The sequence below is a fragment of the Klebsiella sp. 141161 genome (genome assembly GCF_050600815.1).
In the GTDB taxonomy this organism is placed as follows: Bacteria; Pseudomonadota; Gammaproteobacteria; order Enterobacterales; family Enterobacteriaceae; genus Klebsiella; species Klebsiella aerogenes.
On sequence record NZ_JAQIRN010000004.1, the window covers coordinates 284,623 to 342,293 of the forward strand.

General features: G+C 57.1%; 49 protein-coding genes, 1 pseudogene and 1 riboswitch (2 of these 51 only partly in view). Of the genes and pseudogenes, 25 read left to right on the forward strand and 25 right to left on the reverse strand.

Annotated features, from left to right (window positions below; genetic code table 11):
• The 4 genes from bcsC to PGR79_RS13215 all read left to right on the forward strand — a co-directional run.
• Window positions 1–2,711 carry the 3' portion of a cellulose synthase complex outer membrane protein BcsC gene (bcsC, locus tag PGR79_RS13200; RefSeq protein WP_430921817.1) on the forward strand. 775 nt of this gene lie to the left of the window's left edge, so 2,711 of the gene's 3,486 nt are visible here — the last part of the coding sequence; the start codon falls outside the window, past its left edge; the stop codon is at window positions 2,709–2,711.
• Between the two features lie 196 nt (window positions 2,712–2,907).
• Window positions 2,908–4,914 carry a biofilm formation regulator HmsP gene (gene hmsP / locus PGR79_RS13205; RefSeq protein ID WP_047047804.1) on the forward strand — a complete coding sequence of 669 codons (2,007 nt, stop codon included), beginning with the start codon at window positions 2,908–2,910 and terminating at the stop codon, window positions 4,912–4,914.
• Window positions 4,915–5,069: 155 nt separating this feature from the next.
• A complete protein-coding gene (locus PGR79_RS13210) occupies window positions 5,070–6,356 on the forward strand; it encodes a dicarboxylate/amino acid:cation symporter (RefSeq protein ID WP_015369244.1) in 1,287 nt (428 codons plus the stop codon).
• A 209-nt stretch (window positions 6,357–6,565) separates the two neighbouring features.
• Window positions 6,566–8,065 (forward strand): M16 family metallopeptidase, encoded by a 1,500-nt coding sequence (locus tag PGR79_RS13215; protein ID WP_430921819.1) that lies wholly within the window; start codon window positions 6,566–6,568, stop codon window positions 8,063–8,065.
• Window positions 8,066–8,279: 214 nt separating this feature from the next.
• On the opposite strand, the gene PGR79_RS13220 is transcribed toward PGR79_RS13215, so the two are convergent.
• Complete coding sequence (locus PGR79_RS13220) at window positions 8,280–9,209, reverse strand: sugar kinase (protein ID WP_045397203.1); 930 nt, start codon at window positions 9,207–9,209, stop codon at window positions 8,280–8,282.
• Window positions 9,210–9,403: 194 nt separating this feature from the next.
• On the opposite strand from PGR79_RS13220, the gene PGR79_RS13225 reads away from it, so the two are divergent.
• Entirely contained in the window at window positions 9,404–11,455 is a 2,052-nt protein-coding gene (locus PGR79_RS13225; RefSeq protein ID WP_430921821.1) for an AsmA family protein, read from the forward strand.
• A 49-nt stretch (window positions 11,456–11,504) separates the two neighbouring features.
• Here the strand turns inward: PGR79_RS13225 and PGR79_RS13230 are convergent, their stop codons facing one another.
• From PGR79_RS13230 to PGR79_RS13240, 3 genes are all read right to left on the reverse strand, one after another.
• Window positions 11,505–12,827, reverse strand: a complete 1,323-nt coding sequence (locus PGR79_RS13230) for an MFS transporter (RefSeq protein ID WP_015703754.1) — start codon at window positions 12,825–12,827, stop codon at window positions 11,505–11,507.
• A 271-nt stretch (window positions 12,828–13,098) separates the two neighbouring features.
• Entirely contained in the window at window positions 13,099–14,130 is a 1,032-nt protein-coding gene (gene yhjD / locus PGR79_RS13235) for an inner membrane protein YhjD (protein ID WP_087858997.1), read from the reverse strand.
• A gap of 107 nt (window positions 14,131–14,237) precedes the next feature.
• Window positions 14,238–15,137, reverse strand: coding sequence for a LysR family transcriptional regulator (locus tag PGR79_RS13240; RefSeq protein ID WP_087858998.1), 900 nt, complete (start codon window positions 15,135–15,137; stop codon window positions 14,238–14,240).
• A gap of 118 nt (window positions 15,138–15,255) precedes the next feature.
• Between PGR79_RS13240 and PGR79_RS13245 the strand changes: the two genes are divergently transcribed.
• Together PGR79_RS13245 and PGR79_RS13250 are read left to right on the forward strand one after the other, a co-directional pair.
• A complete protein-coding gene (locus PGR79_RS13245) occupies window positions 15,256–16,014 on the forward strand; it encodes an SDR family NAD(P)-dependent oxidoreductase (protein ID WP_113373999.1) in 759 nt (252 codons plus the stop codon).
• A 360-nt stretch (window positions 16,015–16,374) separates the two neighbouring features.
• Window positions 16,375–16,983 (forward strand): response regulator transcription factor, encoded by a 609-nt coding sequence (locus tag PGR79_RS13250; protein ID WP_113373998.1) that lies wholly within the window; start codon window positions 16,375–16,377, stop codon window positions 16,981–16,983.
• Here PGR79_RS13250 and PGR79_RS13255 read toward each other — a convergent pair.
• From PGR79_RS13255 to PGR79_RS13270, 4 genes are all read right to left on the reverse strand, one after another.
• Window positions 16,980–17,402 (reverse strand): glycoside hydrolase family protein, encoded by a 423-nt coding sequence (locus tag PGR79_RS13255; protein ID WP_113373997.1) that lies wholly within the window; start codon window positions 17,400–17,402, stop codon window positions 16,980–16,982. The genes PGR79_RS13250 and PGR79_RS13255 overlap by 4 nt on opposite strands.
• A 75-nt stretch (window positions 17,403–17,477) precedes the next feature.
• The gene (locus PGR79_RS13260) at window positions 17,478–18,005 is read right to left on the reverse strand and encodes a GNAT family N-acetyltransferase (protein WP_087859001.1); all 528 of its coding nucleotides are present in this window, start codon (window positions 18,003–18,005) and stop codon (window positions 17,478–17,480) included.
• A gap of 63 nt (window positions 18,006–18,068) precedes the next feature.
• On the reverse strand, window positions 18,069–19,727 hold the full coding sequence (locus PGR79_RS13265; protein WP_015369256.1) for an alpha,alpha-trehalase: 1,659 nt from the start codon (window positions 19,725–19,727) through the stop codon (window positions 18,069–18,071).
• A 269-nt stretch (window positions 19,728–19,996) separates the two neighbouring features.
• Window positions 19,997–21,145 (reverse strand): iron-containing alcohol dehydrogenase, encoded by a 1,149-nt coding sequence (locus tag PGR79_RS13270; RefSeq protein WP_113373996.1) that lies wholly within the window; start codon window positions 21,143–21,145, stop codon window positions 19,997–19,999.
• Between the two features lie 99 nt (window positions 21,146–21,244).
• On the opposite strand from PGR79_RS13270, the gene PGR79_RS13275 reads away from it, so the two are divergent.
• Window positions 21,245–21,868 (forward strand): glutathione S-transferase family protein, encoded by a 624-nt coding sequence (locus PGR79_RS13275; protein ID WP_113373995.1) that lies wholly within the window; start codon window positions 21,245–21,247, stop codon window positions 21,866–21,868.
• Window positions 21,869–21,876: 8 nt separating this feature from the next.
• Here PGR79_RS13275 and PGR79_RS13280 read toward each other — a convergent pair whose 3' ends face one another.
• Window positions 21,877–22,893 (reverse strand): LacI family DNA-binding transcriptional regulator, encoded by a 1,017-nt coding sequence (locus PGR79_RS13280; RefSeq protein ID WP_113373994.1) that lies wholly within the window; start codon window positions 22,891–22,893, stop codon window positions 21,877–21,879.
• Between the two features lie 179 nt (window positions 22,894–23,072).
• Between PGR79_RS13280 and hisD the strand changes: the two genes are divergently transcribed.
• The 3 genes and pseudogenes from hisD to PGR79_RS13295 all read left to right on the forward strand — a co-directional run bounded on the left by hisD (window position 23,073) and on the right by PGR79_RS13295 (window position 27,180).
• Window positions 23,073–24,380 (forward strand): histidinol dehydrogenase, encoded by a 1,308-nt coding sequence (hisD, locus tag PGR79_RS13285; RefSeq protein ID WP_113373993.1) that lies wholly within the window; start codon window positions 23,073–23,075, stop codon window positions 24,378–24,380.
• Between the two features lie 100 nt (window positions 24,381–24,480).
• Window positions 24,481–24,846: pseudogene (locus tag PGR79_RS13290) on the forward strand (GntP family permease); the annotation flags it as partial.
• A gap of 1,236 nt (window positions 24,847–26,082) precedes the next feature.
• Entirely contained in the window at window positions 26,083–27,180 is a 1,098-nt protein-coding gene (locus PGR79_RS13295) for a serine hydrolase domain-containing protein (RefSeq protein WP_430921911.1), read from the forward strand.
• A 29-nt stretch (window positions 27,181–27,209) separates the two neighbouring features.
• Here the strand turns inward: PGR79_RS13295 and gorA are convergent, their stop codons facing one another.
• Window positions 27,210–28,562 (reverse strand): glutathione-disulfide reductase, encoded by a 1,353-nt coding sequence (gene gorA / locus PGR79_RS13300; protein ID WP_045359206.1) that lies wholly within the window; start codon window positions 28,560–28,562, stop codon window positions 27,210–27,212.
• Between the two features lie 72 nt (window positions 28,563–28,634).
• Window positions 28,635–29,477, reverse strand: coding sequence for a 23S rRNA (adenine(2030)-N(6))-methyltransferase RlmJ (locus PGR79_RS13305; protein WP_015703746.1), 843 nt, complete (start codon window positions 29,475–29,477; stop codon window positions 28,635–28,637).
• Between the two features lie 175 nt (window positions 29,478–29,652).
• Between PGR79_RS13305 and prlC the strand changes: the two genes are divergently transcribed.
• Window positions 29,653–31,695: an oligopeptidase A gene (gene prlC, locus PGR79_RS13310; protein WP_087859008.1), complete on the forward strand. Its 2,043-nt coding sequence runs from the start codon at window positions 29,653–29,655 to the stop codon at window positions 31,693–31,695.
• Window positions 31,696–31,702: 7 nt separating this feature from the next.
• The gene (rsmJ, locus tag PGR79_RS13315; protein WP_049052009.1) at window positions 31,703–32,455 is read left to right on the forward strand and encodes a 16S rRNA (guanine(1516)-N(2))-methyltransferase RsmJ; all 753 of its coding nucleotides are present in this window, start codon (window positions 31,703–31,705) and stop codon (window positions 32,453–32,455) included.
• Between the two features lie 57 nt (window positions 32,456–32,512).
• On the opposite strand, the gene PGR79_RS13320 is transcribed toward rsmJ, so the two are convergent.
• Complete coding sequence (locus PGR79_RS13320) at window positions 32,513–33,715, reverse strand: NAD(P)/FAD-dependent oxidoreductase (protein WP_087859009.1); 1,203 nt, start codon at window positions 33,713–33,715, stop codon at window positions 32,513–32,515.
• A gap of 232 nt (window positions 33,716–33,947) precedes the next feature.
• Between PGR79_RS13320 and PGR79_RS13325 the strand changes: the two genes are divergently transcribed.
• A complete protein-coding gene (locus tag PGR79_RS13325; protein ID WP_015369269.1) occupies window positions 33,948–34,451 on the forward strand; it encodes an RrF2 family transcriptional regulator in 504 nt (167 codons plus the stop codon).
• Between the two features lie 40 nt (window positions 34,452–34,491).
• On the opposite strand, the gene dtpB is transcribed toward PGR79_RS13325, so the two are convergent.
• Entirely contained in the window at window positions 34,492–35,964 is a 1,473-nt protein-coding gene (dtpB, locus tag PGR79_RS13330) for a dipeptide/tripeptide permease DtpB (RefSeq protein WP_047076082.1), read from the reverse strand.
• 266 nt (window positions 35,965–36,230) lie between these two features.
• The gene (gene uspA, locus PGR79_RS13335) at window positions 36,231–36,668 is read right to left on the reverse strand and encodes a universal stress protein UspA (protein ID WP_004145166.1); all 438 of its coding nucleotides are present in this window, start codon (window positions 36,666–36,668) and stop codon (window positions 36,231–36,233) included.
• A 383-nt stretch (window positions 36,669–37,051) separates the two neighbouring features.
• On the opposite strand from uspA, the gene uspB reads away from it, so the two are divergent.
• Window positions 37,052–37,387 carry a universal stress protein UspB gene (gene uspB / locus PGR79_RS13340; protein ID WP_015703743.1) on the forward strand — a complete coding sequence of 112 codons (336 nt, stop codon included), beginning with the start codon at window positions 37,052–37,054 and terminating at the stop codon, window positions 37,385–37,387.
• Window positions 37,388–37,453: 66 nt separating this feature from the next.
• Here uspB and pitA read toward each other — a convergent pair whose 3' ends face one another.
• A complete protein-coding gene (pitA, locus tag PGR79_RS13345) occupies window positions 37,454–38,950 on the reverse strand; it encodes an inorganic phosphate transporter PitA (protein WP_045397146.1) in 1,497 nt (498 codons plus the stop codon).
• Window positions 38,951–39,180: 230 nt separating this feature from the next.
• Here pitA and PGR79_RS13350 point away from each other — a divergent pair, with 230 nt between their 5' ends.
• The gene (locus PGR79_RS13350; RefSeq protein WP_430921826.1) at window positions 39,181–40,374 is read left to right on the forward strand and encodes an NAD(P)/FAD-dependent oxidoreductase; all 1,194 of its coding nucleotides are present in this window, start codon (window positions 39,181–39,183) and stop codon (window positions 40,372–40,374) included.
• A gap of 39 nt (window positions 40,375–40,413) precedes the next feature.
• Here PGR79_RS13350 and PGR79_RS13355 read toward each other — a convergent pair whose 3' ends face one another.
• Window positions 40,414–41,427 (reverse strand): magnesium transporter, encoded by a 1,014-nt coding sequence (locus tag PGR79_RS13355; protein WP_015369274.1) that lies wholly within the window; start codon window positions 41,425–41,427, stop codon window positions 40,414–40,416.
• Window positions 41,428–41,483: 56 nt separating this feature from the next.
• Window positions 41,484–41,665: riboswitch (M-box (ykoK) riboswitch) on the reverse strand.
• A gap of 168 nt (window positions 41,666–41,833) precedes the next feature.
• Here PGR79_RS13355 and PGR79_RS13360 point away from each other — a divergent pair.
• Window positions 41,834–42,193 (forward strand): type II toxin-antitoxin system HicB family antitoxin, encoded by a 360-nt coding sequence (locus PGR79_RS13360; RefSeq protein WP_015703740.1) that lies wholly within the window; start codon window positions 41,834–41,836, stop codon window positions 42,191–42,193.
• Window positions 42,194–42,220: 27 nt separating this feature from the next.
• Here the strand turns inward: PGR79_RS13360 and nikR are convergent, their stop codons facing one another.
• From nikR to PGR79_RS13395, 7 genes are all read right to left on the reverse strand, one after another.
• Window positions 42,221–42,622 (reverse strand): nickel-responsive transcriptional regulator NikR, encoded by a 402-nt coding sequence (nikR, locus tag PGR79_RS13365; protein ID WP_087859011.1) that lies wholly within the window; start codon window positions 42,620–42,622, stop codon window positions 42,221–42,223.
• Window positions 42,610–43,401 (reverse strand): nickel import ATP-binding protein NikE, encoded by a 792-nt coding sequence (gene nikE, locus PGR79_RS13370; protein ID WP_430921828.1) that lies wholly within the window; start codon window positions 43,399–43,401, stop codon window positions 42,610–42,612. The genes nikR and nikE overlap by 13 nt, the downstream gene beginning before the upstream one ends.
• The gene (locus PGR79_RS13375; protein WP_430921830.1) at window positions 43,398–44,162 is read right to left on the reverse strand and encodes a nickel import ATP-binding protein NikD; all 765 of its coding nucleotides are present in this window, start codon (window positions 44,160–44,162) and stop codon (window positions 43,398–43,400) included. Before PGR79_RS13375 ends, nikE begins: the two co-directional genes overlap by 4 nt.
• Complete coding sequence (gene nikC / locus PGR79_RS13380; protein ID WP_430921832.1) at window positions 44,162–44,995, reverse strand: nickel ABC transporter permease subunit NikC; 834 nt, start codon at window positions 44,993–44,995, stop codon at window positions 44,162–44,164. The genes PGR79_RS13375 and nikC overlap by 1 nt, the downstream gene beginning before the upstream one ends.
• Window positions 44,992–45,936 (reverse strand): nickel ABC transporter permease subunit NikB, encoded by a 945-nt coding sequence (nikB, locus tag PGR79_RS13385; protein WP_087859095.1) that lies wholly within the window; start codon window positions 45,934–45,936, stop codon window positions 44,992–44,994. Before nikB ends, nikC begins: the two co-directional genes overlap by 4 nt.
• Window positions 45,936–47,504, reverse strand: coding sequence for a nickel ABC transporter substrate-binding protein (nikA, locus tag PGR79_RS13390; RefSeq protein WP_430921834.1), 1,569 nt, complete (start codon window positions 47,502–47,504; stop codon window positions 45,936–45,938). Before nikA ends, nikB begins: the two co-directional genes overlap by 1 nt.
• Window positions 47,505–47,621: 117 nt before the next feature.
• Window positions 47,622–48,482 (reverse strand): LysR family transcriptional regulator, encoded by an 861-nt coding sequence (locus PGR79_RS13395; protein WP_047047856.1) that lies wholly within the window; start codon window positions 48,480–48,482, stop codon window positions 47,622–47,624.
• Window positions 48,483–48,579: 97 nt separating this feature from the next.
• On the opposite strand from PGR79_RS13395, the gene PGR79_RS13400 reads away from it, so the two are divergent.
• From PGR79_RS13400 to arnF, 8 genes are all read left to right on the forward strand, one after another.
• The gene (locus PGR79_RS13400) at window positions 48,580–49,086 is read left to right on the forward strand and encodes a phenolic acid decarboxylase (protein ID WP_162750190.1); all 507 of its coding nucleotides are present in this window, start codon (window positions 48,580–48,582) and stop codon (window positions 49,084–49,086) included.
• 393 nt (window positions 49,087–49,479) lie between these two features.
• On the forward strand, window positions 49,480–50,619 hold the full coding sequence (gene arnB / locus PGR79_RS13405; protein WP_045397116.1) for a UDP-4-amino-4-deoxy-L-arabinose aminotransferase: 1,140 nt from the start codon (window positions 49,480–49,482) through the stop codon (window positions 50,617–50,619).
• Between the two features lies 1 nt (window position 50,620).
• Window positions 50,621–51,604 carry an undecaprenyl-phosphate 4-deoxy-4-formamido-L-arabinose transferase gene (gene arnC, locus PGR79_RS13410; RefSeq protein ID WP_113373983.1) on the forward strand — a complete coding sequence of 328 codons (984 nt, stop codon included), beginning with the start codon at window positions 50,621–50,623 and terminating at the stop codon, window positions 51,602–51,604.
• Complete coding sequence (arnA, locus tag PGR79_RS13415) at window positions 51,601–53,586, forward strand: bifunctional UDP-4-amino-4-deoxy-L-arabinose formyltransferase/UDP-glucuronic acid oxidase ArnA (RefSeq protein ID WP_063447380.1); 1,986 nt, start codon at window positions 51,601–51,603, stop codon at window positions 53,584–53,586. The genes arnC and arnA overlap by 4 nt, the downstream gene beginning before the upstream one ends.
• Entirely contained in the window at window positions 53,583–54,485 is a 903-nt protein-coding gene (gene arnD, locus PGR79_RS13420) for a 4-deoxy-4-formamido-L-arabinose-phosphoundecaprenol deformylase (RefSeq protein WP_087859018.1), read from the forward strand. Before arnA ends, arnD begins: the two co-directional genes overlap by 4 nt.
• Window positions 54,482–56,137 carry a lipid IV(A) 4-amino-4-deoxy-L-arabinosyltransferase gene (gene arnT / locus PGR79_RS13425; protein WP_430921836.1) on the forward strand — a complete coding sequence of 552 codons (1,656 nt, stop codon included), beginning with the start codon at window positions 54,482–54,484 and terminating at the stop codon, window positions 56,135–56,137. Before arnD ends, arnT begins: the two co-directional genes overlap by 4 nt.
• Window positions 56,134–56,472, forward strand: coding sequence for a 4-amino-4-deoxy-L-arabinose-phosphoundecaprenol flippase subunit ArnE (gene arnE / locus PGR79_RS13430; protein ID WP_045397101.1), 339 nt, complete (start codon window positions 56,134–56,136; stop codon window positions 56,470–56,472). The genes arnT and arnE overlap by 4 nt, the downstream gene beginning before the upstream one ends.
• Window positions 56,472–56,855 carry a 4-amino-4-deoxy-L-arabinose-phosphoundecaprenol flippase subunit ArnF gene (gene arnF / locus PGR79_RS13435; protein ID WP_045397099.1) on the forward strand — a complete coding sequence of 128 codons (384 nt, stop codon included), beginning with the start codon at window positions 56,472–56,474 and terminating at the stop codon, window positions 56,853–56,855. The genes arnE and arnF overlap by 1 nt, the downstream gene beginning before the upstream one ends.
• Here arnF and acpT read toward each other — a convergent pair.
• Both acpT and PGR79_RS13445 read right to left on the reverse strand, forming a co-directional pair.
• Window positions 56,839–57,426, reverse strand: coding sequence for a 4'-phosphopantetheinyl transferase AcpT (gene acpT / locus PGR79_RS13440; protein ID WP_113373981.1), 588 nt, complete (start codon window positions 57,424–57,426; stop codon window positions 56,839–56,841). The two genes, arnF and acpT, sit on opposite strands and share 17 nt — an antisense overlap.
• Window position 57,427: 1 nt before the next feature.
• Window positions 57,428–57,671 carry the 3' end of a beta-ketoacyl-ACP synthase gene (locus tag PGR79_RS13445; RefSeq protein WP_113373980.1) on the reverse strand. 986 nt of this gene lie beyond the right edge of the window, so the window shows 244 of its 1,230 coding nt (coding positions 987–1,230); its start codon lies beyond the right edge, outside the window — the gene reads right to left on this strand; it ends in the stop codon at window positions 57,428–57,430.

Below are 57,671 nucleotides of genomic sequence, written 5' to 3' on the forward strand. Positions count from 1 at the left end.
TCGATAAGCAACAAACTCAACTGAAAGATCCGACTTTCCGCGCTAAAAGCGAAGGACTGGCGGCAGTGAAATCCGGTAATGCGGCGCAGGCGGTGGCCGATCTGCAGCAGGCGGTGCGCGCCGATGCCCGCGATAGCGATGCCGTCGGCGCGCTGGGCGCTGCCTACTCACAGCGCGGCGACCGGGCGCGGGCGGTGGCGCAGCTCAATAAAGCGATCGCGATGGATCCGAAAAGCCCGAATCGCGATAAGTGGGACAGTCTGCTGAAGACCAACCGCTATTGGCTGTTGATTAAACAGGGCGATAACGCGTTGAAAGCAGGCCAACTGGCGCAGGCGCAAAACGCTTATGCCCAGGCGCAGCGGGTGGATAACACCGACAGCTACGCGGTGCTGGGGTTAGGCGATGTCGCCGCGGCGCGCAAAGATGACTCCGCCGCCGAACGCTACTATCGCCAGGCGTTACGCATGGATCGCGACAATAATCTCGCCGTACGCGGTCTGGCGAATGTTTATCGTCGTGAATCCCCGGAAAAAGCCAGCGCCTATATTGCCAGTCTCCCCGCTAGCCAGCGGCGTAGTATTGATGATATTGAACGCAGCCTCACTAACGACCGACTGGAAAAACAGGCCGAAGCGCTGGAAAACCGGGGCAACTGGGCGCAGGCCGCGGAGGTGCAGCGGCGGCGTCTGGCGTTGGATCCCGAAAGCGTGTGGATAACCTATCGGTTGGCGAAAGATCTGGTCAGCGCCGGCCAGCGGCCGGAAGCGGACGCGCTGATGCGTAACATGGCCAACCGCAAGCCGGGCGATGCCGAACGGGTTTACGCCTACGGCCTCTATCTGTCCGGTAATAATCAGGATGATGCCGCGCTGGCGCAAATTAACGCGCTGCCGCGCGGACAGTGGACCGACAATATTCGTGAACTGGAAGGGCGTCTGCAAAGCGACAAAGTGATGCGCGAGGCCAACCAACTTCGCGATAGTGGACAGGAAAGTCAGGCTATCGCCTTGATTAAACAGCAGTCGGAATCGGTACGCTACGATCTGACGTTGGCGGATTGGGCGCAGCAGCGCGGCGATAGCGAGGCGGCGATAGCCCAGTACCATCGGGTGCTGAGCCAGCAGGCTGATAATGGCGATGCGCGCCTGGGACTGGCGGAAGTCTATCTTGCTGAGGGCGATAAAAATGCCGCCCGCGCGCAGGTCGCGCAGTTGAAGGATGCGGATACGGAATCGATCAACATGCAGCGCCGGGTAGCGCTGGCCCGCGCCGGATTTGACGATACCGCGGGCGCGCAACAAATATTCGACCGCATCGTGCCGCAGGCGAAAAGCCAGCCGCCATCGATGGAAAGCGCGCTGGTGCTGCGTGATGCCGCGCGCTTCCAGACGCAAACCGATCAACCACAGCAGGCCCTGGAAAGCTATAAAGACGCGATGGTGGCCTCGGGCGTGACCCGCGTTCGCCCGCAGGATAATGAGGCCTTTACCCGCCTGACCCGCAACGATAGCCAGGATGACTGGCTGAAGCGCGGGATCCGCAGCGACGCCGCCGATCTCTATCGCCAGCAGGATCTTAACGTTACCCTTGAGCACGACTATTGGGGATCGAGCGGCACCGGCGGTTATTCAGACCTCAAAGCGCACACCACCATGCTGCAGGTGGACGCGCCGCTGTATGACGGACGGATGTTCTTCCGTACCGATGTGGTGAATATGAACGCCGGGACGTTTTCCACCAATAGCGACGGCGGCTACTCGCCGAGTTGGGGGACCTGCGGCGAAATTAGCTGCTATGGCGGTAGCAAAAACCAGAGCGACGGCGGCGCCAGCGTGGCGGTCGGCTGGAAGAACGACACCTGGAGCGGTGATATCGGCACCACGCCGATGGGCTTTAACGTGGTCGATGTCGTGGGGGGGCTGAGTTACAGCGGCGATGCCGGCCCGGTCGGCTATACCGTCAACGTCCACCGGCGGCCCATTTCCAGCTCGCTGCTCTCCTTCGGCGGGCAAAAAGATAACCCTAACGACGGCCACACCGGTACCACCTGGGGCGGGGTACGCGCCGCCGGCGGCGGTATCAGCCTGAGCTACGATAAAGGCGAGGCTAACGGCATCTGGTCATCGCTGGGTGCTGACCAACTCACCGGCAAAAACGTCGAGGACAACTGGCGCGTGCGCTGGATGACCGGTTACTACTATAAAGCGATCAATGAAAATAATCGCCGGGTGACCGTCGGCCTGACCAATATGATCTGGCACTACGACAAAGATCTCAGCGGCTACACCCTGGGTCAGGGCGGTTACTACAGCCCGCAGGAGTATCTCTCTTTCTCGGTGCCGGTCATCTGGCGTCAGCGTACCGAAAACTGGTCATGGGAACTCGGCGGGTCGGTGTCGTGGTCCCATTCGCGCACGCAAACTCAGGCGCGCTATCCGTTGCTGAATTTGATTCCGTCGCAGTATCGCTACGAGGCCAGCCAGCTAAAAGAACAGGGCAGCAGCAGCCAGGGCTTCGGTTATACCGCACGGGCGCTGGTGGAACGGCGGGTTACCGGCAACTGGTTTGTCGGCGCGGCGGTGGATATTCAGCAGGCCAAAGATTACACGCCGAGCCACGCGCTGCTGTACGTGCGCTATTCCGCTTCCGGTTGGCAGGGCGACATGGATATGCCGCCGCAGCCGTTGGTGCCTTATGCGGATTGGTAGCAGATTAGCCTGATTTCTACGGCTAATCGCCAATCCACCGCGCTGTTCGCGTATACTCGCCGTACCTCGCCCGCCGCTTTCGGGAAGAACCCGCCTTGCGGGCGAGAGCGAACCATTTGCGTATATAATCAGCCTGAAAACGACCGGTATCGATGGATCTTGCCGGATAGTCGTTCAGTTTCAGTGGAGAACACAGTTGCGCGTCAGCCGCTCACTTACAATTAAACAGATGGCGATGGTCGCGAGCGTGTCCATGGCGTTTGTCCTGGTCTTTTGTTCTATTTTGCTGTTTCACTTTGTGCAACAGAGTCGCTATACCACGGCCACGCAATTAGAAAGTATCGCCCGTTCCGTTCGCGAGCCGCTGTCGGCGGCTATTTTGAAAGCCGACATTCCCGAAGCGGAAGCCATTTTGGGCCGCATTCAGCCTGCTGGCATCGTCAGCCGGGCGGATGTGGTGCTACCGAATCAATTCCAGGCGCTGCGGATGCGCTTTATTCCCGAGCGTCCGGTGCCGGTGATGATCACTCGCTTGTTTGAACTGCCGGTGCAGATATCTCTGCCAATCTACTCGCTGGAACGCCCGGCTAACCCGCAGCCGCTGGCTTATCTGGTACTGCAGGCGGATTCCTATCGCATGTACAAATTCGTCATGAGCGCGCTTGCGACGTTGGTGACCACTTACTTACTTTTGGTGCTGGTTTTAACGGTAGCGCTCACCTGGTGCATCAACCGACTGATTGTTCGCCCGCTGCGCGCCATCGCCCGCGAACTCAACGATATTCCGCCTCAGGATCGTCTTGGACATCAACTGAGCCTACCGCGACTGCACCAGGACGATGAAATTGGCATGCTGGTGCGCTGCTACAACCGCAATCAGCAGTCTTTGCTGCGCCAGCATGATGAGCTATCGCTGCAATCGACCCGTTTTCCGGTGTCTGAGCTCCCCAACAAAGCCTTTTTGATGGCGATGCTGGAGCAGACCGCGACCCGTCCGCAGCCTTCGGCGCTGCTGGTGGTGGCGTGTGAAACCCTGCAAGATGCCGCGGGCGTCCTGAAAGAGAGCCAGCGCGAGATGCTGCTCTTAACGCTGGTCGAGAAACTAAAAGCAGTTATCCCGGCCAATATGGTACTGGCGCAGGTGAGCGGTTACGATTTCGCCATTTACGCGCCCGGACTTAGCGAGCCTTGGGAAGCGGTTTCGCTAAGTAAGCGAGTGCTCACTTCTATTAGCGAGCGATTGCCGCTGCACGGTGTCCAGCTGCGCCCCTGTGCCAGCGTCGGCATCGCGATGTTTAATAGCGAGCTGAACGCCGAACAGTTCTATCGCCGTGCGGTTTCCGCCGCGGTGACGGCACGGCGTAAGGGTAAAAATCAAATCGAGTTCTTTGACCCTGAGCAGATGGAAAAAGCCCAGCGCCGGTTAATGGAAGAGCACGACATCCTCACCGCGCTCGATAATCAGCAGTTCGCCATCTGGTTCCAGCCGCAGGTGGATATTGCCAGCGGCGATATTTGCGGTGCGGAAGTTCTGCTGCGTCAGCGACAGGCCGATGGCAGCTGGTCGCTACCGTGCGATCTGATTGAGCGAATTGAAAACTGCGGGTTGATGGTGCCGGTAGGCTATTGGGTAATGGAAGAAGCCTGCCGTCAACTGGCAGCCTGGCAGCAGCAGGGCATCATGCTGCCGCTGTCGGTGAATGTCTCGCTACTGCAGTTGTTGCATCCCGAGCGCGGCGTTGAGCTGTTGGCACTTATTGAACGCTACCGTATCGCCCCCGGCACGTTGGTGCTGGAGGTGACGGAAAGCCGCCGCCTTGACGATCCACAGGCGGTGATTGCCCTGCTGCGCCCGCTGCGCGACGCCGGTACGCGTATTGCGCTGGATGATTTCGGCATGGGTTATGCCGGGTTGCGCCAGCTGCAACATATGAAATCGCTGCCGGTGGATATTCTGAAAATCGACAAGGCGTTTATTGATATGGTGCCGGATGATACCAGCATGGTCCCGGCGATAATTCAGCTTGCGCGCGGGCTCAAGCTGCGGATCGTCGCTGAGGGCGTCGAAAAAGAAGAACAGCTGAAATGGTTGCAAGCGGCTGGGGTGGACATCGCCCAGGGTTACCTGTTTGGTTGCGCCTTACCGCTGGAAAGCTTCATGCAGCGCTTCCTGCACGCTGAAAAGGATGATGCAAGTTTGTAACATTTTTAGTTGTTTGTGCGAGTCAGCTCAAATATTTTAACAATTCCGTTGCAACTTCGCGGTTACTTATTTCTGAAATGTTTCCAGGGTGTTATTTTTAAGCCACAGACACAGATAACCTTTCATTGTCTGTGGTTATTCCCAAAGGACACCCTATGAAACTCTCTCTCTTCAAAAGCCTCTATGTCCAGGTTTTATCGGCCATAGCCATCGGTATTTTGCTGGGCCATTTCTACCCGGAGCTTGGCGCGCAGATGAAACCGTTCGGCGACGCCTTCGTAAAACTGATTAAAATGGTCATTGCCCCGGTTATCTTCTGTACCGTTGTGACAGGGATTGCCGGGATGGAAAGCATGAAGGCCGTCGGTCGTACCGGTGCGGTGGCGTTACTCTACTTTGAAGTGGTGAGTACCATTGCGTTGATTATCGGTCTTATCATTGTCAACGTGGTGCAACCCGGCGCGGGCATGAACGTCGATCCGGCGACGCTGGACGCGCACGCGGTGGCGGTTTATGCCGAGCAGGCTAAAGATCAGGGTGTTGTCGCCTTCTTACTCGATATTATCCCGGGAAGCGTAATTGGCGCTTTCGCCAGCGGTAATATTTTGCAGGTGCTGATGTTTGCCGTCCTGTTTGGCTTTGCGCTGCATCGTTTAGGTAGCAAAGGGCAGCTGATTTTCAACGTCATTGAAAGCTTTTCGCAGGTCATTTTCGGCATCATTAACATGATTATGCGCCTGGCGCCGATCGGTGCTTTCGGGGCCATGGCATTTACCATCGGTAAATACGGCGTCGGTACTCTGGTACAGCTGGGCCAACTGATCATCTGCTTCTACATCACCTGTATTCTGTTCGTGGTGCTGGTACTGGGCTCTATCGCGCGGGCTACCGGCTTTAGCATCTTCAAGTTCATTCGCTATATCCGTGAAGAGCTGCTGATTGTGCTGGGTACCTCCTCTTCGGAGTCCGCGCTGCCGCGAATGCTGGATAAGATGGAGAAGTTGGGTTGCCGCAAATCGGTGGTGGGGCTGGTAATACCGACCGGCTACTCCTTCAACCTCGACGGCACCTCCATCTACCTGACGATGGCGGCGGTGTTCATCGCCCAGGCCACCAATAGCCATATGGATATCTTCCATCAGATCACCCTGCTGGTGGTGCTGCTGCTCTCTTCGAAAGGGGCCGCGGGTGTCACCGGGAGCGGATTTATCGTGCTGGCGGCGACCATCTCTGCGGTAGGGCATCTGCCGGTGGCGGGTCTGGCGCTGATTCTCGGTATCGACCGCTTTATGTCGGAAGCGCGCGCGTTGACCAACCTGGTGGGTAACGGCGTGGCGACCGTGGTCGTCGCGAAATGGGTGAAAGAACTCGACGCCAAACAGCTCGATGATGTGTTAAATAACCGCGTTCCCGCGGACAAATCACAAGAATTATCCTCGTAATTCCTCATGTTATGCCCATGAACTATGGGCTCCTGCGCAAAATTAGGTATCATTCCCCTTCTGGGGGAATGATACCTCATGATTATTTTACGTCTTCATGCGACATTTTCGCCTTCGCGTGGTCTAACCGACGTATTTGATTCACCACCTTTTTCGGCAACCCGGCGATGGGTTGCCTATGTAACCAGGAATGTTCATCAGGGGTTCACATGCAGGGCACAAAAATTCGACTCTTAACCGGTGGTTTGCTGATGATAGCGACGGCCGGTTCTGTGCAGGCAGAAGCGCTCCAGCCGGACCCGGCCTGGCAACAGGGGACTTTGGCGAACGGTTTTTCGTGGCAGGTGCTGGCCACGCCGCAGCGTCCTAGCGATCGCGTCGAAGTCCGCCTGGCTGTGAATATTGGCTCGCTGAGCGAAAGCACTCAGCAGAGCGGCTTCAGTCATTTCATTCCGCGCCTGGCGCTGACCCAAAGCGGCAGCCTCCCGACGATGCAGGCGCGTTCGCTGTGGCAGCAGAGTATTGACCCGAAGCGTCCTCTGCCGCCGGCGATCGTTTCGTATGATTTCACCTTGTTTAATCTGAGCCTGCCGAACAACCGCAACGACCTGCTTAAAGAAGCGTTGAACTGGCTGGCGGACGCCAACGGTAAGTTGAGCATCACCCAGCAAGCGGTCAATCATGCGCTGCAGGGCAGCGATATGGTGGCGACCTGGCCGCTGGATACCCAGGAAGGCTGGTGGCGCTATCGCCTGAAGGGCTCAACGATGCTCGGTCACGATCCGGCGGCGCCGTTGAAGCAACCAGTTGATATTAAACAGCTGAAAGAATTTTATCAGAAATGGTACACCCCGGACGCGATGACGCTGATTGTCGTCGGTAACGTCGATAGCCGCAGCGTCGCGGAGCAAATCAACAAAATCTTCGGCGAACTGAAAGGTAAACGCGAGACCCCGGCGGCGGTGCCAACGCTTTCACCTCTGCCAGCTACGCCGGTTAGCATCATGACCGATGCCGTACGTCAGGATAAGCTGTCGATCATGTGGGATTCCCCATGGCAGCCGATCCGCGATTCCGCCGCGCTGCAGCGCTACTGGCGCGATGACCTGGCTCGGGAAGCGCTGTTCTGGCACGTGCAGCAGAATCTGAGTAAAAGCAACGTAAAAGATATCGGCCTCGGTTTTGATTGCCGCGTGCTGTATCAGCGCGCCCAGTGCGCGATCAATATCGACTCGCCGGGCGAACGTCTGAACGCCAATCTGAGCGCGGTATCGCGCGAGCTGGCGAAGGTGCGCGACAACGGTCTGCCTCAGGAAGAGTTCGATGCGCTGATTGCGCAAAAGAATCTTGAACTGCAAAAGCTGTTCGCCACCTACGCGCGCACGGATACCGATATCCTGATTAGCCAACGTATGCGTTCGCTGCAAAATCAGGTGGTGGATATCGCGCCGGAGCAGTATCAGAAACTGCGCCAGGAGTTCCTGAACTCACTGACGGTCGACATGTTGAACCAGTATCTGCGCCAGCAGTTATCGCAGGATATGGCGCTGGTGCTGCAGCAGCCGAAAGGCGAGCCGGAGTACAACATGAAAGATCTGAAAGCGACGTGGGAAAAACTGATGGCGCCAGCGCCCGCTGCGGCGGTGAGCGCCACGCCGGATGCGGTTGATGCGCATAATGAGGCGACGGATATTCCCCCAGCGCAGTAACACAGGCAGCGGGCGCGGAGCCGCTTTTGCGCCGGATGGCGGCTACGCCTTATCCGGCCTACGGTTCGTGCCATTGCGAGCTGGAGTTGTTAACTCTACCTCTGTCCCCATGGCTACTGAAACTGCCGGTATTGGCGGCCTCAAAATCCCCGGTGGCGCTACCGCTTACCGAGGCTACAGTACTGTTCGATTTGGTAGCAGGGGGAATCGGACCTTAGTCCGGCATCGCTTCGCGCGGGATAATTGCCCCGCGATACTGGATAACCGTGCTGGCGGTGAGGTGTCCGCGTTTCGCCGCGGATTCCGCGTCGCCGCCGGTCAGGCGCACCGCCAGATAGCCGGCGCTGAACGAATCGCCCGCCGCAGTGGTATCCACCACTTTCTCTTTCGCCAGCTTCACCGCGGGCACCTCCAGCAGCGGCTGGCCGGCAATCGCCACCAGGCAAGAGTCCGCGCCGCGCTTCACCACCACCTCTTCGACGCCAGCGGCGTGGGTACGGGCGATAACCTCGGCAACCGGTACCGCTCCCCACAGCGCATCCTCATCATCCAGCGTCAGAAAAGCGATATCGGTACATTCCAGCATTTGCTGGTACACCTGGCGAGTCTCTTGCTGGCTGGCCCACAGGCGCGGACGGTAGTTGTTATCGAAAATCACTTTCCCGCCGTTAGCGCGGCATTCGCGCAGCAGCGTGAGCAGTTTTTCCCGGCTGGACGGGCTGAGGATGGCGAGGCTGATGCCGCTCAGGTAGAGGTAATCAAAGGTAGCCAGCTCTTCGCAGATGGCGTCAGCGCGCTCGCTTTCGAGCCAGAATTTGGCCGCCGCTTCGTTGCGCCAGTAGTAGAAGGTGCGCTCGCCGGTCTCGTCCGTTTCAATGTAATAAAGGCCAGGCAGACGGTCAGCCATACGCTGAATCAGATCGGTTTTTACCTGTTCGCCCTGCCAGGACTCCAGCATCTGCTGGCTGAAGGTGTCGGTACCCAGCGCGGTCACGTAGTGCACGCTAAGCGCATCGGCGCTGGTCTGGCGCGCGATGTAGACGGATGTGTTTAAGGTATCGCCACCGAAACCGCGATTCACCGCCGCGTTTTTCTCTGACAGTTCAATCATGCATTCGCCAATCACGGCAATTTTCTTAGACATAGTGCTGACCTGAAATTGAATCGAAATTAGCGGTAGTTTGCGCTGGGTACCAGACATGGTCAACCATATTAAAACATCGTTCCATTATTTTTTGACCTGACGCGCAAAATGTGACGAAAAGCGCATTTGGCGGATGAATCTCCGCTCTTCAACTATAGTGAGGAGTGACGAGACGCAAAAGGAGCGGAGAGGGGATGACCAGAGCCCGTAAAACGATTGCTATTATCTCGGGAACGATTGTGCTGTTAATCGTTCTTTTTTTCATCGTATTGGCTACCTTTGACTGGAACCGGCTCAAGCCGACGATCAATCAGAAAGTTTCCGCCGAACTCAATCGGCCATTCGCCATCCGCGGCGACCTGGGCGTGGTGTGGGAGCGACAGCCTGAGGAGCGCGGTTGGCGCAGTTGGATCCCGTGGCCGCATGTGCATGCCGAAGATATTGTGCTGGGTAACCCACCCGACATTCCGCAAGTGACGATGGTGCATTTGCCGCGCGTAGAAGCGACGCTGGCCCCGCTGGCGCTGCTGAGCAAAACGGTCTATTTGCCGTGGATTAAGCTCGAGCAGCCCGACGTCCGGCTGATTCGGCTGACGGAAAACAGCAATAACTGGACCTTTAAATTAGCTTCTGACCCGGCATCCGAAAAAGCCAACCCGCCATCGGCCTGGTCTTTCCGCCTTGATAATATTCTCTTCGATCGCGGCAACATCGCCATTGACGATAAGGTAACCCGCAGCGATATCGCGATCGTGGTCGATCCGCTTGGCAAAGCGCTGCCGTTTAGCGAAGTCACCGGTGCGGGCGACAAAGCGCAGGCGACAAAAGCCGGCGATTATATCTTTGGCCTGTCGGTGAAGGGGCGCTACAAAGGCCAGCCGTTGAGCGGCAGCGGCAAAATTGGCGGCATGCTGGCGCTGCGTAGCGATAGTACGCCGTTCCCGCTACAAGGGGATTTTCACTCTGGTAATACCCGGATAGCGTTTAGCGGCACGGTCAGCGATCCGCTTAATGTCGGCGGGCTCGATCTGCGGCTGAAATTTGCCGGCGACTCGCTGCGCGACCTCTACGATCTGACCGGCGTCCTGCTGCCGGAAACGCCGTCGTTTTCCACCGATGGCCGCCTGCGCGCCGACTTTAAGCATAAAAACGGCATGCGTTTTGCCTATCGCGATTTTAACGGCCGGATTGGCGACAGCGATATCCACGGTTCGTTGACCTATACCACCGGCAAACCGCGACCGAAGCTCACCGGCGATCTGGAATCTAAACAGCTGCGGCTGGCGGACCTCGGCCCGCTGATTGGCGTTGATTCCGGCGGCGGGGCGAAGAAATCCTCATCACGCAAAGCGGGCGATGCCGTACAGCCAGCGGGAAAAGTCCTGCCGGCCGATCGCTTTGAGACGGATAAATGGCAGGTGATGGACGCCGATGTGCGCTTCAAGGGACGGCGAATCGAACACGGCGGTACTCTGCCCATCAGCGACCTGGCAACCCACATTATTCTTGAGCGCGGCGACCTGCGCCTGCAGCCGGTGCGCTTTGGCCTGGCCAACGGTTCGATTGCCGGCAGCGTGCATCTGCAGGGCGATAAAAAACCGCTACAGGGCGAAGCCAATCTGCAGGCGCGGCGGCTTAAGCTCAAGGCGCTGATGCCGAATGTTGAAATGATGCAGAAAACGCTCGGTGAGATGAGCGGCGATGTACAACTGCGCGGCAGCGGTAACTCGGTGGCGGCGCTGCTTGGTAACAGCAACGGCAACCTTAAGCTGCTGATGAATGATGGTCTGATTAGCCGCAACCTGATGGAAATCCTCGGCTTAAACGTCGGTAATTTTATCATCGGGCAGATTTTCGGCGATGAGGAGGTTCGGGTGAACTGCGCGGCGGCCAATATTGATGTGGTCAACGGCGTGGCGCGACCGCAAATTTTCGCCTTCGATACCGAGAACGCGCTGATTAACATTACCGGCACCGCCAGCTTTGCCTCTGAACAGCTGGATCTGACCGTTGACCCGGAAAGTAAGGGCCTGCGGGTGATTACTCTGCGTTCTCCGCTGTACGTGCGCGGTACCTTTAAATCACCGGATGCCGGGGTGAAAGCCGGGCCGCTGATTGCCCGCGGCGCGGTGGCGGCAGCGTTAGCGACGCTGGTCACGCCGGCGGCCGCTTTACTGGCGCTGATCTCGCCGGCGGAAGGCGAGGCGAATCAGTGCCGGACAATTTTGTCGCAGATGAAAAAGTAAGGATGAGATGAGCGATGGCCCTGACGGCAACAGCGTCAGGGCCTGCAGCTTACAGCGATTGATGGCGGGTTTCGTGGGTCAACAGCAGAGCGATCAGCGTCAGCGCCGCCATCGCCGCCAGGTAGATACCGACAGCCGGCAGGCCGTAATTGCCCTGCAGCCAGGCGGCAATATATGGTGCGACCGACGCGCCGAGGATCGACGACACGTTATAGGAGAAAGAGGCGCCGGTATAACGAACTTCCGTCGGGAACAGCTCCGGCAGCAGCGCGCCCATCGGGCCGAAGGTCAGCCCCATCAGGCTAAGGCCCAGCAGCAGGAAGGCGAAGACCAGAATCGGGTTGCCGGAACCAAGCAGCGGTTTAAAGGCGAACAGCGCGAACAGAATAATCATCGTGGTGATGATAATCATACTTTTACGACGGCCAAAGGCATCCGCCAGCAGGCCCGCCACTGGCACCATCACGCCGAAACCAATGACCGCCATCATCAGCATCCACAGCACTTCGTTACGCGGCAAACCTAAACCAATCGGCGCGGCAGCGGTACTGAAGGTCATGGAGTAAACGGTCATGATATAGAACAGGGTATAGGTCGCCAGCATGATGAAGGTGCCGAGCACGGTCACGCGCACGTGCTTAGTCAGCAGCGTGCCAAGCGGGATTTTGACCTGTTTTTTCGCCGCCGCCACCTTAGCGAAGACCGGGGTTTCATGCAGCGACACGCGAACATACAGACCGATAATGACCAGTACCGCAGAGAAGATGAACGGCACGCGCCAGCCCCATTCCATGAACTGCTGGTCGCTCAACAGCCACGACAGCAGCAGGAAGGTGCCGTTGGCGAAGAAGAAGCCGATTGGCGCCCCCAGTTGCGGGAAGGAGCCATATAGCGCGCGTTTGCGCGGCGGAGCGTTTTCCGTCGCCAGCAGCGCCGCGCCGCCCCATTCGCCGCCAAGGCCGAGACCCTGACCAAAGCGCGCCAGCGCCAGCAGCATCGGCGCCAGAATGCCAATGCTTTCATAGCCCGGCAGCAGGCCGATGACCACGGTGGAGATCCCCATAGTCAGCAGCGAGGCAACGAGTGTGACCTTACGGCCTACGCGGTCGCCGAAGTGGCCGAATAGCGCTGAGCCAATCGGGCGCGCGACAAAGGCGATGGCGAACGTCGCCAGCGACTGGAGCGTCGCGGCGGCAGCATCACCCTGTGGGAAAAAGATATGAGGGAAGACGATAACCGCGGCGGTGGCGTAAATATAGAAGTCGAAGAACTCAATGGCGGTGCCGATGAGCGAGGCGACGACGACTTTATTACGCGAGTTAACCGGCGTGGCGTCTTGCGCGTTGTCGATAGTAGTGGCTGTGGCTTGCATAGATCTTTCTTATTTTTGAGCGAACGAAAAGCCATATAGCCACAGCAAAAGAGACATTTCAATCTGTAACAAAACTCGCCATCACGCAAAAAACAGGCAAAAAGCGGATAATTTTCGCCCTGAGAAAATATCTTCTATGAAATGCTTCACATAATTAAAATATTAGAGAATAAAACCAGTTTTAGGTTAAATAAAAGTTACGCATTGGATTTATCTGCTGAAATGATAGGTCGGGCTGAATTTTGCGTCTTTATTCAGCCCGATAATGACTTTAATCGTGGGTTTTGCCCGGCATCCGCTTATCGTCTTTATACTCTGCGGTCGCAATCCATGCGGCGCAGAAGAGGGTCAGACGGGCGAAGAAGTAGAAGAAGGCCATCAGCCCCAGTACCGAACCAAAGGCGGCGCCGGAGGGGGATTTCACCAGCGCCGGCAGCGTCCAGGTCATCACGATTTTAATAATCTCAAAGCCAATCGCCGCAATTAGCGTACCGCGGAACAGCGCTTTGCGGCGTGGACGGTGGCGCGGCAGTCGCCAGAAGATCCAGAAAAACAGCAGATAGTTAGCGAAGATGGAAATCGCCAGGCCAATCAGGCGCCATGCGGGTTTCAGCCATTCTATATAATCGAGATACAGCGCGGAGATGATCATCTGCTGCGCAGACCCGGCGACGGAGGTAATTGACAGGGTGATCACCAGCGCGACCAGCAGGCCAATCAGCGAGATCAGATCGCGGAAGTATTTAACCCAGATTTTTTCCTGATCCTGCGGCGTACGTTCCCACACGTCGCGCGACTGGGCGCGAATCGCTTCACGCAGGTTGCCCATCCAGTTAATGCCCGAGTAGAGCGCGACCAACAGGCCGACTAGCCCGACGGCGGTACGCTGCTGTACGGCGGTGTTGATGGTGTTTTTAAGCGTTGCCGCCAGCGTCGGGTCGCTGACGTTTTGCAGAATTTTATCGAAGATGTCCTGCAGTAGGGTCGGATGCCATGCCAGCACGAAACCGGCGGCGGCGAACGAGACCATCAGAATCGGGATCATCGACAAGAATGAGAAGTAGGTAATGGCTGCGCCAAACTGATTGCCAAGCCTGTCATTGAAGCGCTCGGCGGCGCGTAGCAGGTGGGCTATCACCGGATTACGTTGGACTTTAGCCGCCGTTCCGGTGACCGTTTTCAGCGCCTGGTTAGCTTTCTGCCCAACGGCGGAATCGTTGATGGCGGCGAGCGTACTTTTGTTTTTCTCCGGCTGCTGGTCCGTTTCCTGTGGCGGCTGGCGATCGTCGTTTTCCGGCGTCATAAGTGATTTCTTCCTTTCTTTACAGCGATATTCAGCCAAAAGTATACCTTAAACGACGCATCTTGCAGGCGCCCATCGGCCAGACGGGTATTGACGACTAGCGCTGATTAATCGACATAACCTTTCATCAATCCGCCCAGCCACTCCATAAAGAGATGCACGCGGCGGGAGAGATTGCGCCGATGTGGATAGATAATCGATACCGGCATCGGTTCGGCGCGGTACTGCGGCAGGATCTCAACCAGCTCGCCGGTGCGCAGCGGTTCGCGTACCGCGATGCGCGGAACCTGAATAATGCCGAGCCCGGCCTGACAGGCGGCCTGGTAGGTTTCGGTGCTATTGACGGTCAACACGCCGCCGGTTTTCACCCAGCGCACGGCGCCATCACTGACGACTTCAAAACCAGGCTGCCGAGCGCCGAAGTTGCTGGCGTAGTGGATCAGGGCATGATCCGCCAGATCGTCGAGGCTTTCCGGGTAGCCGAAGCGCGCCAGATAATGCGGACTGGCGCAGTTAATTTGCGTGAGCTTGCCGAGCGGGCGGGCGATGAGTCCCGAGTCTTTGAGCGTACCCACCCGGATCACGCAGTCGAAGCCTTCGCGCACCACATCGACCAGCCGGTCGCTACTGCTCAGTTCGATTTCAATGCCGGGATACTGTTGTAAAAACGCGGGAAGTTTCGGGATGACCAGTTTTTTGGCGACGCTGATCGGCATATCGACACGCAGGCGGCCGCTGATGCTCGATGGATCGCCCTGAAACATACCATCCAGCTCTTCGAGATTACTTAACAGATCTTTGGCGCGTTCGTAATAGACCATGCCGTCCTGAGTCAGCTGCACCCGGCGGGTGGTGCGGTGCAGCAGGCGGGCGCCGAGATGGCTTTCCAGCGCCTGGATCTGTCGCGATACGCTACCTTTGGGCAACCCAAGGGTATCGGCGGCGCGAGAGAAACTCTCCAGTTCCGCGACGCGGATGAAGAGTTGCATTGCGTGAATTTTATCCATACCTACTGCCTATTGTTGTTATTAACGAAACAGTAAAACGTAATTTAGCGCATTTATTGTTACTACGTCTGCTAATAAGCTCTTTATTCACACACACGTAATGACGAAGGGGTTTCTGATGACACAACGTATCGCTTTAGTGACCGGCGGCAGCCGCGGTCTGGGAAAAAATGCGGCGCTGAAGCTGGCGGCGAAGGGAACCGATATTATTCTGACCTACCACAGCAACCAGCAGGCGGCGCTGGAAGTGGTGCGCGAAATTGAGCAAACAGGCGCGAAAGCGGCGGCATTACCGCTGAACGTCGGCGATAGCGCAAGTTTTGCTGGCTTTGCGCAACAGCTGACGCAATGTCTGAAGGAGAAGTGGCAGCGCGACAGCTTCGATTATTTATTGAACAATGCCGGCATCGGGTTGACCGCGCCGTTTAGTGAGACCAGCGAAGCGCAGTTTGACGAGCTGATGAACATCCACTTTAAGGGGCCGTTCTTCCTTACTCAGCAGCTGCTGCCTTTGCTTAAAGACGGCGGGCGCATTCTGAACGTCTCCAGCGGGCTGGCGCGCTTTGCGCTGCCGGGCTATTCCGCTTATGCGGCGATGAAAGGGGCGATGGAGGTGTTAACCCGTTATCAGGCGAAGGAACTCGGCGCGCGCGGGATATCGGTCAATATCATCGCGCCCGGCGCGATTGAGACCGACTTTGGCGGCGGCGCGGTGCGTGATAATGCCCAGCTTAACCAGCATATTGCCGCCCAGACGGCGCTGGGGCGCGTCGGCCTGCCGGATGATATCGGCAATGCTATTGCTGCGCTGCTGAGCGACGAGCTTGGCTGGATGAACGCCCAGCGCGTTGAGGTTTCCGGCGGCATGTTTTTATAATTACCACGCCCTGCGCATAATGGCGTAGGGCGTCACCATATTGTGCGTTTTATTATTCCGTAACACTCTTTTGCATCATGCGTATCGCTGATTTTAAGCGGTTGGATTACACTGGCAGAAATAATATTATTATCCTGTTAGCTATCCGTTTAATTAAGGAATTTCTTACGTCAAATGTAATAAATATTATGAATGAGTAATCGTTACGCGCTGGCGTGTAACTATTCATCATCATGATGTTTATATCATCTACTCCATCGGTAAAATGGCTTAGGTCATACGGCGAGTTCTTATTTTTGCTGGCTGATATTACCCTTCCCCCACTTTTTAAGGGGTATTTTTTTCGATGGAGAGCAGTCCATGCAAGTAATCATGTTTGACAGGCAGTCAATATTTATTCATGGAATGAAAGTCGGCTTACAACAACGTATTCCTGAAATTAATATTCATAGTACCTGTCAGGCAGAACAGCTGTGGCAGCTGCTCACGGCTCATCCGCAGGCGCTCCTCATACTTGATGGCGACCTGAACAGTGAATTTTGTTGCTGGTTGCTCCAGGAGAAGCAGCAGCGTTTTCCGCATGCCAAAGTATTATTAGTGGTTTCAGATGATAATAAAGGCTGGCTGCAACGAGCGCTGGCGTGGAACGTGCGCGCCATTGCCCAGCGTGAGGATAGCGCCGATATGTTTGCCCAGATCATTAATAGCATCATGTTGGGGATGATGTGTCTGCCGGGCACCTGGTTAATGACCTCCGCGGATCGCAATAAACATGCGGTGCACCTCAGTCGCCGCCAGCAGGAAATTTTAAAACTGCTGGCGGAAGGCAGCTCTAATAAGGAAATTAGCCGTACGTTAAATATCAGCGCAGGGACCGTGAAAGCGCATCTTGAGTCGTTATATCGGCGGCTGGATGTGAAAAACCGAACCCAGGCGGCGATGGCATTTAATAGCGTCGGTGACAATTAACTGGTCTGAGAAAACCACTCGCACTCCTGCAGGCGGAAGGCGTTATCGCGGTCAATTTTCCGCCATATCGCCAGCGCCTGCGTTATGTTGTGGCTGTTAAGAGAACGCAAAATAGCCTCCAACTCCGGTTGGGCGCTGCCATCTAAACTGAATACCAGCGCCAGCAGGGCATCGCACTGCGGCTGAGTCAGTTCCACGACTAACCTGCGCTGTAATATCTGTTGGCACCGCAGCAGGTCTAGCGTCAATAGCATCATCGCCAGTTCGGCGGTGATGGGCGTCTCTTTCTCATCTTCACCGATAGCGTGGCCGTAGCCGACCCGCCATTGCCCAAATTTGTCCTGATACGGCAGCAGCGCCAGCCCTTGCGTCCGCTGGATAAAACGCAGCCCCGGCAGGCTTAACGTGGTGACGGTCATGATCTTTTCCTCTGTGGTTGGCGGCAGTGTAGAGGAAAAGCGGGGTCGCCCCCATTCGCCGGATGGCCTAGGGCCTTATTGGTAATCGTGGCGCATCAGGCCAAACAGCCAGTCATTGTGCCAACGGCCATGTAGCCAGTAGCTCTCGCGTAGCTCTCCTTCCTGAATAAATCCTGTTTTTAGCAGCAGTTGTTTTGAGGCCTGGTTCCCGGCGGTGACGCTGGCGGTCAGGCGACGGATGCCGCCTGTAGAAAACGCGTAATCACATAGCGCCCGCAGTGATTCATATCCGTAGCCCTGGCCCTGCGCCTGTGGGGCGAAGAGAAAGCCCACTTCGGCAATATCATCATCGTGGTGGCAATAGCCGGTCAGGCCGAGGGGCGTATGGCTTTGCCGATCGCGAACCACCAGGCACAGCCAGTGCGCGGCCTTAGGCGACCAGACCGGCAGGCGCGCATCAAACGCGGCGCGGATATCGGCGATGGGCCGGTTATCCGCGACATAGAGCATCACCTGCGGATCCTGTTGCAGGCTGAGAAAAAAAGACCAGTCGTCAAGCTGCAGCGGCGAGCAGCGCAGCCGCGGCGTAAGCAGTTCGGGCATGTTGTCGGCTCTGGCAAAGGGAAAATAAAACCTTAACAGCACAGCCTGCCGACGGAAAGTGCCTCATGAAGACCTCGGCTCGCCGTACAGGCTGATGAGTCGCCGCACGACGCCGTTGGTCCAGCCGAAGCCATCCTGCAGCGGATACTCCCCGCCGCCGCCCTCATGTGGGACGCCGCTGGCGATATGATATTTCTCAATGAGCTTGTGGTGTTTAAGATAAAATTGATTCACCGTCTGCAGCCAGCTCTGGGCGATTTCATCGCCAAGCGGGTCGTGGCCGTACATTTTGAATCCCTGTACCGCCATCCACTGCAGCGGCGCCCAGCCGTTGGGTTTATCCCACTGTTCGCCGCTTTCATATTCCGTCGCCATGATGCCGCCAGGGGTGAGCAGACGCGCGCGTACGGCATCCGCCAGCCGTTCGGCCTGGGCGTGGGTCGCCATCCCGACATACAGCGTGACGATGCTGGCGGCGGAGAACAAGGCCAACTGCTCACGGCGCCAATCGTAATCGCGAAAACAGCCGCACTCTTCATCCCACAGGTAGCGGGTCACCGCCTCCCGGCGTGCGTTAGCTTTACGGCGAAATTCGGCTTCAGCCTCGCGATCGCCCTTCAGGCCGGAAAGATTGGCGATGGTATTTTCCAGCTTAAACAGAAAAGCGTTGAGGTCGATGGGAATAAACTGGGTGGTGCGGATGCTCGCAAGCCTGGTGATATCGCGCAGCCAGCGGCTGGAGTAGTCCCAGCCGGAAGCCGCACCGGCGCGCAGGTCTCGATAGACCTCGTTTGGCGGGCGGCCGGAATGCTTCGCCGTTTCGACATCTTCTCGCCAGGACTCATCGCGCGGCGTATCGCGGTCGTCCCAGTAGCGGTTAAGCAGTGAACCATCAGGCATACGCACCACGTGACGGTAGGCCTGGTTAGGGATCAGCGATTCCGCGCCGTCCATCCAGAAGGCGTGCTCTAATTTGAGATGATCGAGATAGCGTCGCGCGCCGCGAACGCCATCTTCCTCAAACAGCTCCACCATCAGGGCGAATACCGGCGGCTGGGAGCGGCTGAGATAGTAGGTGCGGTTGCCGTTGGGAATGTGGCCGTAGGTTTCAATCATCCAGGCGAAGTTGTCGGCCATGCATTTGAGCAAATCTTCACGGCCGCTTTCCGCCAGCCCCAGCATGGTGAAGTAGGAATCCCAGTAGTAGGTCTCGCTAAAACGCCCGCCGGGGACGATGTACGACTGCGGTAGCGCCAGCAGCGATGACCACGGAATATGATCCTGCGGTTCACGGGTGAGCACCGGCCACAGCTTATCAATATGCTCTTTTAGCGTCAGTTTCGGGTCAGAGGTGTAATCATCGGCGTGGCTATCCGGTAGCCAGAAGTTGTCTTCCACAAACTGACGCAAATCGAACTCCGGCGTACGCTTAACCCGCCGGTAGTGCATCAGGATATCCAGCGGATCGTGTTTTGGCGCGCAGTCGGGAAAGGTTTTGCTATCAAGAAAAATGCGCGACTTTTGTACGTTAGTAAACAACTCGAGATAGCGGTCGGCGGGGGTCAGCGCGTCAGACGCCGGTAGCCCTTCGATGATCTCCGGCTCCGGTTCGGCGTCGAACATTTCATCCAGTTTTAACTCATACGGATCGGCTTCGTAGCACGGATCGTTTTCGATCCTCAACTCGTCGTCATCAACGTTGCGTAGTTTCTGGCTGAACATAGCGATACAGGCCTCCGAATAGCGTGAGTTTAGGGGCCGGGCATGCCCGGGCTCTCTAATAAGCGTAGACACTCGCTTCGGTCTGCGGAAGACAAACTGTGCGTCAGGTCACGCTTTTCAGTGCATAAAAACGACAGGGATGTAGAGCAGGCCTTTGAAATTAAAGGGTGAATATTTACCGGTATCGTGAATGCGCGAAAACGAAATTCGGAGCATTCATTATGCAACAAAATTTGAACCGCCCCGGTAAACGCAGGCGGTTGGCTCGTTTACTCCCAGGCGGCTTCCAGCATCTCCAGCAGTTGCTCTGAATCCAGCGTGACCGGATTGGCTTTCATCGACGATGAACTACTGGCCGCCAGCGCGGCGGGTTCCAGCGCTTCGCGCGGCACGCCGAGGTCGCGTAAATTGCCGAGCCCCGAGCGCTGGCTCCATTCGCGCAGGCTTTGCCAGGCGTCATCCGGCGAGACGCCAAGCCCGGCGGCGATCCACTGGCGCACGTCGAGGAAACGCTGGCGCAGCGCCGGATTGGTTACCTGCGACTCATTGAGTTCCAGCCCAAAGGGCAGCAGGCAGCCGCAGAGCGCGCCGTGGGAGGCATCGCTTAGCCCGCCAAGCGGCCCCGCAAGACCGTGAACCACGCCCAGCCCGGCGTTGGCCAGCGCCAGCCCGCCACACAGGCTGACCCAGGCCAGCTCGTCGCGGCTGTCGGCACACTCTTTTTCCATCAGCGTTTTTAACGCGGCGATGCCGCGGGGGATCGCCTCCCGGCACAGAGCATCGGTGAAGGGGGTCGCCCGGGTGCACAGCCAGGGTTCGATAACCTGAGTTAAGGCATCAAGGCCGGAGCCGAGGGTGACGGCGCGGGGGGCGTTATCCGTTAACGCCGGATCGACAATCGCCAGCTGCGGCAGCATGCGGTCGTCACGCAAGCTGACTTTGCGCTGCTGCAGCGGGACGTTGATGACCGCGTTTTTAGTGACCTCCGCGCCGGTGCCGGATGTTGTGGGAATAGCGACAAACGGTAGCGGGCTGGCTTCCAGTATTCTCCCCGTTCCGACGACTTCCAGATAGTCGATGACAGGCCCGCTTGCCGGGACCAGCGCGGCAATGGCTTTACCGGCATCAATGACCGCGCCGCCGCCGAGGCTGACCACCGCGCCAACGCCGCGCTCGCGCGCTAGCCGTACGCCGCGTTCAATATCGTCCAGCGTGGGTTCATTGGCGATAGCAAAAGTGCTGACCTGAAGATGCAATGCGCTCAGTTCGCTCAGTAAAAATTGAGCGCGGCTTTTGGTCGCGCCGTGAACCAGCAGCACCGGGGCATCATATTGCGCCAGCCACGGCGCGGCGCTGCGGGCCTGCCCGCGGCCAAAGCGGATATTGCCCGGCGTTAAGATGTTGAAGGGAGTGACCATGTGTAAGAGTACCTGTAGTGGATAATTATTCTGCAATCCACTATACACATTATCCGGCAAGCTTCATGTCTGCCATATTACGAAAAAGGGTTGCTGACGATGATAAGAATCTTGGGTAAACGCTCGTCTATTAACGTGCGCAAGGTGCTCTGGACCTGCGAAGAGGCGGGGGTCGAGTATCAGCAGGAAGATTATGGCAGCGGCTATAGCCCGCTTGATACGCCGGAATTTTTGGCGCTCAATCCGAATGCGTTAGTGCCGGTGCTGGTGGATGATGATTTTGTCCTTTGGGAGTCGAACAGCATCTGCCGCTATCTGGCGCGTAAGGCCGGTCGTGAGGATTTGTTGCCCTCGGCGTTACGTGCCGCGGCGCAGGTAGAACACTGGATGGACTGGCAGGCGACGGAGTTTAATAGCGCCTGGCGCTACGCTTTCACGGGGCTGGTGCGTAAAGACCCGCGTTTTCAGGACCCGGCGGCGATTAAAGAGAGTATTGCCGCGTGGACGCGCTGCGTACAGATTGTCGACAACCAGTTGCTGCGCACCGGCGCGTGGCTGACCGGCGAGACGTTTACGCTGGCGGATATCGTGCTGGGGCTTTCGGTGCACCGTTGGAAAATGACGCCGTTCGCCCACCCGGAGATGGCAAACGTCGAACGCTGGTATATGGCCCTTAACCAGCGTCCGGCATTTATGCGCCACGGTAATAACGGCGTGGCGTAGCCGCTGATTTAGCGTTGCGGGCGGGTACTGCCCCTGACGATAAGCTTCCCTTGCAGGACATGCTGAACGGCGCTGGTTTCAACCGCGCCCAGCTGCGTTTTCAGCACGGCGATGGCGGTATCCACCATTTCCGATAGCGGCTGGACCCAGGTGGTTAAATTTATCAGCGGCCAGCTGGCCATGGCGATATCATCGAACCCGACGATGGAGATATCTTTGCCCGCCTTCATGCCCATTTCGCCGACAACCACATTGAGGGCGGCGATGGCCATCATATCGTTGGCGCAAAATAGCGCGTCCGGCGGCGTTGGTAGCGCCATCAGCCTGCGGGTGGCGTTCATCGCTTCTTCTATCGACCACATTCCGCTATCGCGCAGCATCGGGCGGGCGCCGCGGGCCTCCAGACGCTGTCGAAAGCCTGTCTCACGGTCGCGGCTGGTAGAGGAGGTATCTCTACCGGCAACAAATGCCAGCTGCTGATGGCCGAGATCCAGCAGGAAATCGGCAATCGCGGCGCCGCCAGCCAGGTTATCGCTGGTGACGCTGGAAACCGACCGGCTGTCGTTTTTGCGGTTGAGTAGCAGCACCGGCAGGCCGAGCTGCTGGCATTCATGAGCAAAGTGTGAAGAAAGGCTGCTGGACACCAGCACTAGCGCTTCAACACGATGACGCAGAATCTCTTCCATGATGGGGGTAGTGTCATCATCGCGGTACATCGAAAACAACAGTACCCGGTATCCCATCAGGTTCAACGCCTGTGACAGTTCATCCAGAACCGCGGCGTAGAAGGGATTCACCAACCCCGGAACGACGATACCAATAAGCGTTGAGCGGCGGGTGATCAGCGACTGGGCGATAAAGCTCGGACGATAGCCCAGTTCGGCGGCGATCTTACGTACCTTTTCTTTGGTGGCTGGCGAGATTTTCGCTCCTTCGGTAAAGGCGCGGGATACCGCAGACTGCGAGACGCCAGCCGCTTTCGCGACATCGTAACTGGTGACTGCTCGTTTGTTTTGACCTGCCATTCCGTTGCCTCTCCTGACCCATGCCCCGTCATTATGCGTGAATCTTCCCCCCTGTCACTAATTTTGCGATCTCCGTTGCATTCGAATGCATTGCTGCTTCACATAACATTTCATTCACGCCAGGATGAAAGTGAATTCGAATGCATTAGCATTTTATTAACATTATAGTGAGGCAAGTTATGGCTATCTGGCTCAAGCGCGGTGCGGAATCTGAAGCAGTGAAATCTCACGACCGTACGGTTCGTGAAGCGGTAGAGAAAATCCTGGCGGATATTGAAGCGCGCGGCGACGCAGCGGTGCGCGAGCTGTCGATTAAGTTCGATAAGCTCGATCGCGCAAACTTCCGCCTGTCGCAGCAGGAAATCGATGATTGCTATGCGCAGCTGTCGGAGCGCGATATTGCCGATATCCGCTTTGCGCAGGAGCAGGTGCGTAACTTCGCTCAGCACCAGCGCGACAGCCTGAAAGATATCGAGGTTGAAACGCTACCGGGCGTCATTCTGGGACACAAAAATATTCCGGTCAGCGCGGCGGGCTGCTACGTGCCGGGCGGGAAATACCCTCTGCTGGCGTCGGCGCATATGTCGATTATCACCGCGAAAGTCGCAGGTGTGCCGCGCATTGTCACCTGTGCGCCGCCGTTCAACGGTAAGCCGGCGCCGGCGATTGTGGTTGCGCAGCATATGGCGGGGGCCGACGAAATCTACTGCCTGGGCGGTATTCAGGCCGTGGCGGCGATGGCAGTCGGTACCGAGAGTATCGCCCCGGTGGATATGCTGGTAGGGCCGGGCAACGCCTTTGTCGCTGAAGCCAAGCGCCAGCTGTTTGGCCGCGTCGGTATCGATCTGTTCGCCGGGCCGACGGAAACCCTGGTCATTGCCGATGAAAGCGTGGATGGCGAAATCTGCGCCACCGACCTGTTAGGTCAGGCGGAGCATGGCCCTGATTCTCCGGCGATTTTGTTGACGACCTCGGAAACGTTGGCGCGCGAAACGCTGGCGGAAATTGAACGCCTGCTGGCGGTGCTGCCCACCGCGGAAATCGCGCGCCAGTCGTGGGCGAAGTTTGGCGAAATCATTGTGGCTGAAGACCGGGAAGAAATGCTGAAAATCGCCAATGAGCTGGCGTTCGAACATGTGCAGGTAATGACCTGCGACCCGGACTGGTTCCTCGAAAATATGCAGAACTTTGGCGCGTTGTTCCTGGGCCCGCGAACGAACGTAGCTTATGGCGATAAGGTTATCGGCACCAACCATACCCTGCCGACGCGTAAAGCGGCGCGTTATACCGGAGGGCTGTGGGTTGGGAAGTTCATCAAAACCTGCACTTATCAAAAGGTTCTTACCGATAGCGCCTCCGCGCAGATCGGCGAGTACTGTTCGCGTCTGTGCGCCCTCGAAGGTTTCTCCGGCCACGGTGAACAGGCCAATGTCCGCGTGCGCCGCTACGGCAATAAAGACGTTCCTTACGCTGGGGTTCCTGAATAACCCGTAAGGTCTGAAACGGGAAGCGGGATACGCTCCCCAACTTAACATCGGCCGCCCGATAACAAGGAAATAAGCGGCGGCCATGCTGACGGATAACCCTATGGACGTATTGATTGCCTTACTGGCGTTAGGATTGCTGATGCTCGCCGCCTATCGCGGCTATAGCGTGATCCTTTTTGCCCCTTTGGTTGCGCTCGGCGCCGTATTACTCACCCAGCCAGCCGCTGTTGCCCCGGTATTCAGCGATATCTTCATGGATAAGCTGGTAGGGTTTGTAAAACTCTATTTCCCGGTTTTTTTACTCGGCGCGGTCTTCGGGAAATTAATTGAGTTTTCCGGATTTTCCCGTTCAATCGTAAGTGCTGTTACCCGACTAATGGGACAAAACAAGGCGATGCCGGTGATTATTCTGGTCTGCGCGTTGTTAACCTATGGTGGGGTTTCGTTATTCGTGGTGGTATTTGCGGTCTATCCCTTCGCCGCTGAGATGTTCCGCCAGAGCCAAATTCCGAAACGGCTAATGCCTGCGACTATCGCGCTGGGCGCCTTCACTTTTACGATGGATGCGCTACCGGGTTCGCCACAGATTCAGAATATTATTCCGACTACCTTTTACGGTACGACCTCTTGGGCGGCGCCCTGGCTTGGGGTGCTGGGTTCCGCATTTGTGGCTATTGGCGGCTGGTTATATCTGGAGGCGATGCGGCGTAAAGCGCAGCGCAGGGGAGAAGGTTATGGAAGCGAGTTGGTAAATGAACCTGAAACCCCGGCAGACCTTAACTTGCCGCACCCGGTGATCGCGCTGCTGCCGTTGATTATCGTCGGCGTCGCCAACCTGCTGTTTACCTGGCTTATCCCTCAGGCGTACGGTAGCCATTTCCTGATTGACCTGCCGGGACTGAAAGCGCCGATGGAAAGCGACGTGAAGAAGATGGTGGCGATTTGGGCGGTGATGGCGGCCTTGTTGTGCGGAATTATCACTATCTTCCTGTTTGCCGGACGTAGCCTGAAGGGTAAGCTGGCCGACGGTAGCAAAGTCGCCGTTGGCGGCGCGATGCTGGCGGCGCTGAATACCGCATCAGAGTATGGTTTTGGCGGGGTGATTGCCGCGCTACCGGGGTTTGTTCAGGTGGCCGATGCGCTGAAAGCCATCCCAAACCCTTTACTCAATCAGGCGATTACGATCAATATTTTGTCCGGGATCACCGGTTCATCCTCCGGTGGAATGAGTATTGCCCTGGCGGCGATGGCGGATCGCTTTGTGGAGTCGGCCCATGCTGCGGGGATCCCGCTGGAAGTGATGCACCGTGTGGCGTCGATGGCGGCGGGCGGCATGGATACATTGCCGCACAATGGGGCGATCATCACTTTGCTGGCGGTGACCGGACTGACGCATCGCCAGGCCTATAAACCGATCCTCGGCATCACGTTGTTTAAAATCCTCGGTGCCTTTTTCATTATCGGCGTTTACTACGCCACCGGACTGGTATAAAGCCCGGGCCGTCGGCTGTCTGTGCCGACGGCCTTATTTATTTTTCAGCGTATTCGCTTTGCGCCGGCGGGGTAATGCCGCTACGATCCGCGTCTATTTTTTATCTCATCCCAAAAATGCGCGGCAGGTAGGTGAAGTTTGAACAGGCGGTTAGGCCTTGTGCTATTGGCATTACTGTTGGTTTCAGGCTGCTCCGGCACGCTGTCGCAAATGAGCCCTCCCAGCAATGAAACCAGCCTGGTGGGGCATAACGGGCAGCGGCTTTCCGTCGATACTTTCGTCAGCCGTTACATGCGCGAGAAGCAGGTCAGCGGCGTGGTAGTGGCGATTATTCATCACAACGGTCCGGCGGAGTTTCACTGCTTCGGCGTGACGGATGAAAAGCAACGCTACCCGATAACCCCGCAAACGCTTTTTGCCCTCGGCTCTTTAAGTAAAGGCGTGACCGCTGAAGTGGTCACGATGCTGGTCAATGAGGGGCGTTTGCACTGGAACGATACGCTGCAAACCCTGCTGCCGCCGGGGACCGTGCTCAGCGACGACGCCCGCAAGATAACCTTGCTGCAACTGGTCACCCATACCTCCGGGCTGCCGCGTCAGCCGATGAACATGCTGTCGCTTGAGCATCTGTTGGCGTATCTCAACAATGGTGAAAACTTTTATCACGAACTTGATGCCGACGGCGTGCTGAGCTATCTGAGCAACTTCAATGCGCCGCTGGAGCGCGAGCCGGGTTATTCCAATCTTGGTTTTGCTATCCTGGGGTATATTCTCAAATACCAAACCGGCGAATCGATTGAGACGCTGGCTTCACGGATGATCTTCCGACCATTGGCGATGGGGAATACCAGCTTTCTGCCGCAAACGCTGCGCGAATATCCGTGGCGGGCGTTGGGGCACGCAGGCGATCAGCCGAAGTTTAAACCGCGCGGCGCGCTGACGCCGGACTGGCAGTTCACCAATAACATGGTTGGCGCGGCGAGTTTGTACAGCGATGCCGCCGATCTGATTAATTATGCCCGCGCTCACTTCGCGCCCACGGGGCAGACGGTGCTCGATAAGGCATTCAGGGACGTTAGCGTCGATTATTATCCGCGGCAAATTGAAGCAGCGAACATTGCCTGGGTGACCGACACATTTGGCCGGCAGCAATTGACCTATCAGGTGGGATACATCGGCGGCTATTCGAGCTATATCGGCTTCGATAAAGCGAATCAGAATGCGGTGGTGGTGCTGCAAAACAGCTTTAACTGGAGTAACTACATCGGCCATCAGATCCTACGTAATCTGGTGACGGAGTCAAAATGAAGCCCCGTCCTGAGACGGGGCTGCGCGGATTAACGCATGGTGACAAACTCTTCCGCCGCCGTCGGGTGAATGGCAACGGTGTTGTCGAAGTCTTTTTTGGTCGCGCCCATCTTCAGCGCCACCGCAAAGCCCTGCAGCATCTCATCCATTCCGAAGCCGATACCGTGAATACCGACAATCTTCTCTTCCGGGCCGACGCAGACCAGCTTCATGCGGCACGGCTGGCGGTGAGAGGTCACGGCGGTATACATCGCGGTGAAGGACGATTTGTACACCTTCACGGCGTCATCGCCGTACTGCTCGCGCGCCTGCGGCTCGGTTAAGCCAACGGTGCCGATTGGCGGGTGGCTGAAGACCACGGTCGGGATGTTGCTGTAGTCCAGGTGCTCTTCCGGCTTGTTGTTAAACAGGCGTTCGGACAGACGACGGCCTGCCGCCACGGCGACCGGCGTCAGCTCGACGGCGCCGGTATTATCGCCCACCGCGTAGATGCCCGGTACGTTGGTGTTCTGGAACTTATCAACGATGATGTAGCCTTTATCGTTGGTTTTAACGCCCGTTGCCGCCAGGTTGAAGTTATCGGTCGCCGGTTCGCGGCCAATCGCCCAAATCAGGCAATCTACGGTCTGGCTGCGGCCATCTTCCAGCTCCAGAGTCAGGCTGCCGTCGGCATTCTTGACTACCGCCTTCGGAATTGCGTTCGTGTGCAGCTGCGGGCCTTCGGCGTTCATCACTTCCACCAGAGTCTCAACGATCAGCGGATCGAAGCTACGCAGCGGCGCGTGTTTACGCACGAACAGGTGCGTTTCGGCGCCGAGGCCGTTAATCACACCGGCCAGTTCAACGGCAATATAGCCCGCGCCGACTACCGCTACGCGCTTCGGCAGCGCCGGCAGTTCGAAGAAACCGTCGGAATCAATACCGTATTCCACACCCGGAATGTTCGGGTGGCTCGGGCGGCCGCCGGTGGCGATCAGGATATGATCGGCGGTAATGGTTTCGCCGTTGACTTCCACGGTATGGGCATCGACAAAGCGCGCGAACCCTTTGATAACATCAACTTTATTCTTACCCAGCACGTTGTCGTAAGAGGTATGAATACGGTCGATATAGGCGCTGCGGCTGGCGACCAGCTTATCCCAGTCGAAATGATTGATGGTGGTATCGAAACCATAATCCGGGCCATACAGGTGGATTGCTTCGCGGATCTGCGCCGCATGCCACATCACTTTTTTCGGCACGCAGCCGACGTTGACGCAGGTGCCGCCCAGCTCTTTGGCTTCAATCAGCGCGCACTTCTGGCCGTACATCGCCGCACGGTTAATCGAGGCGATACCGCCGCTGCCGCCGCCGATGGCGAGGTAATCATAATGTTTGCTCATGCCCATATGTCCTTAATCGTTAATTGCCGCGATTGTAGCGCGAGGCTTAAAAGGTTCCACCGATGGTTGCGATTACTCCGGTACGATCCAACTCACGGTCGCGTGACCGGTACCGGCTGGAACCAGTTTGCTGTGCAGCCACGGCAGTACGTTATTCATCTGTTGTTCCAGCTTCCATGGCGGGTTGATGACGATCATCCCGGAGGCGGTCATGCCGCGCTGGTCGCTGTCCGGACGCACCGCCAGCTCGATTTGCAGAATTTTACGAATACCTGTGGCTTCTAAATCTTTGATCATGCGTTTGATTTGCGCGCGCAGCACCACCGGATACCACAGTGCGTAGGTGCCGGTGGCGAAGCGTTTATAACCTTCGTTGATCCCGGTGACCACCGCCTGATAATCGGTTTTGATTTCGTACGGCGGGTCGATAAGAATCAGACCGCGACGGGAAACCGGCGGCAGCTTGGCCTTCAGCTGCTGATAACCGTCGGCTTTATCGACGCGCGCGCGGCTGTCTTTCTGGAACTCGGCGCGCAGCAGCGGGAAGTCGCTCGGGTGCAGTTCGGTCATCTGCAGGCTGTCCTGCTCGCGCAGCAGCTGGCGCGCGATAAGCGGCGAACCCGGGTAGTAACGCAACTGGCCGCTGCGGTTGAAGTGCTCGACGACCGAAATATAAGGTTCCAGCTCAGTCGGCAGATCGTCCTGCTGCCAGATACGGGCGATGCCTTCAAGATACTCGCCGGTACGTTCGGCGTGCTCGCCGCTCAGTTGATAGCGGCCCGCGCCGGCATGGGTGTCCAGGTAGAGAAACGGTTTTTCTTTCTCTTTCAGCGATTCAATGATCAAACTCTGAACGGTGTGTTTGAGGACGTCGGCGTGGTTGCCTGCGTGAAAGCTGTGGCGATAACTGAGCATGGATGCAGAGATTCCGGAAATAAACAAGTTAACCGACAGTTTACCGCAGTTCGCCCAGGATTGCCGCTGTCGCACCGCCTGTCATTGAAATTCCCGCAACTATCCCCCATTCTAGATCTCATGCAAAAGCGCCGGAACGCGCGCTTCATTCACCCTCTTCAACAGGACAGCGCATATGACCAATCCATTACTGACGCCTTTTTCATTGCCGCCATTTTCTGCAATCAAACCGGAGCACGTGGTCCCTGCGGTCACCAAAGCGCTCGATGATTGCCGGGCTGCGGTGGAAAGCGCGGTGGCGCACGGCGCGCCGTATAGCTGGGAAAATCTTTGCCAGCCGCTGGCGGAAGTGGACGATGTGCTGGGACGCATCTTCTCGCCAATCAGCCATTTGAATTCGGTAAAAAACAGCCCGGAGCTGCGTGAAGCCTACGAACAGACGCTGCCGCTGCTCTCCGAGTACAGCACCTGGGTCGGCCAGCATGAAGGTCTGTATAAAGCCTACCGCGACCTGCGCGACGGCGACAACTACGCCACCTTGAATACCGCGCAGAAAAAAGCGGTCGATAACGCGCTGCGCGATTTTGAATTATCCGGGATTGGCCTGCCGCCGGAAGCGCAGAAACGCTACGGCGAAATCGCCGCGCGCCTCTCTGAACTTGGCAATCTGTACAGCAACAACGTGCTTGATGCCACCATGGGCTGGAACAAGCTGGTGACCGACGTCGCCGACCTCGCAGGCATGCCGGAAAGCGCGCTGGCCGCCGCTCAGGCCCAGGCGCAGGCGAAAGAGCAGGAAGGGTATCTGCTGACCCTGGATATCCCGAGCTACCTGCCGGTGATGACCTACTGCGATAACCAGGCGCTGCGCGAAGAGATGTATCGCGCCTATTCCACCCGCGCCTCCGATCAGGGGCCGAACGCCGGTAAATGGGATAACAGCCCGGTGATGGCGGAGATCCTCGCGCTGCGTCACGAGCTGGCGCAACTGCTGGGCTTTGACAGCTACGCCTTTAAATCTCTGGCCACCAAAATGGCCGAAAACCCGCAGCAGGTGCTCGATTTCCTGACCGACCTCGCAAAACGCGCGCGTCCGCAGGGCGAGAAAGAGCTGGCTCAGCTGCGCGCCTTCGCCAAAGCCGAGTTTGGCGTCGATGAACTGCAGCCGTGGGATATCGCTTACTACAGCGAAAAACAGAAGCAGCATCTCTACAGCATCAGCGATGAGCAGCTGCGCCCGTATTTCCCGGAAAACAAAGCCGTTAACGGCCTGTTTGAAGTGGTTAAGCGCATTTATGGCATTACTGCCAAAGAGCGTACCGATGTCGATGTGTGGCATCCGGAAGTGCGTTTCTTCGAGCTGTATGACGAAAATAACGAGCTGCGCGGCAGCTTCTATCTCGACCTGTATGCCCGCGAACATAAACGCGGTGGGGCTTGGATGGATGACTGCGTCGGCCAGATGCGTAAGCTGGATGGTTCCCTGCAGAAACCGGTCGCTTATCTAACCTGTAACTTCAACCGTCCGGTAAACGGTAAACCGGCGCTGTTCACGCACGATGAAGTGATCACCCTGTTCCACGAGTTCGGCCATGGTCTGCATCATATGCTGACCCGCATTGATACCGCCGGCGTTTCCGGCATCAGCGGGGTGCCGTGGGATGCGGTCGAGCTGCCGAGCCAGTTTATGGAAAACTGGTGCTGGGAGCCGGAAGCGCTGGCCTTTATCTCCGGGCATTACGAAACCGGTGAACCGCTGCCGCAGGAACTGCTGGAGAAAATGCTGGCGGCGAAAAACTACCAGGCGGCGATGTTTATTCTCCGCCAGCTGGAGTTCGGTCTGTTCGATTTCCGTCTACACGCGGAATATTCGCCGGAGCAGGGGGCGAAAATCCTCGAGACCCTGGCCGAGATTAAAAAACAGGTCGCCGTGGTGCCGGGCCCAACCTGGGGCCGCTTCCCGCATGCGTTCAGCCATATCTTCGCGGGTGGCTATGCCGCGGGCTACTACAGCTATCTGTGGGCCGATGTATTGGCGGCAGATGCCTTCTCACGCTTCGAAGAAGAGGGGATTTTCAACCGTGAAACCGGTCAGTCATTCCTCGACAATATCCTGAGCCGCGGCGGTTCCGAAGAGCCGATGGAGCTGTTCAAACGCTTCCGCGGGCGCGAGCCGCAGCTGGACGCGATGCTTGAGCATTACGGGATCAAAGGCTGATTGCTACGTGAAGATCTGCTTAATTGATGAAACAGGCGCCGGTGACGGCGCCTTATCTGTTTTGGCCGCCCGTTGGGGGCTGGAGCATGATGCTGAGAATCCGATGGCGCTGGTGCTGACGGACGCGCATCTGGAGCTGCGTAAGCGCGATGAACCCAAGCTTGGCGGCATCTTTGTCGATTTCGTCGGCGGCGCGATGGCCCATCGGCGCAAGTTTGGCGGCGGCCGCGGTGAAGCGGTAGCCAAAGCGGTGGGCATTAAAGGCGATTATCTGCCGGATGTTGTCGACGCTACCGCCGGGCTGGGGCGTGATGCCTTCGTGCTGGCGTCGGTCGGCTGTCGCGTGCGGATGTTGGAGCGTAATCCGGTGGTCGCCGCGCTGCTCGACGATGGTTTGAAACGTGGCTATGCCGATGCGGAGATCGGCGGCTGGCTGCAGGAGCGCTTACAGCTGATTCATGCCTCCAGCCTCAATGCGTTGACCGATATCACCCCGCGCCCGCAGGTGGTTTATCTGGATCCGATGTTTCCCCATAAGCAGAAAAGCGCGCTGGTCAAAAAAGAGATGCGGGTATTTCAGTCGCTGGTGGGGCCGGATTTAGACGCCGATGGTCTGCTGGCGCCGGCTCGACAGCTGGCGACCAAACGAGTGGTGGTGAAGCGTCCGGACTATGCGCCGCCGCTGGCGGATGTCGCCACGCCGAACGCGGTGGTGACCAAAGGACATCGTTTTGATATTTATGCCGGTACGCCGGCGTAATTTTTCGCCATTGTGATATCACCCGGCTCGCGTAGCGCAAGCCGGGAACCGCAATACTTAAACAAACGGCGCCAGCGGATCGGCAATCTCAAACGCGGCGGCTTTATCGGCTTTCGGCGGATAGATAAGTTCGCTGACGATCGACACCTTCACCTTTTTTGCCTCTTCGCGCGTCAGTTTCACCTGCTGATCCCAACCCTCGGTGTAAACCGCGCCCCAGGCGCCGAGATCCAGACAGGTAACGTAGGTTTCCTGGCGATAGGGCAGCGGCGCGACGCCCAGCAGGCCGGCGGCGGCGTTATTACCGGCGAATTTACCGAGCAGGATAGCGTGCTGGCAAGTCATCAGGGCGTGATTGCCCTTATCATCGGTCGCGGCATAGGCCACGTCGCCGGTCGCGTAGATATCATCGTAACCCACCACCTGTAGTTCGGCGTTGACATGCAGACGCCCTTGACGGTCGCGCGGCGCATCGATTTGCGCTGTTAGATTATTCGCCTGCACGCCGACGGTCCAAATCACGGTCTGCGAGTCGATACGCTTTCCGTCTTTCAGGTTCACGCCAGCGGCATCGACGCTTGCCACTTCAGCATTCACAAGCCACTCGACGCCCAGTTCTTTTGAGGCCTGAATGATGACTTCACGCAGCGCATCGCTGTATCGAGAGCCCGGCTGCGGACCGCGTTCAACTACGACTACTCTGGTCTTAGAATTCGAGCCGAAGATCGCGCGCAGCTTGGTCGGTAATTCCATCGCCATCTCGATACCGGTAAAGCCGCCGCCGCAGACTACCACGGTGTTGCGCGCATCGCTTTGCGGACGCTGTGCTAAAGCAATTAAGTGGTTTTCCAGCGTCGTAGCGCTTTCGAGCTGATCGAGGTCGAAAGCGTGCTGTGCCGCGCCCGTGACCATCGCGCGGTTGACGTGACTACCGCTCGCCAGGACTAAACGATCCCAGTACTGAGCGTGGCTTTCGCCGTTGCTATCGGTCCAGGTTACCGTTTTATCCGCAGGATGGATCTGCGACACGCTGCCACGAAGAAAACGGATCCCGGTAGCATCGAACAGCGGCTGTAGCGGCGCAACCAGCGACGGTACGTCGCTTTCGTAGAAACGAGGACGAATGCGCAGCTCAGGCTGCGGCGCAATGACTGTGATATCAACGGCCTGCTGTTGATTTTTTTCCGCTAAACGCGCGGCGCTCAGGGCCGCCCACATCCCGGCAAAACCGGCGCCTACGATCAGGATTTGTTTACGCATCTTTTTTTCACTCGCTGTTAACTGCGATTCATTTACTCGGATTTTATTGGTCGCAGTTAAGAAAAGCAACGCCTCTCACGCGATCCTGAGGATCCTTTAGCAGCGTTTTTATTTAATATACTGATAAATAATAAATTAAATTTTTGTCTTGCGAGGGGAGATATCAGATATCTGGAATGAGGCGGTGGGAAAAGCTACAATAACTCAGATTAATATTGGCTGAGATAAGTGAATGGCATTTTACAGTTCCGGAGTTGAGTACGGCATCCATAGCCTGATGTGTATGGTGGACAGCAAAGGCGACGCCCGCGATATGAGCGTGCGCGAAATCGCCGAGCTGCAAAACGTGCCCTACGATTATCTGGCCAAGATTTTTACCCGCCTATCGAAAGCGGGCCTGGTGCGCAGTATTGAAGGTAAAGGCGGCGGCTTTCAGCTTGCCAGAGCGGCTGAGCACATCACCGTGTTGGATGTTGCCAACGCTATTGATGGCGAAAAGCGTATTTTCGAGTGCCGTGAGATCCGCCAGCGTCTTGCGGTGTTTGATGAGCAGCCGCCGCAGTGGGCCTGCGAAGGTATTTGCGGTGTGCGTGCGGTCATGGATATGGCGCAGCAGCGAATGGAAGAGGCGTTAGGCCAGCATACTATCCTCGATCTGGCGCGTAAGATGTACCGTAAAGCGCCGGATGAGTTTGTGATTGAAGTGCAGGAGTGGATCGCGGCGCGTAAGAACTAGGCCGCGCGCCCCGGCGGTTGTCGCCGGGGCGGCTAACGGGTTACTCGGCGCTGGCCGGGGTATTGATCATCCGGTTCAGCCACGGCACCATAAAGGCCATCACCACCGTCACCGCCAGGGTCACGAGGCCAATTTTACTAAACACGTTGGTGTAGATCGGCAGCGTCTGCAGCGGGTCGGTTATATTTTCCGGCACCGCGGTGAAGGTCGCGACATAGCCGCCCATCAGGAACGCGGCGGCCTGTGTCAGGAACCACATCCCCAGAATAAAGCCCATCAGCCGCTGCGGAACCAGCGCGGCGACCATCGCCAGTCCCAGGGCGCTAATCAGCAGTTCGCCGAGACTCTGGAACAGATAAACCAGCACGATAAACCATGGCGAGGTGAGCCCCTGCGGGTCGGCAAACCACATCCCGGCCGCGGCGGCGGTCAGAAAGCCCAGCGCGCAGAGGAACATGCCGAGAGTGAATTTCATCGGCATGGTCAGGTCTTTACCTTTGTTGCCAAGACGGGTGTAGATAGCCGCCAGTACCGGGCTGGCGACCACCACCCAGAACGGGTTCAACGCCTGGAAACTCACCGGGTTAATCGCGATGCCGAGAATGTCGTGATGCACGTTATTGATGGCGAAGAAGTTCAGCGAGGTTGGCATCTGGGCGTACAGGATATAAAACACCACCGCTTCGAGCATCAGGATGAAGGCGACGAACATCTTGTTGCGGCCGGTTTTATCGAGGCGGAAGGCTTCGCGGAAGAAGAAAATCGTCACCACGATGGACAGCACAATCAGCACCAGGTTGGCGATTTTAACGTTATGCATCAGCCAGGCGCAGAGGAAAATCATCACCACGGTGCCGACCAGCACGTACAGCAGATTACGGAAACTCAGCGGCTGATGATCCGGGGTTGAACCGATATCTTTCACCATTCCACGGCAGGCGAAGTAGACCAGCAGCGCGACGATAAGCCCGGCGCCGCACAAGTTGTAGGTCACCGCGTAGCCGAACTTATCGGCAATAACCGGCGCCAGCGACAGCGACAGTAGCGAGCCGATGTTAATCGACATATAAAACAGGGTGAAGGCGCCGTCGAGACGGGCGTCTTTCGGCGGATAGCATTTTGACAGTAGGCTCGCTGGATTGGCTTTAAACAGCCCATTGCCGACGGCGATAGTGCCAAGCGCGATAAAGATAAGGTCGGGTTTGAGCAGCGACAGGCCGGTCATAAAGTAGCCGATAGCCAGCACGACGGCGCCGAGCACCAGCGTGCGTTTGGTTCCCAGCAGATGGTCACCGACATAGCCGCCGATGGAAATGAGGCCGTAGACCAGCGCCGCAAAGGCGCCAAAGGTGATAAATGCCTGTTCCTGAGAGAAACCAAGCTGTTTAACAAAGAACACCGCCAGGATGCCCTGGACGCCGTAATAGCCAAAACGCTCCCATAACTCTACAAAAAAGATCATGAAGAACGGACGGGGTTGCTGCAGCAAGCCCGTAGGTGCAGTTGTTTTCATATTCCTTCGCCTTTTAGTGCTATCCCAAAAAGTATGAACGCGTCTGCCAAAACGCGCCGAAAAAGTCTTATGGCCCATAATGATTCGGCCATTGGCTGAATGTATAGATTATTATATAGATATTAATTCTAATAAATGGTTGATCACACTAACCGATATTAATTATCTGGATTGATATCCTGATGGGGTCAATGGGGTTCAGGCGGGATGCAGCATAAAAACAAAAACGCCCGCAGGCGCGGGCGTTGGCTGGCGAGGAAAAGCGATTATTCGTCTTCTTCGTCGCGCAGCGGTACGATCAGCATATCAACGTGAACGGTGTTGATCAGCTGACGCGCGGAGGACATCAGCTTGCTCCAGAAGTCCTGATGGTGACCGCAGACCACCAGGTCCATATCATATTTTTTAATCGCGTCGACCAGCACCTGGCCAAGATCGCCGCTGCCGCTCAGGGTTTCGGTAATCGGGTAGCCGGCGTTGGTGGAAAGCTCGGTCAGCGCGTGGTGCGTCTCTTCAGAGATGCGTTTCTGCATGTCGCCCAGATTGACATCGATAAGACCGGTGTAGAGGTCGGAGTAATTCACATCCACGTGAATCAGGGAAACTTTCGCATTGTAGGGACGCGCCATAGAAACCGCTTTCTCTACCAGCACTTTGCTTTCCGGTGATAGGTCTACTGCAATAAGAATGTGTTTGTAAGCCATAGTGTTACTCCTTCCATAAGTTGTCGATGACCGTTGGACCAGACAGCCTGTGCTGTCGATTCGCCCGCGTCCTGCAAGCTAGATTCGCGGGGGGTAAGCCTTTAAGGACTTAATTGTAGAAGATAATTTCTACAATATAGCGCCCCTCGCACTCCGTCAATGCACCTGGTTCACCGTTAGTTAAACAAATTATTCCGTCTTACGTATTGATAACGATTAACCTTGTGGTAAAAAAATTAACTGATCTCCTACACTATTTAATGAGCCGGTCGGATTAATAAACGTGACCGGAATCGCACTCTTGTACTGTACGGTGGGTTGGATGATATTGGGGAGCGGTAGTCCCGGAGGGATCTCCGTGGATGGGTCGCCGGGGAGGAAGTATGATCAGCACTGTTGCGCTGTTTTGGGCCCTGTGTATCGTTTGTGTGGTGAATATGGCACGTTACTTCTCATCGTTGCGTGCATTATTGGTTGTGCTACGTGGTTGCGATCCCTTGCTCTATCAATATGTTGATGGCGGAGGTTTTTTCACCTCGCATGGGCAGCCCAGTAAACAAATGCGGCTGGTTTGGTATATCTATGCCCAACGATATCGCGACCATCATGATGACGAGTTTATTCGTCGCTGTGAGCGTGTTCGCCGGCAGTTCATCCTGACCAGCGCGCTGTGTGGTCTGGTGTTGGTGAGTATGATTGCGTTGCTTATCTGGCATTGAGCCGTGCTGAATAGACGGCAAAAAAAATGGGCCAGTTTCCTGACCCATTTTTCGCATGACTACTGCTTAGATAAGCTTCAGAGCCAGCCAGTACAGCACGCCTGACAGCAAAATGGCTGCCGGCAGGGTGAGTACCCATGCCATCAGAATGCTGGTGACGGTTTTCTTCTGCAGACCGCCGCCATCAACGAGCATTGTCCCCGCAACCGAGGAAGAGAGCACGTGGGTGGTGGAAACCGGCATCCCGGTGTAGCTGGCAAGGCCGATAGACACCGCGGCGGTCATCTGGGCGGACATACCTTGCGCGTAGGTCATACCCTTCTTACCAATCTTCTCGCCGATGGTGGTCGCCACGCGGCGCCAGCCGATCATGGTGCCAATACCCAGCGCCAGCGCGACCGCCATAATGATCCAGATTGGCGCGTACTCGATGGTGCTCAGCATATCGGTTTTCAGTTTCTTCAGCAGGCGCTGGTCGTCAGAGCTCACATCCGGCAGTTTTGCCACTTTGTCGGTGGTGTCGGAGATGCAGAGCATAATACGACGCAGCTGGCCGCGCTGATCCACTGACAGCGAATCGTAGCTTTCCGTTCCGGTGAGCATCGTCTTCACGCGGTCAAGCGCATTGATGGTGTTCGCCGGATGGCAGTGGAACTCGCCGTTGGCCGCGGTGTTGGTCTCCGGTGACGGAACCAGTTGATCAACGCCGGTGGCTTTCTTCAGCAGCTCAGGGCGCTGTTGGAAGAAGGTTTCCACGTTGTTGACCGCATCGCGGGTACGAGTGATTTCGTAACCAGATGCGTTCATGTTGACCACGAAGCCCGCCGGCGCGACGCCAATCAGTACCAGCATGACCAGACCAATGCCTTTCTGCCCATCGTTGGCGCCGTGCGAGAACGACACGCCGATAGCGGACAGGATCAGCGCGATACGGGTCCAGAACGGCGGTTTTTTCTTACCGTCTTTCTTTTCGCGTTCCGCTGGGGTCAGGTGGATACGAGCGCGTTTTTTGGTACCGCTCCAGTAACGACGCAGAATGAAAATCAGGCCGCCTGCTACCACCAGGCCAACGATCGGCGAGACGATGAGCGAGGCAAAAATGCCGATGACTTTCGGGATATTCAGTGCATCCACCACTGAAGTACCGGTCATCAGCGCATTGGTTAAACCAATACCGATGATGGCGCCAATCAGGGTGTGAGAACTGGAGGCCGGGAGGCCGAAATACCAGGTTCCGAGGTTCCAGATGATTGCCGCCAGCAGCATAGAGAACACCATGGCGAGGCCATGTGCGGAACCCATGTTAAGCAGCAGGTCCGTTGGCAGCATATGCACGATGGCATAGGCTACGCTGAGACCGCCCAGCAGAACGCCGAAAAAGTTGAAGAGTGCCGCCATCGCAACAGCAAGCTGCGACCGCATTGCGCGAGTGTAGATCACCGTTGCAACAGCGTTTGCGGTATCATGAAAACCGTTAATCGCTTCGTAAAACAGTACAAAAGCTAAAGCAAGCAATAATAATAGTCCGGTATGTAAATCCAGACCGGCAAATAAATGTAGCATAGGACGTTACGCCATTTTGAGGACATGAACGCGGCGCATTATCAGTGACTTTAGCGGCGCGGGCAAAGTGAAATATAGACTTTTTTTGATTTTCTTCCTGTTTGGGTTTTACCCGGTTGGGAGTAATCCTATATCTTTCAAAGACGTAACTGATTGTTGTTTTTTTCGTGCTGGTGCGACCAGAGTGAAATATTTACAATTCCCGACAATTCGGGAATGAGGAAAGTTGAGTGGAAAGGTTTGATGCCATTGTGATCGGCGCCGGTGCGGCGGGAATGTTTTGTGCGGCGCAGGCGGGGCAGTTGGGCTGCCGTGTACTGCTGCTCGATAATGGCAAAAAGCCGGGGCGCAAAATCCTGATGTCCGGCGGTGGCCGCTGCAACTTTACCAACATGTATGTCGAGCCCGCGGCGTATCTCAGCCAAAACCCGCATTTTTGCAAATCTGCGCTGGCGCGCTACACCCAGTGGGACTTTATCGAGCTGGTTGGCAAATATGGCATCGCCTGGCATGAGAAGACCTTAGGTCAGCTGTTTTGCGATGATTCAGCGGAGCAAATCGTCAACCTGCTGTTGTCTGAATGTGAAAAAGGCGGCGTACAGATCCGTCTGCGCAGCGAAATTCTCAGCGTCGAACGCGATGAACAAGGCTACCGGCTACAGGTGAACGGCGAAACGCTGGCGGCGAAGAAGCTGGTAATCGCCTCCGGCGGTCTGTCGATGCCGGGGCTGGGCGCATCGCCGTTTGGTTACAAGGTGGCTGAGCAGTTCGGCCTGAAGGTGCTGCCAACCCGCGCCGGGCTGGTGCCATTTACTCTGCATAAACCGCTGCTTGAACAGCTGCAGGTGCTTTCCGGCGTTTCGGTGCCAGCTACCATTACCGCCGAGAACGGTATGCTGTTCCGCGAAAATTTGCTGTTTACCCATCGCGGCCTTTCCGGCCCGGCGGTGCTGCAGATTTCCAGCTACTGGCAGCCCGGCGAGTTTGTCACCGTCAACCTGCTGCCGGACTGCGATCTTGAGGCGTTCCTCAACGAGCAGCGGGGCGCTCATCCCAACCAAAGCCTGAAAAATACCCTGGCGATGCAACTGCCGAAGCGGCTGGTCGAATGTTTACAGCAGCTTGGGCAGATACCTGATGTGACACTGAAGCAACTGAACGTTCGCGATCGGCAGATGCTGGTGGAGACGTTAACTGCCTGGCGCGTGCAGCCGAACGGCACTGAAGGTTATCGTACTGCTGAAGTGACGCTCGGCGGCGTGGATACCAACGAGCTTTCGTCACGCACCATGGAGGCGCGCAAAGCGCCGGGGCTTTACTTTATCGGTGAAGTGATGGACGTCACCGGCTGGCTCGGCGGCTATAACTTCCAGTGGGCGTGGTCAAGCGCCTGGGCCTGCGCGCAGGCATTGGCGGAAGTTTAATCGAAGGACCCGGGCATCCTGATGCCCGGGCTTTTTCGATCAGTTCAGCCCAAGAAAATACTGGGCGATTTTGAAATAGATAATTAATCCAGTGCCATCAATTAGCGTGGCGATAAACGGCGCGGAAACCACCGCCGGGTCGATACCGATCCGCTTAAGCAGCATCGGAATAACCGAAGACACCACAGCGCTCCACAGAGTAATGCAGACCAGCGTCAGGCTGACGATCAGCGTGATTTCCATGCCAATCCCCATCATCCAGGCGCGCAGGCAGCCCGCCAGACCCAGTGTCAGGGCAATCAGAAACGAGGTCGACACCTCTTTGCGGATTACCCGTCCCATGTCACGTAAGCGGACTTCACCCAACGCCATCGAACGCACCAGCGTTGAGGTTATCTGAGTTCCGCTGTTGCCGCCGGTGCCGATCAGTAACGGGATGAAGAAGGCCAGCGCGATGGCCGATTCCAGCGCCTCTTCAAAATGCTGCAGCACGCTGCTGGTGTAGGCTTCGGCAACAAACAGCAGCAATAGCCAGACCGAACGTTTCTTCCACAGCGTCCACGGACTGATTTCCAGATACGGTTTTTCCAGCGGTAGCGTCGCCCCCTGCAGTTGGGCGTCTTCGGTGACGTCATCCTCCAGCAGATGGGCAATTTCTTTTTCCATCAGGCAGCCGACCAGCTCGCCTTTATCGACAACCGGCACCAGATCGAGGCCGCGCTCGGTGAGTTCGGCAATGACCTGAGGGCGCTCATCGTCGGGTTTAACGCGGAACAGACAGCTGTCCATCAGGTAGCGAATAGACTGGCCTACCTCTGCTTCCTGCAATAGTTTTTTGACTGATAAGCTGCCGCGCAGCTTGTTACCGGCGACGACAAATACCTGGCCGGGAATATCGTCGCTGGCGAGCTGCGAGATAAAGTGTTCACGCGCCTCATGGACGCTGAAATGTTCCTGCAGCGTAATAAAGTCGGTACGCATGTACTGGGCGATCGCATCGCCGTCGAAGCCAGAGGTCGCCTGATGCGCGGCGCAGAGTTGAATGGAAGACATGATTAAAATCCCTATAAAAAATCACTCATAGGGGCGAACAAGACAGGGTTAGCGCAGGCAGATCCCTACGTCCTGGTTTTAGCACTGCATAACGTATCTGAACGGTTATGACCGCCAGAAGTTACCTTGGCAACACCTTGATTCGATGGAAGCCTGTATTTCCCTTAGTGGTCTCTCTCGATACCAACAGGGCGGTAACTTGTATTTATGCAGGAGCCTCGCCATAACGAGATCGTTAAATGAGGCGCCATTATTGGCGAACAGGGATAATTAACAAAGTGTATAGTTTATGTGGTTTATCAACTGTTGATAAACAAAGTTTGCCTGGTAAGAAGTTGACTTCACATTGTGCTATCAGAAAAATGATTTCAGTAGGTGAACTCATGCGGCAAGGAGGGGTAAAACCATGATCAAACCTAAAACGCCAAATTCAATGGAGATTGCCGGGCAGCCTGCTGTTATCAACTACGTGCCTGAGCTCAATGCATTCCGCGGTAAGTTCCTGGGATTATCAGGATATTGCGATTTTGTTTCCGATAGCATTCAAGGGTTACAACAGGAGGGCGAGATATCATTACAGGAATATCTTGCTGATTGTCGTGAAGCGGGCATCGAGCCTTATGCTCAGCCGGAAAAGTTGAAAACCTTCACATTGCGTTATCCTGAATCATTTGGTGAGCGTCTTAGCTCCGCCGCTGCAGAGGAGCAGGTTTCCGTAAATACCTGGATCCTTGAGACGCTCAATGAACGTCTCAAACAGGCTTAAAACAGTCTGCATCAAATTGCCATCGTTTTAATTATCATCCGCTAAACACCGCAAATGCCCATGCCGCACGCCGCGTTGGGCAATCACCTCGTCGGCAAAATGCTGTACTTCGTCCATGTTGCCTTTCAGCACCGCGATCTCCAGACAGTCATCATGATTGATGTGGACATGTAACGTGGCGACCGAAAGATCGTGATGCTGATGCGAAGAGGCGACCAGCCGGCTCGCCAGTTCGCGTTTTTCATGCTCATACACGTACGACAGGACCGCATAGCCGCGCTGCGCCGCCTGCTGTAGCGGATTGTGGTGGAGCGCGTCACGCAGAATATCGCGCACCGCTTCCGAGCGGTTGTGGTAGCCGCGGTGGGCGCTGTGCGCGTCGAGCGCGGTCAGCAGGTCATCATCCAGAGTCAGGGTTACGCGCTGCATGGCATGGCCTCGTTAAGCAGAGTGTTGGGAAAGGGCGGGAGCACCGCGCGCTGTAGCGCCTGTCCGGCAGCGGATGTAAGGCGCAGCGGCAGACTAACCGTTGCCGTTTCAACGATGCGTCCGCTATCCATCACCAGCACCCGCTGGCAAAAACGCTCCACCAGCCGCAGGTCGTGGGTGATAAACAGGCAGGCGGTGGCGAACTGCGCCTGCAGGCGTTTGAGCAGGGCGATAATTTCCGCCTGAAGCATTAGATCGAGATTCGATACCGCTTCGTCGAGAATTAATAGCTGCGGACGGACCACCAGCGCCCGCGCCAGGCACACGCGCTGCAGCTGTCCGCCGCTGAGCTGCGCCGGACGCTTGTCGAGCAGCGCCGGGGCGAGATCAACCGCAAGCAATATCTCCTCCACCCGCTGCGTACGCTCATCGCGCGATAAACTAAACAGGTGCCGCAGCGGCTCGCTGATAATCTCGCGTACCGTTTTGCGCGGATTCACCGCGCTAATGGCATCCTGAAACACCAGCTGAATATCGCGGCGAAAGGCGCCGGTCGCTTCCCCCTTCAGGGAGGTCAACGACGCGCCGCGCCAGGCGACATCGCCATACCGCGGCGTTTCGAGACCTACCAGCATCCGCGCCAGGGTACTTTTGCCGCAGCCGCTGCGCCCGAGCAGCGCCACCGTTTCACCGGGGGCGATGTCGAACTGGATATCGCGCAATACCCGGCCATGATGGGGGTAATCGTGGCTCACTGCGTTTACGCTGAGTAAATTCATGGTGTTTTCTCCAGACCATACAGCGCCAGATGGGCGGCCAGCAGGCGCTGGCTGAGCGGGTGCTGTGGGGCGCTAAATAGCGTGTTGACGTCGCAGCGTTCAACGAGACGGCCGTTTTCCATCACCGCCACGTCATGCGCCAGACGGGCGACAACGCCCATATCATGCGTCACCAGCAGCAGCCCCTGCCCGCGGTTGGCGACGATATCCGCCAGCAGGTCGAGAATGCGCGCTTGGGCAACGGCATCAAGGTCGGTGGTCGGCTCGTCGGCGATAATAAACGGCGCGCGGCTGAGCAGGGCCAGGGCCACCATCATCCGCTGCAGCATGCCGCCGCTCATCTCGAAGGGGTAGCGCTTAAGTAGCGAGAGCGGATTTTCCAGCCCCACTTCTTCCATCGTCGCCAGCAGGGCGGCGTTATTGACTTCGTAACCCGCCGCCCGGCAGGTTTCCCGCGCGTGCGCCGCCATGGTATGTAGCGGATTAAAGGCGCTGCGCGGATTTTGCATAATGGTGGCGATGATCGAGCCGCGCAGCTGTTCACCATACACCGGGATACCATCGAGCAGCACCCGGCCCGCGATTTGCCTGACGCCAGGCGGTAAAATACCGAGCGTGGCGGCGCAGGTCAGTGATTTACCGCTGCCGCTACTGCCGAGCAGCGCCAGAACCTGACCGCGGCGCAGGGTAAGGGAAACGTCGCTGACCAGCAGACGGTCGGCGACGAGCGAAAGTTGTTCCAGTTGGATCTTTTGCGGCATCAGTGGTTATGCTCCGCGATCAGCTGAGGATCGAGACGATCGCGCAGCGCGTCGCCTACCAGGTTAAAAGCCATCACGCTGATAAACAGCGCCAGCCCGGGCCAGACCATTTGCAGCGGCTGCGTCCAGATATACTGACGGGCGTCGTTGATCATCACCCCCCATTCCGCCGTCGGCGCGCTGACGCCGAGGCCGAGGAACGACATACCGGCCACGTGCAGCATCATATGACCGATATCCAGCGAGGCGAGCACCAGTAGCGAAGGGATCACCGCGCCGGCCAGATGGTCACGGAACAAGGGCCAATGTCCCGCGCCGCTCAGGCGCGCGGCGAGAATAAACTCGCGCTGGCGCAGAGAGACCACCAGGTTACGCACCATCCTTGCGTACCAGGCCCAGTGCGACAGCGCAATGGCGATAATCACGTTGCTAAGACCGGTACCGAGTACGCCGACCATAAAGAACGACAGTATTGAGGTTGGGAAGGTCATAAATAGTTCGGCCAGGCGCATCAGGCCGCGATCGACGCGGCCGCCCACCATCCCGGCGCTGCCGCCCACCGTAAGGCCTATCAGCAGCACCAGCAGCAGGCAGGCCATCACCGCGCCCAGCGAGACGCGGGTGGCGGCGAAAAGGCGCGAGAAAATATCCCGGCCGAGATGATCGGTGCCGAGCCAGTGGGCGTCACCTGGAGAGAGCAGACGTTGATGGAGATCGATGGCCGCCGGGTCATAGGGCAGCCACCAGCCGCTGCTCATGGCGATTGCCGCCAGCAGCGCAATAATGAGTAGCGCCAGTTTTACCGGCCAGCGGAAGGTTGCGAACAGCGTCATACGGTAGCCTCCTCATGGCGACGCAGGCGCGGATCGAGCGCGGCGTTAAGCAGGTCGACCGCCAGATTGGCCAGCACGAACACCGCCACCATCATCAGGGTGAAGCACTGGATCACCGGGTAGTCGCGATTGAAAATCGCGGAAACCGCATAGCGACCGACGCCGGGCCAGGCGAAGATATTTTCGATGATCATCGTGCCGCCAATCAGCTCGCCGATGTGCATACCCAGCGCCGTCACTACCGGCAATGTCGCGTTACGCAGCACGTGTCGCCGCTCCACCTGACTTTCGCTCAGCCCGCGCAGACGCGCCCAGACCACGTGGCGCTGGCTGGACACTTCCAGCATGCTGGCGCGCAGCAGACGGGCATTGATCGCCAGCGACATCAGGGCGATGGAAAACGCCGGCAGCAGCAGATGTCGCCAGCCGCCGTAGCCCATTGCCGGCAGCCAGCGCAGATGGACGGAAAAGAGCATCACCAGCAAAAAGGCCAGCCAGAAGTTGGGCATTGAGACGCCGAGGAAGGCAATCAATCGTACGGCGAAATCGGGTAAGCGGTCGCGATGGCGCGCGGCCCAGATCCCCAGCGGCAGCGAGGTCAGCAGAATAATCACCAGCGCCGCGCCGGTGAGCTGTAGCGTCGCGGGCAAAAAATGCAGCAGGTCGTCCAGCACCGGGCGCTGGCTGGCGTAGGAGACGCCAAAATCGAGATGCAGCGCGCGCCACAGCCAGTGTAGATACTGTAGCGCCAGCGGCTGATTGAGCCCGAGCTGCTCGCGGGTAGCGGCAATCATTTCGCTGGTGGGCGGCACGTTAGAAAGGCGCAAATAGTCCAGCGCCGGGTCGCCGGCGCCAAGACGTAACAACAGGAAGATGATCGCCGAGGCGGCAAGCAGCATCAGCGGCAGCGGTAGCAGGCGGCGAAGGAGATATTTCAACATCATGGTGTCACCGGCGTAATGAGTTCTAACGGCAGATCGGTGGTCACCGGCGCGAAGGGCACTTCGCCCAGCGTTTTGCGGGCGACGGACATCAGCGAGACGTAGCTTATCGGCAGATAGACCGCTTCGTTGTGCAGACGGGTGAGGATATCGCGATACAGTTCGCGACGGCGGCCTTCGTCGGTGGTAGTCAGTACCTCTCCTATCTCTTGATCAATCACTGCTTTATCCGGCAGGCCGCGCTGCGCCTGATAGTCGGCGTGCGAAGCGACGCGCATTGAGCTCATAAACGCGTGCGGGTCGAAGGGCGCGCCCCAGGTATGGTTGAAGATCATCGTGAAGCGGCCATCGTGCTGGCGGGCATAGATACTGCTCTCCTCTTCGCCGACCAGCCCGACATCGATACCTACCTGGCGCAGGTCGGCCTGGATAATTTCCGCCATCGACTTAGCCAGCGCATCGGTGCCGATAAAAGCCAGTTCAAGTCGCAACGGGCGCCCGTCTTTTTCACGAATATCCTTGCCGGATATTCGTTTCCAGCCAGCACTTTCCAGTAGCGTTCGGGCTTTATCTGGATTGAAGCGGCGCGGCGGCAGATCATCCGGCGCGTAAGGTACCGACGGTGCGAAAAGCGCGTCGGCGACCTGCTGAGTGCCGTACAGCACGCCGTCAATGAGCGCCTGTTTATTGACGGCATAGTTAAGCGCCTTGCGTACCGCCAGTTCATTCGTTGGCGCTTGCAGCGTATTGAGCGCCAGCATCACGGTTTGCGACGGGGCGGAAAGACGCGTGCGGTACTCGTCCTGCTGGCGAAAACGGGCGAACGTATCCAGCGGCAGTAGCCCTTCATCGCCGTATAGCAGATCAACTTCACCGGTTTCAAAGGCGACCGCCCGGCTGGTGGCATCGGGGATCACTTTCACGGTGACTTTCTCAAGCGCCGGTTTTTTGCCCCAGTAGCGCGGGTTGCGTACCAGTACATCCTGCTGATTAAGCTGCGAGCTGGCCAGCATCCACGGACCGGTGCCGATGGGCGCCTTGATGCCTCGCTGCGTACTACCGTCAACAAACTGCGAGGGGGCGATAAAACGAAACGGGCGGGGAAGGGCGAGTTCCTGTAGGAACGGGTAGTAGGCGCTTTTCAGGGTGATTTGTAGTTCGTTATCGCTGAGCGCTTGAACGTCCGTTATTTGATTGGTCAACTCCAGCCAGGCGTGCCGCTGGCGGTTTGCCAGCACCGCCTGAAAATTGGCCACCGCGGCCTGGGCGTTAAACGGTTCGCCGTTGGAGAAGTAGACATCATCACGCAGGGTGAAACGCCAGATTTTACCATCGGCTGAGTGGATCCAGCGGGTAGCCAGCCAGGGGGTAACCCGGCCATTAGCCTGATATTTGACTAGCGGCTCATACACCATACTTTGGGCGAACATTTGGTTCGGCGTATACAGATGTGGATTAAGAGGACCGACGTTAACCGGCCAGGCGATGGCGATTTCATGCATGGCGGCGGGCGCGAGCAGAGGAATGCAGGCGCAGAGCGCCAGCAAGGTGGTGCGGAAAATAGACAAGGTTTACATCCAGAAGGAACGAAAAGTATGACGATTTTAATAATTTGTCATACTTAAGGAGTAACCTGGATCAATATGTTGGGAGAAAACCATAACAAAATCATATGTAGCATATGATTACGATTGTCTGAACAAATCCAGCAGGGTGGTGACCTGTTCATCGAGCGGAGCCAGGTCCCGCTTCACTATCAAATGCAGCGGCGTGGCGCGGCGGGCGCCATGGCTCAGCGGCAGCGCTTTCAGCACGCCCTGTTCCAGGTGTGCGCGGATTCGCTCCTCAGGTAACCAGCCGAATCCCACCTGATACAGCACCGCATCTATAGCGGCATCAATAGTAGAAAAGGTCCAGGCATCGCGCGTGGATGAGGCATCGCCGCTACGGTCGGCAATGCGGATCAGCGGCCAGGGAGCCAGCGCGTTGTCGTCCAGCAATTCATCCGATTGCGATAGCGGATGGTCGCGATGGGCGACCGCGATAAAGTCGATATTCATCAGCCATTCACCGCGCCCGGTAATATCCTGGCGACGGGTTAAGACCATCACGTCGGCCTCGCTGCGGGCGGCGCTTGCCTCATCGACGTTTTCCAGCACTTCGGTCAGCCGAACCTGAGTTTGCGGGTAGCGTTGCTGAAACTGACGCAGAATGGCGAACAGCCGCTGGCGGGGAAAAATGCTGTCGACGACCAGATCCAGCCGGGTGCGCGCGCCGTTGCGCAGCGTCGCGGCGTGGGTCTCAACCCACGAAAAGGCCTTCAGTAGCGGTTTCACCTGATTGAGCAACAGTTCGCCAGCGGGCGTCAGCACCGCCCGCCGCCCGGACGGCGCCAGCAGCGCCACTCCTAAACGTTCCTGCAGCAGCGCCAGGTTATAGCTCACCGAAGACTGGCTGCGGTTGGTCTCTTCCGCGGCTTTGGCAAAGCTGCCCAGCTCAATCACCTTTTCCAATAGCGCCCATTGTTCCAGCGTGGTCTTGTGCATAATTCATCTAAAAATTAGATTATTTTCATCCAAACATAGCGTTATTCATTCAATTTTTAAAGCCGTATTCTTACCTCAACGAAACAGAGGAGAATAAATAATGAGCACTTTCGATAAACATGACCTCAGCGGCTTTATCGGTAAACATCTGGTTTATACCTACGACAACGGCTGGAACTACGAAATTTACGTTAAAAATGGCACCACCCTGGATTATCGTATTCACAGCGGCATCGTTGCCAACCGGTGGGTGAAAGACCAGCATGCGTACATCGTGCGGGTAGGCGAAAGCATTTATAAAATTTCCTGGACCGAACCAACCGGTACCGACGTCAGCCTGATCGTCAACCTGGGCGACAAACTGTTCCACGGCACCATTTTCTTCCCCCGCTGGATCATGAATAACCCGGAAAAAACCGTCTGCTTCCAGAACGATCATATTCCGTTAATGAACGCCTATCGTGACGCCGGCCCGGCCTACCCGACCGAAGTGATTGATGAATTCGCGACTATTACCTTTGTTCGCGATTGCGGCGCGGATAATAACGAAGTTATTAATTGCCCTGCTAATGAATTACCTGCTGATTTTCCTGCAAATTTGTAATACAGCAGAAATAATTCTGTGATCTAACGCTAATTTTTACCGATAGATTAAAACGTAAATAAATATTTATTGCGGGCTGGTTGACGATTCGTTTACTTTTACCCGTTAAGCCCCAGTTTTCTCTATGAAACTGGGGCTTTTTACTACTAATTCCTGCCATAAGAAAATACTATCCATCTGATTCTCAATGAGATATTACTATTCTCGCGAAAAATATTAATTTCTTAATATTATCCTAAGCAACAGCGACTAGATTTATAACCGTCGAAATACCCTGGAATGAAATGTGGCGGTGAACCGACTTCATTTTCATTTTGTTTAAGTCCGCTGGCGCAGGATATTTCTTTCTACCGACCCCCTTTTTTAGTGGGTTATTAATAGAACAGGAAAAAGATGAGCGAATTTCTGCCGTTTTCGCGCCCGTCGATGGGCGACGCAGAGCTGGCTGCGCTGCGTGAAGTTTTGCAATCAGGATGGATTACTACCGGTCCTAAAAACCAGGCGCTGGAAGAAGCATTTTGCCAACTGACCGGCAACCGCCACGCTATCGCCGTCAGCTCCGCCACCGGCGGTATGCACGTCACGCTAATGGCGATGGGCATTGGCCCTGGCGACGAAGTGATCACCCCTTCGCAAACCTGGGTGTCGACGTTGAATATGATCTGTCTGCTGGGCGCTACGCCGGTGATGATTGATGTCGATCACGACAATCTGATGATTACCCCTGAGGCGGTGGAAGCGGCGATCACCTCGCGGACGAAAGCGATTATTCCCGTCCACTACGCGGGCGCGCCTGCGGATATCGATGCGATCCGCGCCGTTGGCGAGCGCCACGGTATTCCGGTTATCGAAGATGCCGCGCATGCCGCGGGAACGCACTATAAGGGCCGCCATGTCGGCTGGCGCGGCACCGCGATTTTTTCGTTCCACGCGATCAAAAATATGACCTGTGCCGAAGGGGGGCTTATCGTCACCGATGATGACGAGCTGGCTTCCCGCATCCGCAGCCTCAAATTCCACGGCCTGGGCGTTGACGCCTACGACCGCCAGACCCACGGCCGCGCGCCGCAGGCGGAAGTGATTACACCCGGCTTCAAATACAATCTGGCCGATATCAACGCCGCGTTGGCGCTGGTGCAGTTGGATAAGCTTGCGCAGGCGAATCAACGTCGCGCTGCAATCGCCCAGCGCTACCTGCGCGAGCTGGCGGATACCCCGTTTAAGCCGCTGACCGTTCCGGCATGGGATCACCAGCACGCCTGGCACCTGTTTATTATCCGCGTTGATGAAGCGGCCTGCGGCATCAGCCGCGATGCCCTGATGGAAAAACTCAAAGCCATGGGCATAGGCACCGGTCTGCACTTCCGCGCGGCCCATACGCAAAAGTATTACCGCGAGCGTTTTCCTGAAGTTTCGTTACCGAATACCGAATGGAACAGCGCGCGCATTTGTTCCATCCCGCTGTTCCCGGATATGACCGACGACGATGTCACCCGCGTCATTACCGCGCTGCATCAGTTGTCAGGACGTTGATATGCTTACTTATCCTCCCGTAAAAAAAGTCTCGGTGGTTATCCCGGTTTATAACGAACAGGATAGTCTGCCGGAGCTGCTGCGTCGTACCGACGCCGCCTGTGCGACGCTAGGGCGCCAATATGAAATTCTGCTGATCGACGACGGCAGCAGCGACGATTCCGCGCGCATGCTGACCGAGGCCGCCGAAGCCGAAGGCAGCCACGTGGTGGCGGTGCTGTTGAACCGTAACTACGGCCAGCACTCGGCGATTATGGCCGGTTTCAGCCATGTCACCGGCGATCTGATCATCACCCTTGATGCCGACCTGCAAAACCCGCCGGAAGAGATCCCGCGGCTGGTGGAAAAAGCCGATGAAGGCTACGACGTGGTCGGTACCGTACGTCAGAACCGTCAGGACAGCATCTTCCGTAAATCTGCCTCGAAGATGATTAACCGCCTGATTCAGCGAACCACCGGTAAAGCCATGGGTGATTACGGCTGCATGTTGCGCGCCTATCGCCGCCATATCATTGACGCCATGCTCAACTGCCATGAGCGCAGCACCTTTATCCCGATTCTGGCGAATACTTTCGCCCGCCGGGCGGTCGAGATCCCGGTGATGCACGCCGAGCGCGAATTCGGCGACTCCAAATACAGCTTCATGCGTCTGATTAACCTGATGTATGACCTGGTGACCTGTCTGACCACCACCCCGCTGCGTTTACTGAGCATATTTGGCAGCGTGATAGCCCTGTTGGGCTTCGCCTTCGGCCTGCTGTTGGTGGTGCTGCGTCTGGCTTTCGGTCCGCAGTGGGCGGCTGACGGGGTGTTCATGCTCTTCGCCGTGCTGTTCATGTTCATCGGCGCTCAGTTTGTCGGTATGGGCCTGCTCGGGGAGTATATCGGCCGCATCTATAACGATGTTCGCGCCCGTCCCCGTTACTTTATTCAACGTGTTGTTCGTCAGCCGGAAACGGCGTCTCAAGAGGAAGATCGTTCATGAAAGCAGTAGTCTTCGCTTATCACGATATGGGTTGCGCAGGTATTCAGTCACTGCTGGATGCCGGTTATGAAATCGCCGCTATTTTTACCCATCCGGATAACCCTGGCGAAAACCATTTCTTTGGTTCCGTTGCCCGTATTGCCGCCGAGCAAGGTATCCCGGTATGGGCGCCGGAAGATGTCAACCATCCGCTGTGGATTGAACGTATTCGCGAGATGAAGCCGGATGTGCTGTTCTCGTTCTACTACCGCAACCTGCTGTGCGATGAGATCCTGAATATCGCGCCGAAGGGGGCTTTCAACCTGCATGGTTCTCTGCTGCCGAAATACCGCGGTCGCGCGCCGCTGAACTGGGTGCTGGTCAACGGCGAAAGTGAAACCGGCGTGACCCTGCACCGAATGGTTAACCGCGCCGACGCGGGCGATATCGTCGCTCAACAAGCTGTGGCTATCGGCCCGGATGAAGCGGCGCTGGCGCTGCACCGTAAACTGTGCGCCGCCGCCTCCGATCTGCTGGGCCAGGCGCTGCCGGCTATTCGTGAGGGTAAGACTCAGGAACGCGCGCAGGACCACAGCCAGGCGACCTACGTGGGTCGTCGTACTCCGGAAGACGGGCGTCTCGATTGGGACAAACCGGCGCAGACTCTGCATAATCTGGTGCGCGCGGTGTCCGATCCGTGGCCGGGCGCCTTCGCCTATGCCGGCGCGAATAAATTTATCGTCTGGAAATCCCGCGTGCGCGCCGACCTGCCAGCAGCCAAGCCCGGCACCGTGATCTCTGTCGCGCCGCTGGTAGTGGCCTGTCAGCAGGGGGCGCTGGAAATCGTCACCGGCCAGACCGAACGCGGCGTTTATATGCAGGGAACCCAACTGGCGCAGGCGCTGGGGCTGGTGACCAGCGCGGTACTAAGCAGCAAACCGGTGGTGGCGATTAAGCGCCGTACCCGCGTGCTGATCCTCGGCGTCAACGGCTTTATCGGTAACCATCTGACCGAACGTCTGTTGCAGGACGACAACTATGAGATTTACGGCCTGGATATCGGCTCTGACGCCATCAGCCGTTTCCTCGATAACCCGCGTTTCCACTTCGTGGAAGGCGATATCAGCATTCACTCCGAGTGGATCGAATACCACATTAAGAAGTGCGATGTGGTACTGCCGCTGGTCGCGATCGCTACGCCTATCGAATACACCCGTAACCCGCTGCGCGTGTTCGAGCTGGATTTCGAAGAGAACCTGAAGATTATCCGCGACTGCGTGAAATACAATAAGCGCATCATTTTCCCGTCGACCTCGGAAGTGTACGGCATGTGCACCGACAAAAACTTCGACGAAGATACCTCCAACCTGGTGGTCGGGCCGATCAACAAACAGCGTTGGATCTACTCGGTTTCTAAACAGCTGCTGGACCGCGTGATCTGGGCCTATGGCGATAAGAACGGCCTCAAATTCACCTTGTTCCGTCCGTTCAACTGGATGGGACCGCGTCTGGATAACCTTAATGCCGCGCGTATCGGTAGCTCCCGCGCCATCACTCAGCTGATCCTCAATCTGGTGGAAGGTTCGCCGATTAAGCTTATCGAAGGCGGTAAGCAGAAGCGCTGCTTCACCGATATCAGCGACGGTATCGAAGCGCTGTTCCGCATCATTGAGAACAAAGACGGTCGCTGCGATGGACAGATAATCAACATCGGTAACCCGGAAAACGAAGCGAGCATCAAAGAGCTGGCGGAAATGCTGCTTGCCTGCTTCGAGCGCCACCCGCTGCGCGATCGCTTCCCGCCGTTCGCCGGTTTCCGTGAAGTGGAAAGCAGCGATTACTACGGTAAAGGCTACCAGGACGTTGAGCATCGTAAGCCGAGCATTCGTAACGCAAAACGTTGCCTGAACTGGGAACCGACCGTCGAGATGGAGGAGACCGTTGAGCACACTCTGGACTTCTTCCTGCGCACCGTTGAGCTCACGGACGATAAAAACTCATGAAACAAGTCGGCTTACGCATAGATGTCGATACCTTTCGCGGGACGCGTGATGGCGTACCGCGGCTGCTGGCCCTACTGGGCAAGCATGGAATTCAGGCAAGCTTCTTTTTCAGCGTCGGGCCGGACAATATGGGGCGCCATTTATGGCGCCTGGTAAAACCGAAGTTTCTGTGGAAAATGCTGCGCTCTAACGCGGCGTCGCTGTACGGCTGGGATATTCTGCTGGCCGGTACCGCGTGGCCGGGGCGCAGGATTGGCGCGGGTAACGAAGAGGTTATTCGCGCCGCCGCGCAGATCCATGAAGTGGGCCTGCATGCCTGGGACCACTACAGCTGGCAGGCATGGAGCGGCGTGTGGCCGCAGGAACGTCTGACGCTGGAAGTGGAACGCGGTCTGCTCGAACTGGAACGCATTATCGGTCGCCCGGTGACCTGCTCAGCCGTCGCCGGCTGGCGCGCCGACCAGCGGGTGGTGAAAGCGAAAGAATCCTTCGATTTCCTCTACAACAGCGATTGTCGCGGCACGCGGCCATTCCTGCCGCAGCTTGGCGGCGGGGCCTCCGGCACCGTACAAATCCCGGTGACGCTTCCCACCTGGGATGAAGTGGTCGGTAGCGCCGTCGATATCGCCGGCTTTAACCGCTATCTGCTGGACTGCATCCATCGCGACAAGGGAACGCCGGTCTATACCATCCACGCCGAAGTGGAAGGCATTGCCTACGCCGACCAGTTCGATGCGCTGCTGACCATGGCGGAGGAAGAAGAAATACAATTTTGCCCACTGAGCCAGCTGTTGCCCGCTGACTTTAGCGAGCTGCCGTCAGGCAAAGTGGTCCGTGGTGAACTGGCTGGCCGGGAAGGTTGGCTTGGACGTGAACAATTACTGGGCTCGGGTGTATGAAAAGCATTCGTTATGGCGTCTCTCTGGTTGTGCTCTTTGCGCTGTATTACTTATTGCCGCTGAATTTCCGTTTGCTGTGGCAGCCTGATGAAACCCGTTATGCCGAGATCAGCCGTGAAATGCTGGCTTCCGGCGACTGGGTTGTGCCGCATCTGCTGGGTTTGCGTTACTTTGAAAAGCCAATTGCCGGTTACTGGATTAACAGTATCGGCCAGTGGTTATTCGGCCATAATAACTTCGGCGTGCGTTTCGGTGCGGTTTTCGCCATTACCGTCAGCGCGTTGCTGGTGGCGTGGCTGGCGTGGCGTATTTTCCGCGATAAACGCGTGGCGATCCTGTCGCCGGTTATCTTCCTCACCGCGATGCTGGTCTACGCGATTGGCACCTATGCGGTGCTGGATCCGATGATCACCATGTGGCTGGCGCTGGCGATGTGCAGCTTCTGGGGTGCCTCCCAGGCGCAGAGCCGCGGCGGGAAGTTGTTGGGTTATATCGTACTGGGCTTCGCCTGCGGGATGGGGGTGATGACCAAGGGCTTCCTGGCGCTGGCGGTGCCGGTAGTTGGCGTGCTGCCGTGGGTGATTGCGCGTAAGCGCTGGCGCGAAGTGCTAACCTACGGTTGGCTGGCGGTGGTGGTCTGTACGTTGGTGGTGCTGCCGTGGGGATTGGCTATCGCTAATCGCGAACCGGATTTCTGGCGCTATTTCTTCTGGGTCGAACATATTCAGCGTTTCGCCGAGAAAGACGCCCAGCATAAAGCGCCGTTCTGGTACTACATTCCGTTCCTGATAGCCGGAAGCCTGCCGTGGCTGGCGCTGCTGCCAGGCGCGCTCAAGCGCGGCTGGGTCGAACGCGATGATGCCCGCGGCGCACTGTATCTGTTAGGCTGGGTGGCGATGCCGTTCCTGTTCTTCAGCATCGCCAAAGGAAAACTGCCGACCTACATTCTGCCGTGTTTTATGCCGCTGTCGATTCTGATGGCCCGCTACGCACTGGATGCCGCGAAGGCGGGGGCGAAAGCGTTGCGCATTAACGGCATGATCAACCTCGGTTTTGGTCTGATCGGCCTGGTCGCGGTGCTGGTGGTCTCACCGTGGGGCGTCATGCATAAACCGGTGTGGACGAAGATCGAGTTGTATAAATGTCTGCTGGCGGCGATCGCCTTTGCCGTATGGGCGCTAATGGGCTGGTTGGCAATCAAGGACAACGGTCGTCGCTGGACGCTGGCCGCCATCTGCCCGCTGGGGCTGGCGCTGCTGGTGGGCTTCGCTATTCCGGACCGGGTTATTGACAGCAAACAGCCGCAGTTCCTGGTGGATATCGTGAGTGAATCGCTGGCGCCAAGCCGCTATGTACTGACCAACAGCGTCGGTATCGGCGCGGGGCTGGCGTGGGAGCTCAAGCGTGACGATATCATCCTGTATGACAAGCAGGGGGAGCTAAAATATGGCCTCGGCTGGCCGGATGCGGAGAGCAAATTCCTGGCGACTCACGAATTTGCTGATTGGCTGGTGGCGCACCGCCAGCAGGGACCCATCTCTCTGGTGCTGCTGATGGATAAAGGTGAAACGATGAACGAACTGGCGTTACCGAAACCTGATAACTCCTACGTGCTGGGGCGCGTGGTGTTTATTCAGTATCTGCCGCAATGAGTGTCTGGTTCTGTCTGGTACTCGCCAGCCTGCTTAGCTGCGCCGGTCAGCTGTGCCAGAAGCAGGCAACCCGGCCGTCCCGTAGCGGGCGGCGCGGGCGGCATATCCTGGTCTGGTTGGGATTAGCCCTGCTGGCGCTCGGCGGCGGTATGCTGCTGTGGCTGGGGGTACTGCAGGCAATCCCGGTCGGTATCGCTTATCCGATGCTGAGCCTCAATTTTGTCTGGGTGACGCTGGCGGCATGGGGCATCTGGCGCGAGCCGGTCGCGCGCCGCCACTGGCTTGGCGTCGGGCTGATCGTAGTCGGTATCGCCGTTCTGGGGAGTAGCGTCTGATGGGCTTAATCTGGGCGTTATTGAGCGTTGGCCTGGTCAGCGGCGCACAGCTGCTGTTGCGCAGCGCGATGGTCGAGCTGCCGCCATTGACCGATATCCTGACCTTCCTCAATCATCTGCTGCATTTTCGTACTGGTACCTTCAGCCTGGGTTTCGGCCTGGTCGGCTATCTGCTGTCGATGGTCTGCTGGTATTTCGCGCTACACCGCTTACCGTTGGCCAAAGCTTACGCGCTGCTAAGCCTGAGCTATATTCTGGTGTGGGCCGCCGCCATCTGGCTGCCCGGCTGGCATGAACCGTTTTACTGGCAATCGCTGCTGGGCGTGCTGATTATTATCGCCGGCGTGCTGACTATCTTCTGGCCGGTCAAGCCGCGCCGTTAAAACATTGAATGTGCGCCGCCGTCAGCTTAAACGGCGTTGGCGTACAGACCGCAATACTTAACCCTTCATATTGAATCTGGCTCAATGACAGCGCGCCGTGAAAGGCGCTGTCCACAGAGGCCATCTGCCAGGCGCTGCCGCCGCGTTGTTTCACCAGCGCTTCTTTGCGCGTCCAGATACGCCAGAAGGTGGCTAACTGTCGCTTCGGCGGTTCACGCTCCAGTTCCTGGTGCTCGCCCTCGCTGAACAGGGCGTTAGCCAGCCGCTGCCAGCCGTTGCGCGGGCGAATCACTTCGATATCGCAGCCAACCTCGCCTTCATCGCTCAGCAGTAGGGCAATATGGTTGCCGCTGTGGCTAAGGTTAAACCACCGCTCGCAGCCGGGCGGGAAAGCCGGTTTACCCTGTTCGCCATACTGAATATCCATTAGCGGGGTAGTCGCATGCGCCAGCAGCGCGCGCCCGGCAAGCCAGCTGGCCCGCCGCGGACCGTCCGGCGCCTGCGCCATCAGCACAGGCGGCAACGGCAGGGCGCTAAGGGTTGAGATGTGGCCGAGGATAAGCTGATACATCTTACGGCCAGCGCTGAATAATGATTGAGGTGTTAATGCCGCCGAAGGCGAAGTTGTTGCTCTGCAGGAATTCACAATCAATCTTGCGCGATTCGCCCATGATGTAGTCAAGATTACCGCAGTTAGCATCCGGATTATGCAGATTCAGCGTAGGCGCGAACCAGCCCTCGCGCATCATCTGCAGGCTCATCCACGCCTCCAGCGCCCCGCAGGCGCCAAGGGTATGGCCGAAATAGCTTTTCAGC

What these genes read in the sequence shown, in the direction of transcription:
- PGR79_RS13210 (WP_015369244.1), top strand. Translation starts at nt 5,070, where the DNA reads ATGAAACTCTCTCTCTTCAAAAGCCTCTATGTCCAGGTTTTATCGGCC.
- PGR79_RS13215 (WP_430921819.1), top strand. Translation starts at nt 6,566, where the DNA reads ATGCAGGGCACAAAAATTCGACTCTTAACCGGTGGTTTGCTGATGATA.
- PGR79_RS13220 (WP_045397203.1), bottom strand. Translation starts at nt 9,209, where the DNA reads ATGTCTAAGAAAATTGCCGTGATTGGCGAATGCATGATTGAACTGTCA.
- PGR79_RS13225 (WP_430921821.1), top strand. Translation starts at nt 9,404, where the DNA reads ATGACCAGAGCCCGTAAAACGATTGCTATTATCTCGGGAACGATTGTG.
- PGR79_RS13230 (WP_015703754.1), bottom strand. Translation starts at nt 12,827, where the DNA reads ATGCAAGCCACAGCCACTACTATCGACAACGCGCAAGACGCCACGCCG.
- yhjD (WP_087858997.1), bottom strand. Translation starts at nt 14,130, where the DNA reads ATGACGCCGGAAAACGACGATCGCCAGCCGCCACAGGAAACGGACCAG.
- PGR79_RS13240 (WP_087858998.1), bottom strand. Translation starts at nt 15,137, where the DNA reads ATGGATAAAATTCACGCAATGCAACTCTTCATCCGCGTCGCGGAACTG.
- PGR79_RS13245 (WP_113373999.1), top strand. Translation starts at nt 15,256, where the DNA reads ATGACACAACGTATCGCTTTAGTGACCGGCGGCAGCCGCGGTCTGGGA.
- PGR79_RS13250 (WP_113373998.1), top strand. Translation starts at nt 16,375, where the DNA reads ATGCAAGTAATCATGTTTGACAGGCAGTCAATATTTATTCATGGAATG.
- PGR79_RS13255 (WP_113373997.1), bottom strand. Translation starts at nt 17,402, where the DNA reads ATGACCGTCACCACGTTAAGCCTGCCGGGGCTGCGTTTTATCCAGCGG.
- PGR79_RS13260 (WP_087859001.1), bottom strand. Translation starts at nt 18,005, where the DNA reads ATGCCCGAACTGCTTACGCCGCGGCTGCGCTGCTCGCCGCTGCAGCTT.
- PGR79_RS13265 (WP_015369256.1), bottom strand. Translation starts at nt 19,727, where the DNA reads ATGTTCAGCCAGAAACTACGCAACGTTGATGACGACGAGTTGAGGATC.
- PGR79_RS13270 (WP_113373996.1), bottom strand. Translation starts at nt 21,145, where the DNA reads ATGGTCACTCCCTTCAACATCTTAACGCCGGGCAATATCCGCTTTGGC.
- PGR79_RS13275 (WP_113373995.1), top strand. Translation starts at nt 21,245, where the DNA reads ATGATAAGAATCTTGGGTAAACGCTCGTCTATTAACGTGCGCAAGGTG.
- PGR79_RS13280 (WP_113373994.1), bottom strand. Translation starts at nt 22,893, where the DNA reads ATGGCAGGTCAAAACAAACGAGCAGTCACCAGTTACGATGTCGCGAAA.
- hisD (WP_113373993.1), top strand. Translation starts at nt 23,073, where the DNA reads ATGGCTATCTGGCTCAAGCGCGGTGCGGAATCTGAAGCAGTGAAATCT.
- PGR79_RS13295 (WP_430921911.1), top strand. Translation starts at nt 26,083, where the DNA reads ATGAGCCCTCCCAGCAATGAAACCAGCCTGGTGGGGCATAACGGGCAG.
- gorA (WP_045359206.1), bottom strand. Translation starts at nt 28,562, where the DNA reads ATGAGCAAACATTATGATTACCTCGCCATCGGCGGCGGCAGCGGCGGT.
- PGR79_RS13305 (WP_015703746.1), bottom strand. Translation starts at nt 29,477, where the DNA reads ATGCTCAGTTATCGCCACAGCTTTCACGCAGGCAACCACGCCGACGTC.
- prlC (WP_087859008.1), top strand. Translation starts at nt 29,653, where the DNA reads ATGACCAATCCATTACTGACGCCTTTTTCATTGCCGCCATTTTCTGCA.
- PGR79_RS13320 (WP_087859009.1), bottom strand. Translation starts at nt 33,715, where the DNA reads ATGCGTAAACAAATCCTGATCGTAGGCGCCGGTTTTGCCGGGATGTGG.
- PGR79_RS13325 (WP_015369269.1), top strand. Translation starts at nt 33,948, where the DNA reads ATGGCATTTTACAGTTCCGGAGTTGAGTACGGCATCCATAGCCTGATG.
- dtpB (WP_047076082.1), bottom strand. Translation starts at nt 35,964, where the DNA reads ATGAAAACAACTGCACCTACGGGCTTGCTGCAGCAACCCCGTCCGTTC.
- uspA (WP_004145166.1), bottom strand. Translation starts at nt 36,668, where the DNA reads ATGGCTTACAAACACATTCTTATTGCAGTAGACCTATCACCGGAAAGC.
- uspB (WP_015703743.1), top strand. Translation starts at nt 37,052, where the DNA reads ATGATCAGCACTGTTGCGCTGTTTTGGGCCCTGTGTATCGTTTGTGTG.
- pitA (WP_045397146.1), bottom strand. Translation starts at nt 38,950, where the DNA reads ATGCTACATTTATTTGCCGGTCTGGATTTACATACCGGACTATTATTA.
- PGR79_RS13355 (WP_015369274.1), bottom strand. Translation starts at nt 41,427, where the DNA reads ATGTCTTCCATTCAACTCTGCGCCGCGCATCAGGCGACCTCTGGCTTC.
- PGR79_RS13360 (WP_015703740.1), top strand. Translation starts at nt 41,834, where the DNA reads ATGATCAAACCTAAAACGCCAAATTCAATGGAGATTGCCGGGCAGCCT.
- nikR (WP_087859011.1), bottom strand. Translation starts at nt 42,622, where the DNA reads ATGCAGCGCGTAACCCTGACTCTGGATGATGACCTGCTGACCGCGCTC.
- nikE (WP_430921828.1), bottom strand. Translation starts at nt 43,401, where the DNA reads ATGAATTTACTCAGCGTAAACGCAGTGAGCCACGATTACCCCCATCAT.
- PGR79_RS13375 (WP_430921830.1), bottom strand. Translation starts at nt 44,162, where the DNA reads ATGCCGCAAAAGATCCAACTGGAACAACTTTCGCTCGTCGCCGACCGT.
- nikC (WP_430921832.1), bottom strand. Translation starts at nt 44,995, where the DNA reads ATGACGCTGTTCGCAACCTTCCGCTGGCCGGTAAAACTGGCGCTACTC.
- nikB (WP_087859095.1), bottom strand. Translation starts at nt 45,936, where the DNA reads ATGTTGAAATATCTCCTTCGCCGCCTGCTACCGCTGCCGCTGATGCTG.
- PGR79_RS13395 (WP_047047856.1), bottom strand. Translation starts at nt 48,482, where the DNA reads ATGCACAAGACCACGCTGGAACAATGGGCGCTATTGGAAAAGGTGATT.
- arnB (WP_045397116.1), top strand. Translation starts at nt 49,480, where the DNA reads ATGAGCGAATTTCTGCCGTTTTCGCGCCCGTCGATGGGCGACGCAGAG.
- arnC (WP_113373983.1), top strand. Translation starts at nt 50,621, where the DNA reads ATGCTTACTTATCCTCCCGTAAAAAAAGTCTCGGTGGTTATCCCGGTT.
- arnA (WP_063447380.1), top strand. Translation starts at nt 51,601, where the DNA reads ATGAAAGCAGTAGTCTTCGCTTATCACGATATGGGTTGCGCAGGTATT.
- arnD (WP_087859018.1), top strand. Translation starts at nt 53,583, where the DNA reads ATGAAACAAGTCGGCTTACGCATAGATGTCGATACCTTTCGCGGGACG.
- arnT (WP_430921836.1), top strand. Translation starts at nt 54,482, where the DNA reads ATGAAAAGCATTCGTTATGGCGTCTCTCTGGTTGTGCTCTTTGCGCTG.
- arnE (WP_045397101.1), top strand. Translation starts at nt 56,134, where the DNA reads ATGAGTGTCTGGTTCTGTCTGGTACTCGCCAGCCTGCTTAGCTGCGCC.
- arnF (WP_045397099.1), top strand. Translation starts at nt 56,472, where the DNA reads ATGGGCTTAATCTGGGCGTTATTGAGCGTTGGCCTGGTCAGCGGCGCA.
- acpT (WP_113373981.1), bottom strand. Translation starts at nt 57,426, where the DNA reads ATGTATCAGCTTATCCTCGGCCACATCTCAACCCTTAGCGCCCTGCCG.